We start from the raw sequence: 57,671 nt of genomic DNA, 5'->3' as shown, positions 1-57,671 counted from the left end.
GATCCAGACGACCGCGAAGGAATTGCCATCGGAGCTCTCGAGCAGGTTCGTCGCGGCGGCCACGCAGATCGGCCTGTTCCAGTCCGTCATCGTGAACGACTACGGCAGGCTTCAAGCCCTCGGCAACACCACGGTCTTCCAGGGAGATCCCTTTACCGATTCCACCCTGCAGCAACAGATTCTCATCGGGGTCAATCTATTTGCCTACGGACGACTCTTGGGGTCGGGTTACTATGCTTGGGGCCTGCTCCCCGACCCCTACAACCCGGGCTACCCATCGAGCCCTGCGGACTACTACTGCGGGAACGTCGGGACCGATGGTGCGTTTCCTTTCGGAAACAATGGCTCCGGTTCGGCGGACCTGAATTGGGCCGGCTTCACCTATCCGAATCTTCTTTCGGGGCCGCTTCCGGTCTAAGGCGGCAACCCCAACCTCTTGGCGCTCGGCTCAAAGCGCCCGAATATTTTCAGCATCTACTCCACAGTCCAGGCCACGGTCATGGAACCTGTCGTGGCAGGGTCGAAGCAGTCACCGAGCGGCCTCGCCGACTGGGACGTCTGGTTCTTCCGCCACAACTTCACCCAGACCGGATTCACGTGCAAGGTGCTAAACGGGTCGTCGGCGATGCGTGGCATGGCGTCGAAGGTCGGCGTCCAAGGAGACCGGGGGCTGGTCGTCATCCGCACAACCCTGGAGGACGTCGGTCAGATCGATCTGAGCACGGCCACGTTGGTTATCCAACAGGTCCTCATGGAGCCCGAGCGGGCGGGCGAGGTGGTCCGCAACGCCGGGGGCGGCCCCTTCCTTCCCTTGGAGTTGACGGCGGCCCAAGGCAGCACGCCGAACCGCGCGATCTTCAGAACGCCCCACGGGGTGCGTCCGATCGTCACCGTGGAGGTAGCCAAACGCCGCCGCAAGACAGACTCGCTGGCGGTGAACCTCGCCGTCAACCGAACCGCAATGCCGCAGATGCCCAGGGCCTGCGAGGCCGAGGGCACGGCCCTTCTCCGAACCAGGCTGGTGCTCGACGACGGGGCGCAAGCGCCCGTATTCATCAACGTCGAGCAGCCTTGGTCCTGCAACCGGTCAGGTTTGGCCACGCCTCTGAGAACCGCGCGATCCGAGCTCGGCTCAATCGGCGGCCCGGCCGGCGGGAAGGCTACGGCTGACTCATGAACGATCTGCTGGATACCACAATCTGCATCCTATGCAACGTCGGCCCGCTTCTGTAGCCGCCCGTTTCGGATCAATTGATGACTTAAACCATGTCCGCTCCGAGAGTGGCTGATTCGAGGGCAGCTGTCCTCACCGCTCAAAACGAAAAAGGGCCACCCGGTTCGGGCGGCCCCAAGACCGGCTCCCGCGAGCCGCTCTCTCAGTCCTCGCCGCGACTCAGGCTCAACCCCCGCTCCGGCCGCGAGAAGTTGTGACAGGCGGAACACTCCTTGCATTCTTTCTGGACATGCCGGCTGTGCACGCCCGCAAAATCACGATCTTCCGTTTCATTCTCATGGCACTGGGTACAGATGTTGTTGAGGTTGCCGTTGAGCGCGGCCGTACGCGTCCCGATCACGACACTCGGCAAGGTCCGCAAGCCGTAGCCAAGCCCCTTCATGTCCAGACGCGCTGGACCGCCACTAAGTCCTCCGTGGCAGGAACCGCAACCCGTCGCGTCGCCGCCCAAGGCGTTGGAGTCAGGTTCGACCCCATGGTTGATGGTCTGGTAGGTGAAGACAGGGACGGTGGTGGCGCCAGGGGGCATCTCGGTCGAGCCTGGGGTGCCGGTGCAAACAAGGGGGTCGTCTGGATTTTCGCCAAGACCCACCGCCACCGCGCGGCAGAAGCTGCCGGTGCGGAAGAACTCGAAGGTGGAGTGTCCAACCAGGCTGTTGGTCTCGTCATTGCGCGCCAGCTTGCCCCAGTGCTTTTTCATGGGATAAAGCTTGGCGGTCGCGCTCTCCACGTCGCCATTAGGCATTCCCAGGGCATAGGCATCATCTTCGGCGCTGAAGCCGCCGACGAACTTGGCCGCCACCGTGGCATCCAATTTGACCGTGGGCACGCCATCGAGCGATTCTTCCAGGTAAATCACCTCGGAAGTGCCGTCGAACCAGGTGTAGCTGGGAATGAGTGAGGCCGTCCCCAGGCCGCCCTTGTCCTCGCGGGGGAGCCAGCCGCCGCGACCGTTGCAGGCCGAGTCGGACGGATGCGGATCCTGCCAGTCGCGAGCGATCTCGGTGCCGACCGCCGCCTTGGCATAGCTCGGGATGTGGCAGGTCTGGCAGGCAACCTTCATGGCATGCTTGTCCTTGCTTGAGCCCCGGGTGTTGCTGAAGTCCCCATGCGGTTGGCTGTCATGGCAGCCGCCGGTCTCGCAGGTGAAGCGCTCGGCCACGTCGTTGGCCCGCAGATCGAGTCCGCGACCGCGCATGCGGTGGCTCTCGCCGTTGTTTCCAATCGCGCTGTGACAATCCGAGCAGGTCAGGTTGGCGCCGTCCGGACTCATGTGCATGTCGTGCGTGACGGTCGGGTTGATGTTTTCCTTCGACAGATCGCCGCGCTTGGCGCCATCGGCCCCGGCCGCCCCGGCGTGACAGTTGAGACAAGACTGGCGGGTGGTGGCATGGACGTTCTGCGCCGCCGCCAGGGTGGTGAGCGGCATCAGCGTGATCGGCAGATCCGCCGTCGTTTCCGCGCCCGCTGGACGGAACAGGAAGTCAGCGCTGTTCCAGCTCTCTTCACCCATCCGAACCGGATCGCCTTTCTCGTTTTCCAAGATCGGGATGCCTTCAAAGCCGGTGCGCGTCACGGTGCTGCCGTCTTTGTATTCGAGCGTGCCATTCACATCGGTAAGGTTCTCAAGCGTCATAGCCTCGAAACCCATCCCTGCGATCCAATCCGGGAAGCGTTTGTAGACCTCCTGGTGACACATCAGGCAGTCGATATTGGCGAGTTGCGTATGCGCCTCGGTTGATTCTGGATCGAGCTGTTCGAATAGCGACTGGGCCATCGGAAAGCGTCCATTCCCCACATGGCAGCCGGCGCAGGTGAAGCGCGGCGAGTTCTCATGGGTGCCGCAGTAGGTGTTGACGCCGGTCGCGACCAGATCGCCGGCCGCCTTGGCGGGTCGCTCGCCGGCCGCCGCGAAGTCCCCCGGGATGTTGGTGACGAAGTCGAAGGCCCCGCCCTGCTGATAATGCACCGAGCCGTGCATGTCGCGCGCCTGGTCCTCATGGCAGGCGACGCAGACCTCGGGACCGGTATAGGCCTTGATGTTGCAGTGATCCGGGATGGGCGAGGTACATCCGACCTGCGGTGCGTCTGAAATGGTCGCGGTAGTGGTCGAGGGCGAGGAGGTTGCGCCCAGGTTGTCGGTCACGGTCAGGACGACGCTGTAGCTGCCGACCGCCGCATAGGCATGGCTGGGATTGGCCTGGGTGCTGGTCGCGCCGTCGCCGAAGGTCCAAGCGTAACCGGCGATGCTGCCGTCAGGATCGGTCGAGCCGGCGCTGCTGAAGCTGATCGCCGTGCCCGGAAGGCCGCTGTAGGGACCGTTTGCGCGTGCCGAGGGGACTTGGTTCCCGCCTCCAGGTGCCTTGGGCGCACAGTCGGATGGCGCCTTGTCCACCGCGCGCTCGGCCGCCTGTCCGTCCTTTTGGATCGCGCGCACCCGGCAGGGCACCGGCCTGGGCCGCTCTTCGCGGATCGACCAGGCGCCATCGCGTCCATCGGCTTCGTCGTCATCGAGCGTTTGCGCGGGGGCATAGGCATTGACCAGGGTCACCTTTGCGCGGGGCGTGCCATGCCCGGAGACGCCAAGGCGTCGCTCGCGGCTGTCCCAGACAGCACTGTCGATGCGCAGCGGCGATGGGGAGGAACCGCGCTCGTCATCCGCGAGGGCCGCGCCGGCAGCGAAAAGGTACATCACGCCCAGGAGACACAAGGTCGTCCAACCGCTCCAAATCTGTCCAGGATCTCGTGTTGGGGGTGCGCCGGGGGCGCCCATCGGTTCGGACACTGTCATCGCTCTACCCTCTCGCTGAATGGCGTCGCGCGATCGTCCGCGCGGGTCTTGCCTTCATCGGGCCGGCTGACCCGACGGAGTGCCCAGGGAAGCCCAAGGGACCGGCCAGGTCGGAGTGGACGCGGCGGTTTGGGACCGCAAGGCTGATTCCACTCCGACACTATCCCGTCACGCCTTAAGCGAACCTTAAGGCGACATTTGGCAATCCAGGAGGGGACGAGACCGGAGTCTTGACCGACTTCGCCGCACCTACGCCACCTTGCGGAAACGTACCTCGACGCGCAGGCCCGCACCATCGTCCGCGTCCAGCAGCTCGATCCCTGCGTCATGAAGATCACAGATGCGCCGCACGATGGCCAGACCGAGCCCGGCACCGGGCTCGGTCTGGCCGGCGGGGCGATAGAAGCGATCGAAGACCCGCGTCCGGTCCTCGGCCGGGATGCCGCGCCCGGCGTCCTCCACGCACAGCAGGACGCAATCGCGCCGCACGCTGACCGTCACGGCGACACGCCCGCCCGCCGGGCTGTATTTGATCGCGTTATCCAGCAGGTTACCGACCAGAATGGCCAAGACCTCCGGCGCGATCTCGACCAGACAAGGCTCGCCGTCCGGGGTTTTGAAGACCAGCTCGATGGACTTGGCGTTCGCCGCTCCCTGTCTGTCCGCCACCGACTGTTCCGCCGTCCCGACCAGCGAGCAGGTTGGGCGCCCGCTGCCGTCCGCCCGCGGTTGCAGCCGGGACAGGACGAGGAGCTGGGAGATCAGATGCGTCGCCCGGTCGACCCCACGAATGAGGGTATCGAGCGCCTCCGCGCGTTCGCCGGGGTCGGCGCTGCGTTGGGCGATCTGGGCGTGTGTACGGATGATGGCGAAGGGCGTACGCAGCTCGTGCGAGGCATCGGCGGCAAAATGCCGCTCCGTGTCCAAGGCAGACTCCAGCCGATGCATCAGGCCATTGAGCGCCTCGATCAGCGGTCGGATCTCGGTCGGTGCGCGGCGCGCGTCGAGCGGCGCCAGTTGGTCCGCCGAACGCTGCCTGATGGCGTAAGCAAGCCGGCTCAGGGGGCGCAGTCCGTCCGTCACCGCGAGCCAGATCAGCAGCACTGTGAGCGGCAACGACCAGAGGATGGGTTGCAACGCATGGAGGGTCAGGTACTCGATGAGCTCCTGCCGGATCCCGTCATTCTGCGCCACATAGAGCACCTCGCCGGCGTGTCCCGTCGGGAGTCCGAAGACGCGCCACCGGGTCGCTCCGATGGTCTGATCCGAGAATCCCGGCTGCCGTGCGAGCGGTTCCAGCGGCGCCGCACCGAAGCTGCCGACGAGCACGTCCTCCCGCCAGAGCTGGAAACTGATCATGGATTCGTAGGGGTGCCCGATGGGCGACAGGGTTTGGGGCGCGCCGGCGATGGTAGGCAAATCGCCGGACAGCGTGATCTGATGCAGGACATGCGCGGTCTGCGCCAACTGCGCATCCATCAATTCACCGACCTCATGCCCCGAGCGGTTCCAGGCAATCAGGGCCACCGCGATCCAAATGACGGTCCAGACGACGCTGAGCGAGAGCAGCAGGCGACGGCGCAGCGAGCTCACTGCGGCGGGACCGAGACCAACCGATAGCCGACCCCGCGCACGGTGAGGATGCGGTGTTTCCCGAGCTTGTTGCGCAGATTGTGGATATGCACCTCCAGTGCGTTGCTCTCGATCTCGTCGCGCCAACCATAGGCCGTCGCCGCCAGGCGCGCACGCGGCACCACCCGGTCGGCATTGGCGATCAGCGTTTCCAGTAGGACGAATTCCCTGGGCGACAGGGACAGCGGTCGGTCGCCGAGACTCACCTCGTGTCGCACCGTGTCCAGCGCCAGCTCACCGGCCAGCAACCGGGGTGTCGCATGGCCGTCGCGGCGGCGCGTCAGCGCACGGATCCGCGCGCTCAGCTCATCGAGATCGACGGGCTTAACCAGATAGTCGTCCGCGCCCGCGTCCAGCCCCGCCACTTTGTCCGCCACCGCATCACGCGCGGTAAGGATCAGAATCGGCAGATCGATCCCCTTGCTGCGCAGAGCACGCAGCAGGGAGAGGCCATCGCGTCCCGGCAGCCCCAGGTCGAGCACCAGAACATCGAAGTGCTCGACCCGCAGTGCATGCTCGGCCGGGTCGGCACTTTGGACCCAGTCTGCCCGATAGCCGTCCTGACAGAGTCCGGTACGCAGGCCCGCGCCGAGGAGCGGGTCATCTTCGACGATCAGGACGCGCATAGATCCTTCAGGGTGGTGAGAAGCGACCGGAGACCGAACCGCAGACCTAAGCCGCTCGCGGCCGCTTCCAGGTATAGACGGCCGTCACCGCATAGTTCCAAACCGCACCGACCAGGATCCCGGCGAGCGCCGAGAGGAACCAGCCGGAGTGCCCGCCTTGGAACAGATAGTTGGCGATGCCGACGTTGGCCAGGGCACCGACGCTGCAGGCGGCGACGAAGGAAAACCAGCCCCAGAGCAGCTGCCGGCCGCGCAGACGCATGTCGCGATAGGTCAGGATGTTGTTCAGGAAGAAGTTGCTGGTCATGGCGACCAGCGTCGCAGCGGACTGACCGATCAGGAAGGCGCCAGACCCGAGCAGGGTCAGCATGGGCCAGAGCACGGCCATGTGCACGAAGACACCGAGCCCGCCGATGGCGGAGAAGGCGATGAAGCGCACCGGGATGACCGGGCCGATCAGCTTCTGGGTCAGCATCAGCAGATATTCCCAGAGGACCGCGTTGTCGAGCTTGCTGCTGCCGGCCTCGCGCGGACGGAAGGTGAAGGGCAGCTCGCGAAAGCGCAGGGGTTGCTCGGCTTCGGCGAAGATGTCGAGCAGGATCTTGAATCCGACCCCGCTGAGTCGCCGCACGCACCCCTGGACGACCGAGGCACGCACCAGAAAGAACCCGCTCATGGGGTCCTGCAGGTCCGCATGGATCAGGTACTGGCCGATCCGGGTCGCGAACCGGCTCATGGATTGTCGACGGGCATTCCAGTCCCCCATGCCCCCGCCGGAGACGTAGCGGCTGCCGACCACGATGTCCAGGTTCTCGGCCTTGATCACCTCGAGCATCTTGGGCAAGAGGGTCTCGTCGTGTTGAAGGTCGCCGTCCATCACCGCCAGAAAGGGCGCGGCGGTCGACATCATGCCCTCGATGCAGGCCGAGGAGAGCCCACGTCGGCCGATACGCTGCACCAGCCTGACACGCGGATCCTGTCGTGCAATGGCGCGGACCCGGTCCGAGGTTCCGTCGGGCGAATCGTCGTCGACGAAGATCAACTCCCAGTCGATCTCCTGCAACACCGCGTCGACCCGCCGGACGACCTCGTCCACCATGTCCGCTTCTTGATAGGTCGGGACGATGACGGCCAACTCGGGCGGACGGCAGTGGTGTCGAGGCATCGGCTGATCCGAGATCCAGTTGGTCATGAGCGGAGGGTCGATTCGTCGAGGGAAGGAACGTGCGGGACGCGCCTTTGAAGTAGACTGCCGCCCGCGGATGCGGCCGCCGGAACGGTGACGAGACGGCAGGCCCAGGCTCCGAAGAGTCTTTATTCTAACGCGATCGCGTTCCCGCCACCTCGACCGATCGCGGCCCGGATCAGATCCGCCGAACCCGCCGATTCAGACAACGCAGCGAGTCACGAGACCATGGAAACGACCCGAGGCATCGATACACCCCGTCAGGCTTGGGGCCTCTTGCTCGCCCTGATCGCAGCCATGACGGCTTGGCGGCTGGGTGTCGCCGCGCTCCTGCCGGTCACGCAGGACGAGGCCTATTATTTCGACTGGGCCCGCAGCCTCGCCTGGGGCTATTTCGATCACCCGCCGGGCGTGGCGCTGCTCGGCATCGGCACCTGGCTCGCCCCAGGGTCGGCGCTCGCCGCACGCGCGGGGACACTGATTGCCAGCGTGCTGACGCTGCTCATCCTTGCACGCCTCTTCCGCAACTGCGGCCTCACGGCACCGCGCGATCTGGCCTTGGCGCTGGTCCTGGTCTTCGCGACCATTCCCGGATTCGCCGGCGGCGTCATCACAACGCCCGACACCGTGCTGGGCCTGGCCTGGGCGCTCGCCCTGCATGAGAGCGAGCGCGCGCTTGCCGGCCAGCGTCGACGTTGGCTCACCGCCGGAGCAGCAGTCGGTCTCGGTCTGCTGGGGAAATACACCATGGTCTTGATCGGACCGGTGCTGCTCTTGGCCATCATTTTCACCGACCCGCGCGCACTGCGCACGCGCTGGCCTTACCTCGGCGGGCTCGTCGCGCTCCTGGTCTTCGCGCCGAACATCCTCTGGAATCAGCAGAACGAGTGGCTGACCATGCGCTTTCAGTTCGGGCATGGCTTCTCGACCGAGGTGGGCGCGCTTCCGGTCGGCGCCCCGGGAGCCATCGAGCATGTCGGCCCCGAGTCGGCCGGCGAGCGACTGGGCAGCCTCTTGGGGTATCTCGGCACCCAGCTCGCCTTTTGGGGGCTGATCGCCATCCCGCTGCTCCTCGCGCCCTGGATCGTTCGCAAGCGCGACGGCAAAACCGAACCCGGGCCGACGGGGGCAATTGCCCGACACGCCAAGCCCCTGCTGTGGGCTGCAACCCTCTTCCCCTTGGGCTTCTTCGCCTTGGTCGCAACCGGCAGCGAGGTGGAGCCGAATTGGCCCGCCGTCTATCTCATCTCCGCGGCGCCCTTGGCGGCGTTGCTCCTGCGCAATCTGCGCCCCTGGGCCATCGCCGCCGCTCTGGGCAATCTGCTGCTCCTGAGTCTCTATGCAGTCCATGCAGCGACCGCGGCGCTGCCGCTCGGAGACAGTCAGAACCGCGTCCTGCGCGAGACCCATGGATTTCGAGAGTTGGCCGAGATCGTCGGCACACTTGAGGAGCCCGTCTATGCCGATCGATACCAAACAACGGCGATGCTGCGCTTCTACAGGCCGGACTCGGGTACGACGACCCAATGGCCCGGCCTCACCCGACCCTCCGAGTATCTGCGGGGACAGATCGCGCCGCGACTGGATCCGGAGTCCGTCGATTCACCCTTCTGGCTGGTCTCCGGATTCGGCGCATCGCCGGTTATCGCGGGTTTTCGCAGCGACACCCATCGCAGGCTCTTTGATTGCGCCGGGGAGCCGCTGAGCGAAGCCGCGGAAGCGCACTGCCCGCGCCCACTGCACACTTGGAATCTGTATCGGTACATTCCGGAGGAGTGAGGCAAACGGCAGGGGAAGGGTGCACGCCGGACCCGTTAAACGACATCGAACGACTGCCGTGCCATGCGCGCCGGCGTTGTTCGTACTCCGGCCAACGTGGCGCGGAGCGCCAAGGGAGGCGTGACACCGCCGGAGCGGTGTCACGAGTATTCTAGGAGAGCGGGTGGCCGGTTCTACGAGCCGGCCTCAAGCATCTGACCCGGCGCACGCGACTGCAGCATTTCACGGACCTCGTCGATCGAACGGGTGCATCCTCCGAGATGGATGACGGCATGACAGTTCGGGCAGACAGGCCGAAGGTCGGTGATCGGGTTCACGGCATATCGGGCGCCGATCTCGGATAAGGGTGTGAGATTCATCTCGGGTGAAGGCTTTACGCGTTGCCATTGACGTCTTTCGTTTCCCGCCGAACGCGTTCACATCGGAGCGTCTAGCCCGCCGGAGCACGATACGGTTTGCGGGCTCACTTCATCCGACAACATGGGTGATCGAGGCGGACCATGTCGATCAATGATCGTCCCCGCGATTGCTCGCCTTATCCGCCGAGATCCGATCCATCATCGCAAACAACAGCCCGGATACGACGAAGGTCATGTGGATGCCGACCTTCCAGGCCAGCTCCTCGTTCGTCAGGCGATCCACGTACATGAACGCCTTGAGCAGCTCGATGCCGGAGATGGCGACGATGGAGCCGATGAGCTTCATCTTCAGCTCGGCGAAGCCCACATGGCCCATCCAGCCCGGGCGATCCTCGTGGTTTCCCGTATCGATCCGCGAGACGAAGTTCTCGTAGCCGGCCAGCACGATGATGAGCACCAGGTTGGCGATCATCACGACGTCGATCAGGGAGAGCAGCCCGATGATCACCTCGCCCGCCTCGGCATTGAAGACGAGCGGGACGAAGTGGATGAACTCCTTGACGAACTTGACCAGCAGCAGGGCGATGGCGAGGACGAGGCCCAGATAGAAGGGTGCAAGCAACCAACGGCTGCTGAAGATCACCAATTCCAGAAATTGTTCGATCCGTTTCATGTCGAGGTTCCGGTTTACCTTCAAGCCATTGAGTCGGAGTCCAACGATTGCGAGCCGCGGACAGGGGTGACGGGAGCGGGCGGGATGCTACGCGGGCGCGGCCGCCACTTCAACGGCGCTCGGTCATTCGGCCCTCGCGCCTCGTTTTGGGCGTCGGTTCAGGCGGCCCGCGGCTCCTCCTCGAAGCCGATCTGCACGTGCGTAGAAGCAGCCAGCGTGCGATAGACCGGGCTGCGAGCGGCGATCTCGAGCAGACGGGCGCGCTCCTCGGACGTGAGGGCGCCGAGGATGTTCAGGCGCACCTCGATGCGCTCGAGCTTGCCCTCATGCTCGCCCTCGCAGTCGCGGCAGTCCGTGCCGTGAACCCGCTCCTGGCTCAGACGCACCTCGACGTCGTCCAGCGCAAGCCCCTGGTGCCTGGCGTAGGTCCGCACGGTCATGGAGATGCAGGCGCCGAGCGACATCAAGAGCAGATCGTAGGGTGTGGGCCCCAGATCCGAGCCGCCGACCGACTTGGGCTCGTCGGCCAACCATTGATGGCGATGGGTGTAGAGCCCGCGCAGGAAGCGGGTATCGAGCTCCGTGACCAGCACCTCTTTCTCCGCCACCCGAGGTGCGGTCCCGATGCTCTGCTCGAAGCCGTGCTTGCCGAGCCCGAGATAACGGCTGGCCCAAGCGACCAGGGTTTCGGCGACGTACTCGGCATCTTCTCGATTGCCGAGCATATGGTCCGCCTTGTCGAGCGAGATGAAGCTCTTGGGATGCCGCGCCGCCTGGAAGATCTTGCCGGCCTCCCCGATCGACACGATGGTATCGAGCGGCGAATGGAAGACCAGAAGGGCGCGGTTGAGGTGACGGATGTGGTCCGCCGAGGCGTATCGATCTAAGTCGTCGAGCAGCTGCTTGCGAATGCGGAAGCGCCGCTGCCCGATCTGCACCTCGGCCTCGCCCGTCTCCTCCAACTGGCCGCGCGCCCCGCTGAGAAGGTGCTGGACATGGGAGGCGGTCGCCGGGGAGGCGATGGTCACCACCGCCTCGACGGAGGGGAGCGCGTGCACCGCGGCCAAGACCGCCGCGCCCCCAAGGCTATGCCCGATCAGCAACGCCGGGGCCTCGTAGTCCTCCTCGAGCTTGCGCGCCGCGGCGAGCAAGTCGGCGACGTTGGATGAGAAATTGGTGTTGGCGAAGTCGCCGTCGCTGTTGCCGAGCCCGGTGAAGTCGAAGCGCAGCACGGCGATCCCGCGCGCGGCCAAGGCTCGACTGATGCGGGTCGCCGCGGCGATATCTTTACTGCAGGTAAAGCAATGCGCGAAAAGGGCATAGCGGGCCGTCGGCACACGATCCGGAGGCGTTTCGAGCAGGCCGACCAGCGTGTGCCCCTCGGGATTCGGAAATTCGAGCTTGATACGTGCCATGCTAATTCCTCGCGTTGGAGATCCAGTCGGTCCGGGAAGAGCCTCCGGCTTCCAGCCGCCGGCCGCCAGCTTTTTTTATCCATCGAATGGATAGCATCGGGGCGGACCATCCCACTACCCTAGGGCCCGTCCGCCAGCACCCTGCGCCACGGTTTTCGGGCGCGTCCTCGGCCTTTGTGGTTAAATCCCGCGCCATGTTCCATCCCATCGCAATCTACATCGGTCTTCGCTACACGCGAGCGAAGCGCCGTAATCATTTCATCTCCTTCATCTCGGGCACTTCGATGGTGGGCATTACGCTCGGCATCGTGGCGCTGATCGTGGTGCTCTCGGTGATGAACGGTTTCCACAAGGAGATCCAGGCTCGCATTCTGAGCATGGCCTCGCACGCCACACTCGCCGATCCCTACGGGGGGGGCATCAAGGACTGGCGCGATGTGCTGGAGCAGGTTCGAGCCCATCCGGATGTCGTCGGCGCAGCGCCCTTCGTCGAGGTTCAGGGGATGCTGGTCAACGGCTCGCAGGTGAGCGGCGCCCTGATCCGCGGCATCGTTCCGACAGAGGAAGACCAGGTCGCGGAGCTGCGACGGGATATGGTCGCGGGCTCGGTAGACGACTTGGTCGACGGCGAGTTTCGGATCATCCTCGGGCAGGATCTGGCGAATTTCCTCGGCGTGGTGCCCGGAGATAAAGTCACCGTCGTCACGCCCCAGGTGAGCGCGACCCCGGTCGGGATCATGCCGCGGCTCAAACGCTTCACCGTGAGCGGCGTCTTCTCGGTCGGCATGGCGGACTACGACCGCAATGCCGCCTTCATGCAGATGGACGACGCGGCCAAGCTGCTGAGCCTGGGCGATGCGGTCTCGGGTGTACGGCTGAAGTTGACCGATATGTGGCTGGCGCCGCAGCTCTCACGCGATATCGCCTACGAGCTGGACGGGGTCTACCGCGTCCTGGACTGGACCCAGGTCCACAGCAACTTCTTCAGCGCACTGGCGATGGAGAAGCGGATGATGAGCATCATCCTCTTCCTGATCGTGGCCGTGGCCGCCTTCAATATCGTCTCGACCCTGGTGATGGTCGTGACCGACAAGCAGGCCGACATCGCCGTGCTGCGCACCCTCGGTGCCTCGCCCGCTCGCATCATGGGGATCTTCATGGTGCAGGGCACTGCGATCGGTCTGGTCGGGACCCTCATCGGGATGGTGGCCGGGGTGATCCTGGCGCTCAACGTCGAGACCGTCGTCGCCGGGATCGAGGGGCTCTTCGGCGTGCACTTCCTTGATCCGACCATCTATTACATCAGCGCGCTGCCCTCGGACGTGCATCTGAAGGATGTGCTGTTCGTCGGCGGTGCGGCCTTCCTGATGTCCGTGCTTGCGACCATCTATCCGGCCTGGCGTGCGGCCGCGACCCAGCCGGCCGAGGCCCTGCGTTATGAGTGAGCTCGTGCCCGTGTTGGAGGTCAAAGGCCTGTCGAAGACCTTCCGTCAGGGTCCGCTGGAGGTCGAGGTGCTACGCGATGTGGATTTTCGCGTCGGTGCCGGCGAGCGGATCGCGATCGTCGGGGCGTCGGGCTCGGGCAAGAGCACACTGCTGCATTGCGTCGGCGGACTGGAGCGCCCGAGCAGCGGGAGCCTGCGCTGGCTCGGTCAGGAGGTCAACCGACTCTCCGAGACCAAACGCGGCCTGCTGCGCAACCGCCATCTCGGCTTCGTCTATCAGTTCCATCACCTGCTCGCCGAGTTCACCGCGCTCGAGAACGTCGCCATGCCGCTGCTGATCGGCGGCAGCCGGCCGAGCGATGCGCGCGATCGCGCGGCGGCCTTGCTCGATCGCGTGGGACTCGGGAGCCGTGCCCGGCACAAACCCGGCGAGATGTCGGGCGGCGAGCGTCAGCGCGCCGCGGTGGCGCGCGCCTTGGTCACCCATCCGGCCTGTCTCCTGGCGGACGAGCCCACGGGAAACCTCGATCGGGTCACCGCCGCCCGCGTCTTCGATCTGATGCTGGAGCTCAATGCCGCGATCGGCACCAGTCTGGTCATCGTCACCCACGACCAGGAGCTGGCCGCCCGCATGGATCAGGTCTGGCGATTGGACGACGGGCGGTTGTCGCGCGACGCCGACGCCCGATAGCGTTCCCGTCGCTCGCGGATCCGGCGCATCAGCCGACGGCGCCAGATCTGCTGAATCGTGAGATAGCCTAGTCCCGAGCAGAGGATGCCGCACACCAGGTTGCCGAGCGCCAAAGGCCAGATCACGGCGAGCCAGTGATGCCAATCCAGCCAGTACTCGAGCGCGAATTCGCCGGGCTCGATCCCGAGCATCCAGCAGCCGAGTCGATACGTGAAATAGAAGACCGGCGGGATGGTCACCGGATTGGTGACCCAGACCAGCGCGACCGAGATCGGGAGATTCACGCGCAGCACGATGGCCGCCGCGGCGGCGATCAGCGACTGGCCGAAGGGCGGCAGAAACATCACGAAGCAACCGACCGCGGTGGCACCCGAGACCGAATGCCGGTTCAGGTGCCAGAGATTCGGGTCATGCAGGAGCTTGCCGAAAACCCCGAAACGGCCGCTCGCACGGATGACTCCGGCGGCGGGTAGATTTCGCTTGAGCCATCGTTTCACGCCGCAAGTCCGGTGGATCTTACGCCAGAGGAATAGGCCGCGGAGTATATAGCAGTCATGGACAGATGCAGTGATCCGCGTTGTCGGGATCGGCACCGGCCGTGCAACGGCGGTCACGAACCCCTCGCGGTGCCCCGACGATGACCCGGAATACGACTGGCGCCGGTCTCGCATTCGCCTCCGGCGTCGCCGTCGTTTACCTGCTGCCGTGGCTGCCGCCGCTTGCCCCCACCGGCTTCGTCACCGTTGGTTTGGCGATCGCCGCGTGGCGCTGGCGCCTGCTGCGACTGCCCTTCTGGCTGCTGCTCGGCGCATTCTGGGCGCAGTGGCACGCCTGCCTCCTGCTTTGTGCGCCCTTTCCGGATGATCTGGCCCGTGCGCCTCTCGTCGTGGAAGGGCGCATTGCCTCGATCCCGACCGATTCGGGTCTCGCTCGGCGATTCCTGTTCGAGGTGGAGCAGGCCCGGCACGAGGGCGAGCCCATCCCCTTCACCGGCCTGGTCCGGCTCTCCTGGTACGAGGGTGCGCCGCCTTTGCGCGCCGGGGAGCAATGGCGCCTGCCCGTGCGGCTCAAGCCCCGGCACGGTCTCGCCAACCCGGGCACCTTCGACTTCGAGCGCTGGCTGTTCGAGCAGGGTGTCAAGGCGACGGGCAACCTGCGCCGAGGCGAGCCGCCGCAGCGGCTCGATGCGGGTGCCGGCCGCTACTGGCTCGATCGTCGGCGCCAGGGCCTGTCCGAGCATCTTGCCCAAGTCTTGGACGGCGCACCGGCCTTGCCTCTGGTACAGGCACTGGTGATCGGTGATCGCTCCGGATTCGATCAGGACGACTGGGAGGTCATGATGCGCACCGGAACCAATCATCTGGTCGCCATCTCCGGGCTGCATGTCGGCCTGATCGCCGGTGCGGTCTTCTTTCTGGTACGTTGGCTGTGGTCGCGCAGTGCTCGCCTCACGGTCGCGTTGGCAGCGCCGCGCGCGGCGGCGATCGGCGGGATGATCGCCGCACTCGGCTATGCGGGACTGGCGGGCTTCGCGGTCTCGACCCAGCGTGCGCTTGTAATGATCGCGGTGGTCTTCGCGGCGCTTCTCTGGCAGCGGACGCTGCGGCCCTACCACGCGCTCGTGCTGGCCTTGGTCGGTGTGCTGCTGGTCGATCCGGGGGCGGTGCTGTCGCCCGGATTCTGGCTGTCATTCGGCGCCGTGGCAGTGCTCGTGTTCAGCCTCGGGCAACGGCTGCCGAGCCGCGATCTCTGGACGCGCTGGGGTCGGGCCCAATGGGCGGTCGGGATCGGTCTGCTGCCGCTCTTGTTCCTGCTCTTCGGGCGGGCTTCGCTCATCGCGCCGCCGGTGAATCTGGTCGCCGTGCCGCTCTTCAGTTTGATCCTGCTGCCGCTGGTCCTGACGACGAGTCTGCTGAGCCTGATCCCCGGACTCGGCTCGGTCCCCTGGTGGCCCTTGCAGTGGACGGCGCATCTGCTCGGGTGGTGTCTGGACGGGCTCGCCTGGATTGCCGCCTTGCCTTGGGCCGCGATGGCGCTGCCCGAGCGTCCGCTCTGGGTCTGGCTGGCCGCGGGTGCGGGGGCGGTGCTGATGCTCGCGCCGCGCGGGTTGCCGGGGCGCTGGCTGGGTCTGCTGCTCGTCGTCCCGATGTTCGTTCTGGGAACGCCCCGGCCGGGCTACGGCGAGGCTTGGTTTACCCTGCTGGACGTCGGGCTTGGCCTGTCCGCCGTGGTCCGTACCCGCGAGGGCACGCTCGTCTACGACACCGGCCCCGGCTTTCCGAGCGGGTTCGATACGGGCAGCGCGGTGGTCGCGCCCTTTCTGGCGGCCCACGGGGTGCGTCGGATCGAACGTCTGGTCGTCAGTCATGCCGACCGCGATCACGCCGGTGGTCTGGCCGGTTTGGCCGAACGTATTCCGATCGATCGCATCGACAGCGGAGAGCCGGGAGATCTGGATCCGCCGGGCGCCGAGCCTTGCCGAGCAGGCGATGGTTGGGACTGGTCCGGCGTGTCCTTTCGGTTCCTCCATCCGTCCGATGCGGGGTTCCGGGGCAACGACGCCTCCTGCGTGCTGCGTGTCGAAACCGGGGATCGCTCCATCCTCCTGACCGGCGATATCCAGGCGAGGGTCGAACGCCGTCTGGCCCGTGAACGGGGAGATGCGCTCGTGAGCGATGTGCTGGTCGCCGGTCACCACGGCAGCGCAACCTCGACCCATCCCGATTTTCTGGACGCGGTCTCGCCCGGACTGGTCCTCTTCGCCTCCGGCTATGCCAACCATTTCGGCTTTCCCGTCGCCGAGGTGCGCGAGCGGGTCTCGGCGCGCGGTATCCCCGCACTGGACACGGGTCTGGTCGGCGCGGTCGAGCTGCGGCTCGGGCCGGACGGCACAGTTGCGGGCCCTTGGGCATGGCGCGAGCGCGGCGGCCGGTTCTGGACCCATCGCGCACTCGGTATACACTGACGCCTTTTCGATGAGGAGACGAGGGATTCATGGCGAAATATCAGGTCTACGGCATCGGCAACGCGCTGGTGGATATGGAATACGAGGTGGATGCGGCGGATCTCGGCATCCTGGGGATCGACAAGGGTGTCATGACCCTGGTCGACGAGGTGCAACAAGCAGCGATCATGTCGCATCTCAAACATCACCAACCCCAGCGCGGGTCGGGCGGATCGGCCGCGAATTCGGTCATCGCGCTCAGTCAGCTCGGCGGCAAGGCGTTCTACTCCTGCAAGGTGGCGGACGACGAGCTCGGCCATTTCTACATGGATGATCTGGTCCGCGGCGGTGTGGACACCAACAACCACACCCGTAAGGCCGAAGGCCACACCGGGCGCTGCGTCGTCCTGGTCACCCCCGACAGCGACCGGACCATGTGCACCTTCCTGGGGGTGAGCGGCGCCCTCTCCACCAACGAGCTGGTCGAGGAGGCGCTGCGCGAGTCGGAATGGTTCTACACCGAGGGCTATCTGGTGACATCGGATGCGGCCCGCGAGGCGTCCATCGCCGCGAAGGGAATCGCCGACGCGGCCGGGGTGAAGACCGCGATCTCGCTGTCCGATCCCAACATGGTGAAATTTTTCAAGTCCGGACTGCTCCAGATGATCGGCTCGGGGGTGGATCTGCTGTTCGCCAACGAGTTCGAGGCGATGGGCATGGCCGGCAGCGAGGATCTCGGTGTCGCGGTGGAGTATCTGAAGACCATCAGCCGCACATTCGCCATCACGCGCGGGCCTGAAGGTGCCTTGGTCTGGGACGGCGAAGGCTTGATCGAGATTGCACCGATCAAGGTCAAGGCCGTGGATACGGTCGGTGCCGGGGACATGTTCGCCGGCGCCTTCATCTACGGGCTCAGCCAGGGCTGGGACTTCGCGCGGGCGGGCAATCTGGCCTCCGCGGCCTCGGCAAAACTGGTGACCTGCATCGGCCCGCGGATCGCGGCGGACGAGACCCGGGCGATCCTCAAAGGGTTCGACAGCTGATCGGTCGTCGTTTTGAATCTGCGGAGCGGTCGGCAGTTCGAGGCACCCCGCCGGGGCTAGCATTCAGTCAAAGGATCCTGCTCAGCGTACGGACTTGCTCCAGGGGATGGGGTATCCGCGGACCTGTCGATGGATAGGCCCGCGGCGGTTCGTCATCGACCCGCGGATTTGGCATGATGACCCTTCAGACCTCTGCTCGACCCGCACCCGGCTTGCCGACGGGCCTGACCTTATCCATCCCGATCGGGGAGCCTGCTTCGTCCGGCAGTCTCGGGTCGGCGAGCGGCCTGCTTGCCGCCGTCCCGTCGGTCGGGGACCGGATTACCCCCGCCAAGCTGATCGAGATGCTGCAAGCGTTGCTGACGAGCGACCTGGACGCCGCCGCACGATTGCGGTTCCTGCGCGCCTGGAAGGCACCCTTGCTGGCGTCATGCGAGCATACTGGTGCTCACGTCGGGGAGGAGACGGGCGAGCGCCCGATGGGATCCGGGTCGGTGTTCGAGGGGCGTCTCTATCGATTGATGTTCCGCAATCTCGCGGCGGCCATCGAGCTGACCGCAAACCGCCAACGTGCTCCCGATGCCGATCTGAGCGGGTGGGCTGTCCGCAACCTTTTTCATTTCTTTCAATACCAGATACGACATGCCGCGCGCTTGCAGATCCCGCTTCCCGCGGGATCCTGGCGTGATCTCCATGCCCTGTCGGTGCGGCTGGTCGTGAGCACTAGGTATCCTCGATCGGTTGACGCTTCGCGGGACGCCTATCCTGTTGTCGGGTATCAAGGCATCAGGTCGATCGAGCTGAGATACAAGGAGATCCTTCTGCTCGGACTGATCGCGCAGGTCTTCGTGAACGCGATTCAGGATCGCATGAGCGGATTGAGCAGCTGGGCGGTCGAAACCCGCTTGGAGACTCCGTTCGGCCTGTCCGGTCAGCGTGGATTGTGGCTGGTGGATCTCGCCGACGATGCCCCGCCGTGCGAATGCGCCGGGCCCTTGAGCCCGGATTTTCGCGGTTGGGTCTTGTTCCCGCCGTTGGATTTTGTCCGCATGCTCGACTCGGCGCGCCTGTCGGAGACCTCCGATCGAGGCCGGGCTGTTCGCCCGTCCCCTTTTTAGGAACGGTTCAAAAATCGGATATCCGCAGCTCGGCGCCGACTCCGTATAGAATCGCAACCAAGGATCCCTTGGCTGCATCTATTGCCCTTCTCCCTCATGACGACTCTCCTCGCGATCGATACCTCGGGCGACGCCTGCTCGGCGGCACTGCTCTCGGGCGAGCGGATCGAGCAAGTGCTCGAGACCGCCCCGCGTCGGCACGGCGAGCTGATTCTGGGCATGATGCAGCAGGTGCTGGACGACGCCGGAACGCGTCTGGATGCGCTGGACGCGATCGCCTTCGCGCGCGGTCCCGGATCCTTCACGGGTGTGCGGATCGCGGTCGCTGTCGCGCAGGGAGCCGCCTTCGGCGCCGGGTTGCCGCTCGTGCCGGTCTCGACCTTGGCCGCGATCGCGCAAGGAGAGTTTCGGCGCAGCGGCGAACGCCGTCTCCTGGTGGCTCTGGATGCGCGGATGGGCGAGGTCTACTGGGGATGTTTCGAGATCGATGAACGCGGCTTAGCCGTGGCCCGCTGCGAAGAGCGCGTCTGTCCACCGGAGGCGGTCGAGTCACCCGACGGCGAGGGATGGTTCGGTGTCGGGCCGGGCTGGTCTGTCTACGGCGCCGAGCTTGCCGCGCGCACCCGCGTGTCCCCGAACGCCTATGCCGGCGAGACGATCTGCGAGGCTCGCGATCTGGCCGTCCTCGGAGCCGCGGAGCTTGCTGCGGGGCATGCGGTGCCGCCCGAGCTGGCGGCCCCCGTCTATCTGCGGGATCGCGTTACGCGGGTCGGCTGAAGGTCTGGCCGTGGATCCGTTCACGTTCCCGGTCGTGCCGGCAGTGGCGCTTGAGACAACTGATGACGTAGTGCAGCAGGGTTCCGCCGACGGCGAGGAACACGGCCGCCCCGGCCGCCACTCTGATGGTGGGCTCGACCTGGGAGAGGCCCAGCACCAGCCAGGTGATGAAGGCCAGTACACTGGAGATCAGCAAGACCATGACGAAGGGCAACGGGGAACGATTGCATTTCGGGCACAGCTTCATGGATTGGACTCGTTCGAATAGGATTCAGTGGAGGGTCCTTTTTTGTTCTCGGGCTTCGGCCGTCTATGTCCCTTTCCTGGCTGCCGGTTTCGTTTCTCGCCGACAGTTAGACATGTCTTTTCTGTGGATGGCATTGACGAATGTCAATTTGAAGACTTGGCTTGCCGTTTTCCAACCCGTCGCTCGGGTCGGTCTCGATGGCTGACACCGCCTTCGCGCGTCATCTGTTGCTTGAGGTCTTTGCCGCGGCACTGCGCGCGGTGGAGGGGCGTTCGGTCGTCGCGCAGGCGCTCGCCGCGCGACCCTTGGGCGGCGGCTCCGTGTGGATCTGTGCAATCGGCAAGGCCGCGCAGTCCATGGCGCTGGGCGCCTGCGATGTCTTGGGCCCGCGCGTTGTCGGCGGCCTACTGATCACCAAACCCGGTCATCTGGATCACACCGCCCTGGCCGGGCTTGGGATGGAGAGCCTGCTCGGCGGTCATCCCATCCCGGACGCGGGAAGTCTGGAGGCCGGTCGGCGCTTGATCTTCGCGCTCGGCGCGTTGCCGTCGCAGACCCAGGTGCTCTTCCTCGTCTCCGGCGGGGCCTCGAGTCTGGTGGAGGTGCCGATCGCCGGACTGGATCTCGCCGATCTGCGGCGCATGAGCCAATGGCTGCTCGGCAGCGGACTGCCCATCGACGCGGTGAATCGGGTGCGCAAGTCGGTGTCTCGGATCAAAGGCGGAGGGCTGCTGAGCCCACTCGGCGACCGGCCGACCCGTGTGTTGGCGATCTCGGACGTGCCGGGGGATGATCCGGGCGTGATCGGCTCCGGACTGTTGGTTCCCGAGGTCGGTCTGGCCGAGGGGGTTGCGGGGCTCGATCTGCCGACCTGGCTTTCCGGGTGGGTCGAGCGCGGCCTGGTTGAGCGGGGACCTTTGCCGACGCGCGGTCCGCAGATCGAGCTTGTCGCGACCCTGGAAACCGCTAAGGCCGCCGCGGCCGAGGCGGGGCGCCGTGCGGGTCTCGCGATTCGGGTCGATTCGCAGCCGGTCGAGGGCGATGCCGCGCTCGCGGGTCGACGTTTGGCGCGTGCTTTGCTTGCCGGTTCGCCGGGTCTTGCGATCGCGGGCGGGGAAACGACGCTGCGTCTGCCGGATGCGCCGGGGCGAGGCGGTCGCAATCAACACCTGGCCCTGGCGGCGGCGATCGAGCTTTCCGGTCACGCCGATGCCGTCTTGTTGAGCGCGGGGACCGACGGGACCGATGGCCCGACGGACGACGCAGGGGCCTTGATCGACGGTGCCACGCTGGAACGCATCCAAGACGCCGGACTCGACGCCGCACAGGGGCTGAATCGCGCCGATTCGGGCACACTGCTCGAGGCGAGCGGCGACCTGATCCGCACCGGACCGACGGGAACCAACGTGATGGATCTGATCCTGGGGTGGCGCGGATGACGCAAATGCAGGGCAACCTCTTCGATACGGCAGCCGCCTGTCTCGGCGAGCCGGATCCGGCCCGCAAGCAGGCCGCGACGCAAGCGGCCGCCGAGCAATGGCAAGCCGGGTGCCTGCATGCGGATGCTGCCGGCGCGGCCCCGGTTAGGGAACTGCCCGGTCGTCCGGAGCGGCCCGAGCTGGTTCCGCCGCGTGCGCTCAAGGCGCGCAAGCTCAAGAGCCGCGAGGGCCGGGCCGCCATGATCCACGCCGTCGCCCATATCGAGTTCAACGCCATCAACCTCGCCTGGGACGCGGTACAGCGCTTCCGCGAGATGCCGATGGCCTTTTATGCCGATTGGATCCAAGTCGCGGCCGAGGAGGCGGAGCATTTCGGCCTCATGCGCAACCGTCTTCGGGATCTGGGCTACGACTACGGCGATTTCCCCGCCCACGACGGTCTCTGGGAGATGGCGCGCACGACCGCCCACGACCCGCTCGTGCGCATGGCCTTGGTCCCGCGCGTGCTGGAGGCGCGTGGGCTGGACGTGACGCCGGGGATGATCGCGCGCTTCGAGGCGGCCGGCGACCCGGAAACGGCGGCTTGCCTGGGTGTCATCCTGCGCGAGGAGGTCGGCCACGTCGCCGTCGGCTCGCGTTGGTTCAAGCGGCTGAGCGAAGAGCGCAGCCTCGACCCCGGCCCGCTCTATTTCGATCTGCTGCGCGAGTACATGCGCGCCGAGATCCGCTGTCCGCTCAACCTCCCGGCCCGTCGCGAAGCCGGCTTCGACGAGGTCGAGCTCGATCGCCTGCAGGCGCTGTGTCGGGCGGGGGAAGCTGGACGAGCTGGCTGATCCGCGCACCGAGGCGTGCGTGGTTGACCCTGGAAAGCGGCCTGTAGCTCGGTAATGTGGACGAGCGAGAGCGAAGTCCACCAAGCCCCGCAACGGCGCTGGTGGACTGCGCTGCGCTTGTCTCTACCCGGTTAGGTGTCGGTCGTGCTTGCAGGGCGCTCGGTCGTCGCAAACGCGTAGGGGTTTCCGCGTGTGTCCAGCAGTGCAATGGGATGGATCTGCACGGGCACACGACGGCCGTCGGCATGCATCCGCGTGCTCTCGAACGGATCGACGCACTCGCCTCGTTGCAGTCGCTCGATCGTCTCCCGATAGAGCGCCATCGCCTCGGGCGGAATCAGGCGCTCGATCGGCATCGCCAGGGCATCGCTCTCGCGATAGCCGTAGATGCGCTCGGCCGCCTGGTTCCAGGCACGAATGGAACCGTCGAAGCCCTGCATCGTAATGGCATCGTCGGCGTCCTTCACCAGGGCCACGAGCCGTTGCTCCTGCTCCAAGGCACGGCGCAGACGAGCCTCGGAGGTCTTGACCTCGTCGACGTCGACGAAGGCGATCACCGCGCCCTCGATGCGGTTCTCCGTGGACTTGTAGGGGCGAATCCGCACCGAATACCAGTGGCCGTCCTTATCCTGAACCTCCAGCGCCTGGGGCGTCACCTGGTCGATGACCGTCTGAACCCGGGTATCCAAATCGGGAATCTCGATATTCGGCTTGATGTTGCCGATGGGCCGGCCGCGATCCGAGGCGATCAGGTTCAACAGACCCCCGGCCTGGGGCGTGAACTGACGGATACGCAGGTTCGCATCCAGAATCAGCACCGGGAGATGGACGCTGACGAGGAGATTACCGAGATCGCTGTTGGCCTCGGCGAGATCGTGGTTGCGGTTCTCCAGCTCGCAATTGACGGTGGCCAGCTCCTCGTTGGTCGATTGAAGCTCCTCTTTGGCCGTCTCGAGCTCCTCGATCGTGCTCTGAAGCTCCTCGTTGGCGGACTGGATCTCTTCGTTGGCCGATTTGAGCTGCTCGTTGTTGCGCTCCTGCTCCGTGATGATCGATTGGAGATAATCGCGTGTGGAGGTCAGCTCGCGCTCCAGCCCGACGATACGCTCGTCCACAGGCATCGGGGGCTCGCTCGTCGTGCCCGGTGCGGGAACCGAACCCGGCTCAGCGGCCGCGGTCTCCTCAAACAAGACCAACAGCCGATCGGGCGGCCCGCCGTCGTCGATCGGCAGCACCCGCAGACCGACCCAAGCATCGATGCCGTTGCGCCGATACCAGACGCGACTCTTGCTGACGGCCGTGCCGCTCGTACGCGCCTCTTGCATGGCCGCGCGCAGCTCCACCGCGAGCTCGCGGCGCGCGAGCTTGAGTAGATTCAGGGTCGCCGTGCCCGGGATCGGATCCAGATAGCGACCGGTCTCGCCACGGAACAGCAGGATATCCAGATCGCCCGACACCACCACGCCCGGCGGCCCGTAGAGCTTGAGGATCATCCGATCCGTTGCTTCGGTCAGATCGATCGGCTCGCTCGCGCCCGCCGCTGCGGGGAGGACCGGGGCACCGACCGGCGATTGAAACGCGCGCGGCATGAGTGCGGGGTCGAGCCGGGGCGCGTTGGATTTCTTCGTATAGATCTTGGTCTTTTGGTCGAGCAGCGCGAAGAGATCGGCCCGTGCCCCGATGGACTCCGAGGCACCCAACATCAAAAACCGATTCGGCTCCAAGGCATAGTGGAAGATCTGCAGGGCCTGCTTTTGTAGAGGCGGCCCGAAATAGATCATGAGATTACGGCAGGAGACCAGATCCAACCGGGAGAAGGGCGGATCCTTCACCAGATTCTGCACCGCGAAAATACACAGATCCCGCACCGGCTTGGCAACCTCGTAGCCGCCGGCAACCTTGACGAAGAAACGCTTCAGCTGCTCGGGTTCCAGATGCGCGACCAGCGGCTCGGCAAAAAGACCGGCGCGGGCCTTCTCGATCGCCTTCGCGTCGATATCCGTGCCGAAGATTTGGATGCGTGTCCCGGTCGCTTGGTCTCCCAGATAGTCGATCATGGCGATGGCGATCGAATAGGCCTCCTCGCCGGTCGCGCAACCCGGCACCCAGACACGGACCGGGCGCTCGACGTCCGACCCCGCGAAGAGGACCGGAAAGACCTTCTCGCGCAGGGCGTCGAACGCCTCGGGCTCGCGAAAGAACCCGGTGACGCTGATCAGCAAGTCGTCAAAGAGTTTCGCGATCTCCTCGGGCTCTGATTGGAGATACCGCACGTACTCGGCAAGCCGGTCGATCCGATGCACGGCCATCCGCCGCTTGATCCGCCGCAGGATGGTGTCGCGCTTGTAGAAGCTGAAGTCGTTTCCGGTGTGGGTGCGCAGCACCATGAAGATCTTGCCGAGATCCTCCTCATTGCCGCCCGGCAGCTCCGCGATCCCGCGCGCGGGTTGGCGGAGATAAGGATGACGCGCGATGCGCGCAAGCTCGCACGCCATCTCCGGCGGCGCCAACACCAGATCCACACAGCCGGCGGCGATCGCGCTGCCCGGCATCCCGAAATGCTCCGCACTGTGCTCGTCCTGGGCGAAGGTCATTCCGCCGACCGCCTTGATCGCCTTCAGCCCATGGGTTCCATCCGAGCCGGTCCCGGAGAGAACCACACCGATGGCCTTGGGCCCCAAGTCGTCCGCGAGGGTTTGCAGAAAGCTGTCGACCGGCAGGTGCAGCCCGCGCTCCTCCCTGCGCGCCAACACAAGCAGCCGCCGATGATGCAGCCCGAGCGAGCAATTCGGCGGGATGATATAGATATGGTCGGGCTCGACCAACTCCCCGTCCACGGCCTCTCGCACCGGCATCCGGGTCGCCCCGACCAGCAGTTCGACCAGGAGGCTCGGATGCGCCGGATCCAGATGCTGGATGAGCACGAAGGCCATGCCGGTACGCGTCGGTAGATGGTGCAGCAGACGCCGGAAGGCATCGAGCCCGCCGGCCGAGGCGCCGATCCCGACGATCGGGAAGACGCCGTTCTCCGGCTCGGCATCTCGGTCGGCGGGGCTCCTGCCCTTGCCGCCCGTGGACGCGGCAGGCGCCGCGTGCTCGACGGCGCCGCTCGCGGAGGCGCGGGAGGGCGCTTGCGAACGCTCGGGGGAAGACTCCGGCGTGGGGGGGGGCCTCGATGCTTGCGGATCAGAGCTCATCGGTGACTCCTTGTAGTCGACCGCAAGATCAATACATGGGCAAAACGGACTGTCAACTCATTGCGCGCAGCCACGCTCGATCGATGCCCAGTTCGCCCGGGGGCAGGTCAGTAAGACTACTGAGCCCGCCCGCATGAAGCCACAATACAAAAATCGCCAGTTCAGTCATATACTTGTGCCTGGTGAATGCTCGGGATAGAAAACCGCGAAGCGCCAACACCGGAATCCTCGGCATGCGGTTGAACCGCCGGGTAGATTCCAAGCGTCGTGGACCGACGCCATGCAACGATTGGATTCAGCGGGACACTCGTGAGCAGACGTATGGCGAGACATCCGAGATGGGGCGGGGAGGACTTCGACCCAGCGGGCAAATCGTCATGGGGACAGGCGGGCAGCGAAGACGAGCTGCACCGCCTCATGCACGATTTGAAGACTCATCAGATCGAGCTGACCCAGCAAAACCGCGAGCTTCGAGACGCGCAGCATGCGCTCGAGATCTCGCGGGACCGCTATGCCCGACTCTACGACCGGGCACCCGTCGGCTATTGCACCCTGGATCGCAACGGCATCATCCGGGAGATCAACCTGACCGGCGCAGCGATGCTCGGCACGGAGCGCGGGCGGCTCACGGGCACGCCATTGTGGAGTCATCTCGATTCCGGTCAAGCCTATGCGCTGCACGCGCACATCCAGGCTGTGCAACGCAGCGCCGAGCGCCGCACGCTCGGTGTCCGGCTGACACAGCGCCACACCGGGCACGCCCTCGATCTAAGGCTCGAGAGCGAGCCCGCTCGCGGCGACGACGGCGAGGCGATCTGCCTCACCGTGATGCTCGATGTCACCGAGCAGCGACACCTGCTCGAGCAGCTCAAGGAGCGCGAGCAGTCGCTCTCGCAGCTGGCCCTGCACGATCCGCTCACCGGCTTGGCGAATCGCGCCCTCTTCTCCGATCACCTCGAGCAGGCGATCGCACGCACACAGCGCACCGGGGAGCGGCTCGCGGTCCTGTTCATCGACCTGGACCGCTTCAAGCTGATCAACGACAGCTTCGGACACCCCTTCGGCGACGAGGTCCTCAAGGACGTCGCCGCTCGACTCAGAGAGCAGATCCGCAAGGACGACACGGTTGCGCGTATAGGCGGTGACGAGTTCCTGATGCTGCTTGCCCCGATGGACTCGCCTGACCCCGCAGCTGCGGTCGCGCGCAAGCTGATCGAGCTGCTGCGCCGCCCCTACGCCGGCCCGCAAGGCGAGATCGCGCTGACCGTCAGCATCGGCATCAGCGTCTGTCCGGACGACGGCACCGCGGCGGAAGACCTGGTTCGTCAAGCCGATACGGCGATGTACATCGCCAAGCAGGGCGGTCGAAACACCTTTCGCTTCTACGCCGCGGACATGACCGCGCAGGCCTTCGACCGAATCCATCTCAGATCGGCTCTGGCCCTCGCCGTCGAGCGTGGCGAGCTGGAGCTGGCCTACCAACCGCAGCTCGCCCTGGATACCCGGCGCATCGCCGGCATCGAGGCGCTCATTCGATGGAACCATCCGGTGCTCGGCTGCTTGGCGCCCGATGGGTTTCTCGCACTGGCGGAGGAGACCGGGCTGATCCGCGGAATCGATGCCTGGGTGCTGCGTACCGCCTGTACCCAGCGCAAGCGTTGGCAGGCCGAGGGGCTCGACGAGGGAACCGTCATCAAGATCAACTTGTCCAGAAGGGAACTCGAGCGGCCGGAGCTTGCCGACGATTTGGACGCCCTGCTTCGCGAGCTGGATCTCGATGCACGGCTGGTCAGCCTGGAGCTGACGGAGACGGGACCAGTCTCGGACTCCGCCTCGGCGCTGGAGACGGTTCGCCGGTTGAAGGGACTCGGAATCGAGCTCTCGATCGACCATTTCGGCGCGGTCTCCTCCTCGCTTATGGATCTGAAGCGACTGCCGATCCGGGAGTTGAAGATCGACAAATCCTTGATCGACGGACTTCCGCAAGACAGCGACGACGCGGCGATCGCCGGCGCGATCCTCGCCTTGGGCAAGACCCTGGGCATGCGCGTCATCGCTCAGGGTGTGGAGACGCAGAATCAGGCCGATTTCCTGCGAGAAGCCGGCTGCACGATCGCGCAGGGGTTTCTCTATACCCAACCGCTCGGTCCCGACGAGCTGATGCGGTTCGTCAAGACCTGGGCCTGAGAAAACGACTCGAAAGCAACCGGAGCAGTTCCGCCGGGGTGCGCACATGCACCCCGGCGCGGAAGGAAGCCGCCGCACAAGCGCGGCGCGGAAAAGAACGACAATGACCGGGAGGAGAGCACCACCATGAAACGACTCGACTCGATGCGCGCGCCGACGGCATCCTCGGCCTTGCAGAGCAGAGGCGATGAGGCCATCAGGATCCGTGGACTCCACGATCTCGGGCGCCGGGGCGCCGACCGAACGGGCAACCGCGTCCCGGGGATCGCAACGCCTGCCGCAGATCTCGACTACGAGGTCGACGATGGCCTCCTGCGAATCCGGATCGACGGCCCGCTGGATCTGCGCTGCGCCTTTTCCTTGCTGCTGATCGGTCAAACGGTGGACGACAGCATCGACGCCTGTACGCTCGACCTGACGGGCGTCGACCGGATCTTCGACTCCGGGATCGCCGCACTGGTTCTGGTCGCCCGGGCCCTGAAGGAAAAAGGCGTGGAGCAGATCCGAATCTACGGCCTCGACCTCGACAGCGCGACCCTGAAACCCTTTTTGATGTGAGCATCCCGGGTCCTCGCCCAATCGACCGCTGCTCGGCACCGACTCGACCGCTGCCGCTCATCGCCGCCCCACCCGTTCGTCGGCTGGACACGGATCGGCTCGAATCTTCTAGAATAACGTTGTGTGGAGAGCTTTCTCGCCGGACTCCCGGGCTGTGCCGGGAGTCGGCGGTCGATCGCGGATGGCGTCGCACAGGGGCGGACCGCCTGAGTCGTGACGCAACGACACTCCCCGGAACGACGCCCGAGACACGTGTCCAGCAGAGTACCCCCGAACGCCGGCATCGGAACCCAAACCGCCGGCCGCACAATGGAGGTGCCGGTCCAATGACAAGATTCGACCAAGCGAGCGATGCGCAACTGACGCGGCTCTTGGCGGAGTTGGAGCGCGCAGGCAGCGGGTCGGACGAGCTGACCCGCCTCGTGCACGAGCTGCAGGTCCATCAGATCGAGCTCGAGCAGCAAAACCGAGAGCTGCTCGCAGTGCGTGCGGTCTTGGAGGAGTCTCGGGAGCGCTATGCGGACCTCTATGATTTCGCTCCCGTCGGCTACCTCTCGATCAATGCCGCGGGCAGGATCCAAGACATCAATCTGACCGGCGCCAAGCTGCTCGGGCAATCGCGAGATCGATTGATCGGTCGGGCGCTCAGCACTTACATCGCCCCGGACGACCGCAGATTCCTGAAGGCCCATGTCGCCGACGCGATACACTCGCAGGCGTGCAGGAGCTGCGAGCTGCGGTTGAGGCCGGACACGGCGGCGATCCGCGAGGAGCTGCAAACCCTGAGGCTCGAAAGCGCGCTCGAGGCCGGGAGCACCCCGGCGCGGATTCGAGTCATTCTCTCGGACATCACCGAGCGCAAGCAGGCCGAGCATGAGCGCCGGCAACGCGACATCGCAGCAGCCGCGGCGGAGTCGCGACATCGACTGGTCAGCGGACTCGAGCGACTGTCGGCCGCGGCGACGGCCGCGTTCGACCCGCAGGCCGTCTTGAACGCACTCTTGCGGGTCGTGCAGGACCTCCTGCGGGCGGATCGCGCCTGGCTGCTGTCTCCATGCGCCCCCGACGCGACCGAGGTCCATATTCTGGCGGAGGCCGCCGTTCCGGGCTGCCCGGGCGAACCTTTGTTTGATCGCACGATCCCGATGGATGACCCGCTGCGCCGCCTGATCCGCTCGGCCCTGAGCGCATCCGATCCGTTGCAGGATCCGGATCCGAGTGCGGTTCCGATGCTGGGCGGCGGCTTCGCACCGCGCTCGCGCCTGATCGTCGCGGTGTGCCCCGAGGGTGATCGGCCCTCCCTGCTGGGACTGCATCAGTGTCGGGTCGAACGCACCTGGAGCGAGGACGACATCACCCTGGTGCGGGCCCTCGCCGGACGACTCGCGGACATCCTCGACAACCTCGCGGTGCGGCGCGCGCTGACCGAGAGCGAGGAGCGTTTTCGCGCCACCTTCGAGCAAGCGGCGGTCGGCATCTGTCACCGCAACCCGCAGGGCTTCTTTCTCCGGGTCAACCGCAAGCTTTGCGACATCCTCGGTTACACGCAAGAGGAGCTGCTCGCTCGGACCTGTCGCGGTCTCGTCCACCCGGAGGATTACGATGGTTTGATGCAGTACATCGCGAGGATTGTCGAGGGCACGTCCTATGACCGGGACAGAGACCGAGGCGAAACGCAAAGCCTCGAGTTGCGACATATCGGCAAATCAGGCCAGACCATCTGGTGCAACCTCACGATGGCCCCCGTGCGCGATTCGAGCGGATGCCTGAGCTATTCCATTGGCGTCATCGAAGACATCAGCGCCCGCAAGCTGCTCGAAGAGCGCGAGTCCAAACACCGCCACGCACTCTTCAGGGTCGGACGCATCAGCACCATGGGCGAGATGTCGAGCGCCATTGCACACGAGGTCGCCCAGCCGCTCATGGGTATCAGCACCTATGCCGGCGGGGCACTCGAGCGTCTCGACAGCGCGCCGACCGAGGTCGAGCCACTGCGTCTTGCCCTGCGCGAGATCTCCAGGCTCGCCTCGCGTGCGGGCCGGATCATCGAGCGCATTCGGGATTTTTCCAGGCAGCATGCATCGACGCCCAGACCAATCGACCTGGAGGCCATCAGCCGAGCGGCCGTCGGCATGATCGAGCCGGAAATCAGGACGAACGCCGTGAAGGTCGAGATTCGGGTCGGTGCCGACTTGCCTTTTGCCAGCGGTGATCCGGTCGAGATCGAGCAGGTCCTGATCAACCTCCTGATCAACGGCATGGAGGCGATGCGCGACGTACCGCCCACCTTCCGCCGCCTGTGCATCACGATCGAGCGCGCCGGCGCGGAGCAGGTGCGGGTCGCCGTCAGCGACCGGGGGGTCGGTCTGGACCAGACCGACCCGAGTCGCTTGTTCGATCCCTTTTACACGACAAAGGAAGGCGGTACCGGGCTCGGGCTTTCGATGTGCCGAACCATCGTCGACTCCTATGGCGGGCGCATTTGGGCCAAGCCAAATCCCGGGGGCGGTGCGGTGTTTGCCTTCACGCTGCCCAACCATCTCCCGGTCAATACGACCGACCAGTCGCCCGCGAAGTCGCCTGCGATTTTGGCCGATCGCAAGCTCGATGGCCGGCCCGACACAGCCATCGGAGACCCGCAATGAGCCCTAAGTCGACCGTGTTCGTGATCGACGACGACGAGGACGTGCGCCAGTCGCTGCGCTGGCTCTTCGAATCGGTCTCCATGCCGGTCGAGGTCTTCGGATCGGCGGCCGAATTTCTCGCCGATCCGGGTTGCGAGGGTCCGGGCTGCCTGGTCCTGGATGTGCGCATGCCGGAGATGGACGGGCTCGAGCTGCTCGAGGTTCTGCGCACGCATCGCATCGGCCTGCCCGTGATCATGATCAGCGGACATGCCGACGTGCCGATGGCGGTAAAGGCGATGCAGTCCGGAGCCGTCGATTTCATTCAGAAACCGGTCAATCACCAGGATCTCCTGCAGCGCGTGCGCAAGGCGCTCGCCGCGGACGAACGCTTCCGGGCCGAGATCGGCGACCCTCGGATCATTGCCGAGCGGCTCGAGCAGCTCACCGCCAAGGAGCGCGAGGTGCTCGAGGCGATCGTCAACGGCAGCACCAACAAGGCGATTGCCGGCTCGCTCAACCTCAGTGTCCGAACGGTCGAGACGCATCGCGCCAACCTGATGCGCAAGCTCGAGGTCCACTCGACCGCCGATCTGGTCCGCTTGACGCTCGCGTGCCGACTGCGCCCGTAAATCTCTAATCACGCGTCGGAAATCACAAGAGGAGGACTCGAGAGGATGGAGCGCCGATGGCATCATCGAACCGAGATCGACATCCCCGCAACACTCGCCGTGAACGGCAAGCGCCGCCCGACTCCCTGCCGAATCATAAATTTCAGTGCATGTGGGCTCTTCGTCGAGACCGCCGAGTCCCTCGCGCGCCATCAGTTCGTTCAGGTGCACATCCATCCGCACGGCGTCTCGCCGCGGATCATCGACGGGATGGTTGTTCGTGTCGCGGACGGTGGGGTCGGGATCGAGGCCGACACCCGATTCTGGTCGCAAGCACTCGACTGGGGGTGAAGGCCAGCGCGCGGCATACAATAGACGCATCGCCAACCCAACTAAACCGCGCCCAGAGCGAGATGCTAAATTTTCGAGTGAGCTCGACGTTTGCTGCATCCACGGCCCTTAGCGGGGACGCGGTTTAAAATAATATATTTTTTAGATTCTTAAGCCGCACCAGCTCCAGCGGTCGTCACGTCTGCCGGGGCCGATCTCATCCAAAAACATCGCATACCGCGCCGGGCGCGGTTTAAGAGGACTGCCATGCGCCGATTCCCCGCCGAGTGGGAGCCCCAAAGCGGGGTCATGCTCACCTGGCCACACGAGGACACCGACTGGGCCGATCAGCTGGATCGGGTCGAACACCTCTATGCCGACCTCGCCGCCCTGATCTCGCGCTACGAGCCGGTGCTGAACGTCTGTCGGGATGCCGAGCACGCCGCGACGGTCCGCGCACGCATCGCAGCCGCCGGTGCCGATCCCGAGAGCCAGCGTTTCGGTATCGCCCCGAGCAACGACACCTGGGCGCGCGATCACGGACCGATCGGCGTTCGGACGGACGCGGGAGAACCGCTCCTGCTCGATTTCCGTTTCAACGGCTGGGGCGGGAAATTCGCCGCGGATCGCGACGACCGCATCACCGGGACGCTACGCGGGAGCGGCATCTTCGGCGAGACTGCGCTCGAGCCCGTCGACCTGGTGCTCGAAGGCGGTGCGATCGAGACCGATGGCCGAGGCACCCTGCTCGCGGTCACCCGAACATTGGTCGACCCGCGCCGCAACCCGGACCTGACGCGGGATACCATCGAGCGGATGCTCGCCGAGCGTCTCGGCGTCCATCGTTTTCTGTGGCTTGAGCACGGTGGCATCAGCGGCGACGACACCGACGGGCACATCGACACCCTGGTCCGCTTCTGCGCCCCGGATACGCTCTGCTACGCCCGCTGCACCGACCCGAGCGACGCGGACTTCGCCGAGCTTCAGGCGATGGAGCAGGAGCTTCGGGCCTTGCGCGATCCACACGGCAATCCCTACCGTCTCGTACCCTTGCCGTCCCCCGTACCCGTTCTCGACAGCGACGGCGAGCGCCTCCCGGCAGGCTATGCGAACTTTCTCCTCGTCAACGGTGCCGTGCTCGTCCCGACCTACGACAATCCCGCCGACGCCGAGGCACTCGACACCTTAGGCCGTCTCTTCCCGGACCGCGCCGTCTTGGCCGTCGACTGCCGGCCGCTGATCCGCCAAGGCGGCAGCCTGCACTGCATCAGCATGCAGCTGATGGAGGGCGTGCTGGCTTAAACCGCGTCCGGAGCGAGATGCTCATTGTCGAGTGAGCTCGACGTTTGATGCATCCACAACCCTTAGCGGAGACACGGTTTAAGATGATTTATTTTTTATCTTAGGCCGCGGAGACCCCAACGGCCGTCAAGTCTGGCGGGGCCGAGCCCATCCAAAAACAGCGCGTACCGCACTGGCCGCGGTTTTAGCAACGAGTCAAAAACAACCGAAACACGTACAGGTTGGTCGATGCCTTCCCGGAAATTATCTGATTCGTCGTCTTTCTCATCCAAACCGCGTCACAGCAGGGGTCTTGGAATCCGCCAGCGTTCGAACACCGGCCGACGCCCGGATGGACCACAGGGACGCGGTTTGGATCATTCGATCTCGCTAACGTGCTAATGAGCTGCGCTGCATCAAATCGGGCCGGCGGCAAAGCGCCTAGAATTCCAAGCGGATAAGTCGAGGTGCGTCGTATGTCGTTGCTGGATCAGATCCCCGTCATCGTCGAAAGCGGCTCGGCTGCGCCCGAGAGCGATTCGCATCCGCAAGGGTACGGCAACTCCGAGCCCATCCTGCATGAAGTCCGCCACGCCTTGGCGCGTCTTATCAGTACCGGGGAGACCACCAAGATCGATCTGAAGGCGATGCCCTTCGGACCGGGTGATCTGGAGCATTTGCTGTCCGTGCTGGGCACGGGCGAGGTCCAGGCCACTATCGAGGCACTGGGTCCGACACGCATCCAGGAGACCGCCGTCGCCGGGGTCTGGCTGGTGGACTATCTGAATTCCGAGGCACATCGCCTCGCCCTGCATCTCGAGATCGCGACCGTTCCCGAGATCCTGTGTCCGCAGCCGCAGGATCTGAACGACGCGATCGCCGCGCTCGACGCCCGCTTGAATCCGGGCCGGAGCGACCCGCCTCTCGCGTCCTGACATCTGAAGGAGGGACTATGGCTGCCCGCAAACCCACTGAGAAAACACTCGGCGAGAGCCTTCGCGAACGTGGCGTCTCGCGCCGCGGCTTCCTGAAGTTCTGTGCCGCGACCGCCTCGATGATGGCGCTGCCGCCGAGCATGGCGCCGGCGATCGCCGCGGCGCTGGAAAAGGCCAAGCGCCCGTCGGTCATCTGGCTGTCGTTCCAGGAATGCACCGGCTGTACCGAGTCGCTGACCCGCAGCCATGCCCCGACGCTCGAGGATCTGATCCTCGACGTCATCTCGCTGGATTATCACCACACCCTGCAGGCTGCGGCCGGCGATGCCGCCGAGCACGCGCGCGAGCAGGCGATGGCGGCCAATGCCGGCGAGTATCTGGTCATCGTCGACGGCTCCATCCCGGGTCCGGACTCCAACCCGGGCTTCTCGACCGTCGCCGGTCACAGCAACTACGCCATGTTGATGGAGACGGTCGAGAACGCCGCCGCCGTCATCGCGGTCGGCACCTGCGCGACCTTCGGCGGTCTGCCCGCGGCCAACCCCAATCCCACCGGCGCCATGTCGGTGATGGATCTGGTCAAGAACAAGCCGGTCATCAACGTCTCGGGCTGTCCGCCGATCCCGATGGTGATCACGGGCGTCATCGCGCACTACCTGACCTTCGGGCGTCTGCCCGAGCTCGACGCCTACAACCGTCCGATGGCCTTCTTCGGTCAGTCGATCCACGACCGCTGCTATCGCCGGCCCTTCTACGACAAGGGGCTCTTCGCCAAGACCTTCGACGACGAAGGGGCGCGGCTGGGCTGGTGTCTGTACGAGCTCGGCTGCAAGGGCCCGACCACCTACAACGCCTGCGCGACCATGCGCTGGAACGACGGCACCAGTTGGCCGGTCGAGGCCGGACATCCCTGCCTGGGCTGCTCCGAGCCGAAGTTCTGGGATGCCGGCGGCTTCTACAACGCCGTTTCGGTGCCGACTTCGGCGTCCGGGATGAACGTGCTGGCGGCCGGTGCGGCCGGCGCCGTTGTCGGCGGCGCGGTCGCCGCGCTGGCCAAGAAACAGACCAAGACCGCGGTCACCCATCGTCAGCCCGTCACGGTCGAAGAATTGGAGGCGAAGCTATGAGTGGCTCGATGGAGTTTCTGCTGTGGACCAAGGGTCCGATGTTCAACATCGCGATCGCCATCTTCGCGATCGGTCTGCTGGTGCGCATCGCCGAGATCTTTATGCTCGGGCGCGCCAAGAACTTCGCCGAGGCGCGCGCCGGTGAGTGGGGGCCGGGTCTACGGACCATGGTCACCCGCACCGTCGCGGATCCGGGCACCTTCCAGCGTGCACCCTTCAACGTAGTGGTCGGCTGGGTCTGGCACATCGGCTTCCTGATGGCGCTGCTGCTCTTCCTGCCGCACATCGCGCTGATCGAGAGCCTGACTGGTCTGTCCTGGCCGGCGCTGCCCAACCCGGTGATCAGTCTGGTGACCTCCGTCACGCTGGTCGCGCTGATCGCCACCCTGGTGCATCGCATGACGCATCCGGTGAAGAAGCGCATCAGCACGGTCGAGGATTATGTGGTCTGGGCCGTGGTTTTCGCGGTCGTGCTCACCGGCTGGCTGGCCTATTACCGCCTGGTCAACCCCTATCCGCTGGTTCTGGGCATGCACATCCTCTCGGCCGAGATCATGCTGATCCTGCTGCCCTTCACCAAGCTGACACACATCTTCACGACCTTCATCGCACGCTGGTACAACGGGGCCGCATTCGGCCGCAAGGGGGTTCAGTCATGAGCGAGCTGACACTCGAACGGGGCCTCGCGGCCTTCCGCGCCGAGGTCGACGGTCCGGTCGCCGCCTTCTTCTCGAGCTGCGTGCATTGCGGCATCTGTGCCCAAGCCTGTCCCTTCTATCTGGAAACGGGCGATCCCAAATACACGCCGATCCTCAAGTTGGAGCCGCTGCGTCGCGTCTGGGAAGCCGACTTCACGCTCTGGGGCAAGATCAAGGGGCTGTTCGGCCTCAACCACAAGGTCACCGACGAAATGCTGGCCGAATGGGAGGAGCTGCTCTACGACTCCTGCTCCATGTGCGGTCGCTGCTCCATGGTCTGCCCGGTCGGCAACGATCTGGCGCTGATGATTCGGAAATCACGCGAGGGCATGGTCCAGGCCGGGCATGCGCCCGAAGGACTCATCGCCGCCTCGGTACGCGCCATCCAGACCGGCAGCCCCATGGGCCTGCAATGGAAGACGCTGGCGGTGCAGATCAATCATGTGCAGACCAGCAGCGGACTCGAGGTCCCGGTCGACAAGGAAGGCGCCGAGTATCTGGTGCTGCTCTCCTCGATGGAGATCATCAACTTCCCGGAATATCTCGAAGCCATCACCAAGATCTTCGACCATGCCGGGGTGACCTGGACGCTCTCGACCCAGTGCTTCGAGGCGACCAACGCCGGCATCCAAATCGGCAACAAGGACATCGCTGCCCAGTTGGTCGAGCGTGTCGTGGCCGCGGCCGAGAAGCTCAAGGTGCCGAAGGTCATCAGCCCGGAGTGCGGGCACGCCTTCACGGCGATCCGCTGGGAAGGCCCGAACCTGATCGGCCGGCCCTATCCCTTCAAGGTCTTCCACATCATCGAGGTCTTGGATGAGCTGCGCGCCGCCGGGCGGATCAAGACCGAAGGGATGGAGACCGATCGGCTCTCGATGCACGATCCATGCAACCTGGCCCGCAAGAGCGGCGTCATCCAGCAGCAGCGCAACCTCATGAACCTGGTCGCCGAGAACTTCGTCGAGCTCAAGGAGCACGGCAAGTTCCAATGGTGCTGCGGTGCGGGCGGCGGGGTGAGCTCCAACGAGCGTGCCGAGCCGCTGAAGATGGCCGCCTTCAAGCGCAAAAAGGCGCAGATCGAGGAGGTCAACCCGGAACGCATGGTCACCATGTGCGCCACCTGCCGGACCCAGCTCGAAGAGGGTCTGGAGGAATTCAACATGGAGATCCCGGTGGTCGGTCTCACCGAGATGATCGCCGAGCACCTGGTGGAGAAGAACTGACATGAGCGAACGCATCGTCGTCGATCCCGTCACCCGCATCGAGGGCCATCTGCGCATCGAGGCCCAGATGGACGGGGAGAACATCGCCCAAGCCTACAGCTCCGGGACCTCGGTCCGCGGACTGGAAACCATCTTGAAGGGCCGCGACCCGCGCGATGCCTGGGCCTTCGCCCAGCGCATCTGCGGCGTCTGCACCCTGGTGCACGGCATTGCATCCGTGCGCAGCGTGGAGGACGCGCTCAAGATCGAGCTGCCGCCCAACGCCCAGCTGATCCGCAACCTCATGATCAGCTCGCAGTTCGTGCATGACCATGTGATGCACTTCTATCACCTGCACGCGCTCGACTGGGTCGACGTGGTCAGCTGCCTGAGCGCGGATCCCAAGGCAACCTCGGATCTGGCCCAATCCATCAGCAGTTGGCCCAAGTCCTCGCCCGGCTATTTCGCCGACACCCAGAAGCGCATCAAGACCTTCGTGGAATCCGGCCAGCTCGGCATCTTCGCCAACGGCTACTGGGGCCATCCGGCCTACAAGCTGCCGCCCGAGGCCAACCTCATGGCGGTTGCGCATTATCTGGAGGCGCTGGCCTGGCAGCGCGATGTCGCACGTCTGCACGCCATCTTCGGCGGCAAGAATCCGCATCCGAACTTCGTCGTCGGCGGCGTACCCTCCCCGATCGACATCGACTCGGACTCGGCCATCAACGCCAAGCGTCTCGCCGAGGTCCAGCAGATCCTGCAATCCATGCAGACCTTCGTCGACCAGGTCTATGTCCCGGACACCCTGGCGATCGCGAGCTTCTACAAGGATTGGGGCGAGCGCGGCGAGGGCCTGGGCAACTTCATGAGCTACGGCGACCTGCCGGCCACCGGGACCATGGATCCGGCGCAGTTCCTGTTCCCGCGCGGCGTCATCCTCAATCGCGATCTAAGCACCATCCACGAGATCGACCTGCACGACGCCGGTCAGATCCAGGAATACGTAGCCCATTCCTGGTACGAGTATTCAGGCGGCAACGACAAGGGGCTCCACCCCTACGACGGCGAGACCAACCTGGAATACGACGCGCGCGGCGGCGTGAAACCGCCCTACATGCAGCTCGACGTGAACGACGGTTATTCCTGGATGAAGGCCCCGCGCTGGAAGGGTCACGCCATGGAGGTCGGCCCGCTCGCCCGCGTGCTCCTGCTCTATGCCAGCGGCCACGAGCAGACCAAAGAGCTGGTCGAGATGACCCTCACGACGCTGGACCTGCCCGTGCGTGCGCTTTACTCCACGCTCGGACGCACCGCGGCCCGGACCCTGGAGACCAAGATCCTGACCGACACCGCGCAAGGCTGGTACAACCAGCTGATCGCCAACATCAAGGCCGGCGACAGCCGCACCTTCAACGAGACCCTTTGGGAGCCTTCGAGCTGGCCCGCCGAGGCCCGCGGCGCCGGCTACATGGAGGCCCCGCGCGGCGCGCTCGGTCACTGGATCGTGATCAAGGACGGCAAGATCGCCAACTACCAGGCGGTCGTCCCCTCGACCTGGAACGCCGGCCCCCGCGACCCAAGCAGCCAGCCCGGCGCCTACGAGGCCGCGCTGCAGGACAACCACCAGTTGTTCGACGTGAAGCAGCCGATCGAGATCCTGCGCACCATCCACTCCTTCGATCCCTGCATCGCCTGCGCGGTGCATCTGACCGATCCGGACACGGGTGAGCAGATGGAGATCAAGATCGCCTGAGGCGATTGTCGGAAGCAAAGAAAAAGGCCGCGAATAGCGGCCTTTTTTTGTTGAGTGCCAAAGCTGCGGTCTTGAGCCTCCTTGCGGGCCTGTTTGATCGAGCGTAGCATCTTCGCAGTCAAACCGCGGGCCGCTGATGCGGTCGGCAGACATCGATCACCTTGTTTCGAGTCATCCACGTGCGCCAACCAAACCTCATCGCCAAGACCCAACCGAGCGCCTCCTGCGTCTCGTGGTCGGCGTGTGGGTCTGTCGGCGGCTGCCTGTTCCGCATACACCGCAAACCCGATCCAATGCGCGCGTCCTATCGGCCCTCCGACAGCGGTCAACGCCGTTTCGGAGCGCCAAGGACGCGCGAAATCTGATCGCCTGACCGGTCTTACCCCGTCAGTCGATCCGGCGGGGAGCAGCAAGACCGGACATCAAAAGTCCCTTTCCAGCGCGTCCTCCCCGCCAGTGTCCGGCATGGTCGCTTTCGGCCGTGCCATCGTGCGCCGCCCAATGCGCGGCAGGAGGAGCCATGACGATCAAGCAAGTCATCACCGAGGGCGACAAGCCGGTCAAAGTGTGGACCGAAGAGCTGGACGAGCGCTCGCGCACGCAGCTTGTCAACCTCTCCAAGCTGCCCTTCATCCATCGTCATGTCGCCGCCATGCCGGACGTGCACACCGGCATCGGCGCGACCATCGGCAGCGTCATCGCCACCGACCGGGCGATCATCCCGGCTGCCTTGGGTGTCGATATCGGCTGCGGCATGGCCGCCGCGCGCACCTCGCTCGGGGCCGAGCAGATCGACGAGCGGGCGCTGAAGAAGGTCTTCGACCAGATCAGCCGCGATGTGCCGGTCGGGCGTTCCCAGCACGCCGACGCGCGCGCGCTGACCGAAGCGGCCACGCCCTTCGCCGCACCGCTCGCCGCGCTGACCGAGAAGCACCCGCAGCTGCTCAAGGCCTTCGGGCGCTTCTCCAACTGGATCAACCAGATCGGCACCCTGGGCGGCGGCAATCATTTCATCGAGGTCTGCCTCGATGAATCCGGGCGCGTCTGGGTCATGCTGCACTCGGGCAGCCGCGGCATCGGCAATGCCATCGGCCATTACTTCATCGAGTTGGCCCGGCGCGACATGGAGCGCTGGATGATCCAGCTCCCCGATCGCGATCTCGCCTATCTGCCGGAGGGCTCCGAGCACTTCGACGACTACGTGTCCGCGGTCTCCTGGGCGCAGGCCTATGCGCGGGAGAATCGCGAGCAGATGATGGCTCTGGTGCTGGCGGCGCTCGCCCGCCACCTGCCCGCTTTCTCGGTGACCGAAGAGGTCGTCAACTGTCATCACAACTACGTCGAGCGCGAGCATCACTTCGGGTCGAACGTCTGGGTCACCCGCAAGGGTGCGATCCGGGCGCGTGAAGGAGATCTCGGCATCATCCCCGGCAGCATGGGCGCGCGCAGCTACATCGTGCGCGGCAAGGGCAATCCCGAGAGTTTCTGCTCCTGTGCCCATGGCGCCGGGCGCCGGATGAGCCGCACCGCGGCCGAGAAACAGTTCACGCCGGCGGATCTGGCGGCTCAGACCCAAGGGGTGATCTGTCGCAAGGACAAGGGAGTGCTCGACGAGATTCCGGGTGCCTACAAGGACATCGACCAGGTCATGGCCAACCAGGCGGACTTGGTCGAGGTGGTGCATACCCTGAAACAAGTTGTCTGCGTGAAGGGTTGAGGGCGGCATGACGGGGGATCCGCGCAGTAGTTCACCACTTCCTGTGTTTCGGGCATGCCGCCGATCAATGAAGCGTTGAAGTCCACCCGGCTCACCGAGAACCCAAGGTTGCTCAAGGTCAGTCCTGATCACCAATGAGCCTCAATCCGCCGGGTGAACTTTGAAATAGGAGGAGTTTCCGGCGACCTGAATGCCGGAGAAGATGATTGCCTGCGATCCTGTCGTTCGAAACAGGGCAGTCGAGCTTGAGGCGAGACCGGCCGTCAACGATCGTGACGGCCTGAAAGGGTCACTTCGAATCAGGCCTTTGGGCCTTCCGGACCGGTGAAGGCCACGAACTCGCCGTCACGATTGAGGACCGCCCAAACTGTTCGGGTGTCCGGATCCACCCCGTAGGTGCCCAAGCCGTGGCTGCCGTTCCAGCGACCATAGACGAATCGCTTGTTTCCACCCACGTTGCGATCGACGGCCGGCACCCAGCGGCCTTTGTCGTCCTTGGCACGCAGACAAAAGTGCCCGGTGCGCAACTTCGGTGCCGGAACCTTGGTGCCATCGTAGGAGAGCGAGAGCACATAGGTGTCGGAGACCGTCGGCCCGGGGCTGTCGGGCAGAAGCCCGGTGAGCGCTTCGTCGTAGAGGCTCAGATTGTCCGTCATTCCCCACAGCTTGAAGATGGCGCTGGCCGAGTCTGGCGGTGTCTCGCGCCACCCGGTCTTGACCGTCTTGGCCAAGGGGCGGCCGGCAGACTCGACGTCCTCTGCGAGCGTCTCGTTGGTGCCCGAGAGGATCCGCGCCTCGGTGCTCCCGAAGCTGTCTTCCACGATGCTGTAGGACTCGCCGTTGGCCACATCGAAGGACTTGCCGTTGAGACTGTAGCCGAAGCGCTCGCGGAGGTGGAAGACGTGCTCGCCGGGGCCATAGGCCAGATCGACATCGCCGTAATCGGCACCATGGCTGGAGGAATAGAACTCCACGGTCATACAAGGACCGTCCACCGTGAAGATGTAGTAGCCGATGGTGTACAGCTCATGGGCGACAACGGTCTCGCAGCCTTGGATATCGTTGGGCGTCGACCTGGGTGTGTAGAACTTGTAGCTGTTCGAGGCACAGATGATCTGCTCCGCCACGGCGGAGACATCCGGGCTGGCGATGAGCGAACGATGATGCATGTGATCATGGCCGCCCAGAAAGGCGCCGACCCGGTTGCGATCCAGGCTGCCGATGAATCGATTGCGGGCATCGAGGTTCGTTGTCGCATTCGACCCGAACAAGCAGTCGGCGTGATTCTGGCCAATCAGGTTCTTGTGGGCCATGACGAAGGCATGGCTGTCGGCGGGACGATCGGCCAGTACCGCGTCCACCCAATCGACCTGATCCACGGCATTGTCGTTGGTACTGCCGTTGACGGACCCATCCCGGCGCGTGAACTGGTCGATCATCACGATGCGGACGTTCTCGAAGTCGAAGGCGTAGCTCAGCCCTTGCAGGTTGAGCTTGTCGCTGGCGACGACGCTGCTCACGCCGAACAGATTGTGTCCCTCCCCCAGGGTCTGAGGAAACAGCGCCGGCAGCTCGGCGGCGGCCGTGATCGATGCCTCGTGGTTGCCGCGCAAGGGGAAAAAGCCGATTCCGTTGTCGTAGAGCGTCTGCGCCGCTGCGGCGCGGTACGGCAGCGTGCGTTCGAGCACACTGGTTTGAGGATTGACCCAGTATTCCTTGTCCACCAGATCACCCACCTGAACGACGAAACTGACCCCTGCGTCGATGAACTGTCGGTTCAGGGTCTCGATGATCTCGACGGCGCAGGTGGCTGGGTTCAGCGGATCGGCCGTGGCCTTCCACTGGGTGTCCGCCATAACCCCGAACTTCCAGGGCTTGCCGGATTTGAGATTCGCAGCCGATGCTTCGCGCATCAGCCAAGACAAATTGCTCCCGCTCAGGGCGAGGCCGGTAAGGCCCATCGAGCCGAAGGTCAGAAACTCACGTCTATTCATTTGGTATCTCCACGTTGACGACGACTGGTCCTTGTCCCTGGTTCGATGTTCAGCGAGAACGCTTCCGGTGGCGTAGGTTGCCGACCGGCACGACGGATCGCCGAGCCGGCGACAGTGCTCATAGGTCAATGGCAAGCGGTATCGCCGATCCCTCCGGCTTGGATGGGCCGAGAACCTAAAGGACAGGCGCGAAGGCTAAGCGTCGAGGGTGAAGGGTTCCTGACGCGGAGGTGACCGATCGATGAATTCGGAGCCTGCGAATTGCTCCGGGTCAGGAGAAGCGAAGATGGACAACGAGAGCTGACAATTCGATTTCGATCGCCGTTTCACCGGGCTCTTGTCAGTACATGGAGGCGTCGGAAGGGTCTAGAATCGCCGGCAACCGCACCCTGCACACCTCGGAGCCCGATGAACGACCTGGACCCCACCGAAGACGATCTCATCCGACTGCTGGTCGACAGTTGGGCGGCTCTGCGCGCGGGGACGCTCGCCGAGGATCAGCAGGCGCTCTTGGACCGGGAACGCCCGCAGTGGCAATGCGAGGCGGCCAATCTGATCGCCGAGGGTCTGCTCGCCTATGTGACGGTGGAAATGGTCGAACCGGATCTGGCTTACGACCGCGAGGTCGATCCGCACAACACGCCGACGCCGCAGGACTACGCGGCGCGCCTCGGCGCCCACATGATGGACTTCGTCGATTATCGCGGGGATCTGGTGAAGACCCGGCGGCTCGGAACGCATTGAGGCGAAGCCGCCCCGTGCATTCTTCGACCGACGCGCCGACTGCCCTGCCCCATTCGTCGCTTCCAGGGTCGCCGCACAGGTGATCCGCACGTCCGACCACAGTCGGGACGGCGGCGAGACACGGATCTGCGAACCTTGGGCTAGACTGGAAGCGGGACCCGTCGCGGCCAGGTCAAGGCCGCGGTGGTTGTCGTCAACTGAAGAGGAGAATGCCATGTTCCAGGTTCATTCGATTCGGATCGCGACCGTCGCCGTCATCGCTGGCCTCTCGGTCCTTTGGGGGAACGCCCAAGCGGAGCAGGACCTCAAGGCGGGAGCTGCGGCACAGCTTGAAGTCCGGGTGCTGGAGGCGCAGGTGCCCCCGGTTCAGGAGGAGCGCTACGATGTGCTCTACCGCATGGAGGTCATCTCGGTGCTGCGCTCCACCTCCCCGCTAAAACCGGGGGACACCATCGACGTGCGCTCCTACGCAATGAGCCCGGAGGCCATGGAAAGGAGCGGCATGGAGCCAAAGGCCCCCGCCCTCTTGGCCCCGGGCTGGCTCGGGGTCGCCTATCTCAACCCCGCCCCCCGGTCCGGCGGCCCCGAGGCACCCCCGCAGTTCGCCATCGCCGCGGAGGGTGACAGCTTCGAGGATATCCCGCCCGGCCCCCCCTCACTCAGATGGACCGAGGAGGTCGAAGTGCGTACCGAGTGAGTCGCCATCGCCTCGGGCTCGTGCGACCCCGGATTGTCCTTGACCTGCGCTTTCTGCCGGGAGTTACTCCGCGAAGCGCACGCACAGAATCGGCGGCAGATGCCGGCTGATGTTTTGCCAGGAATCACCCCGATCTTCGCTCACCCAGAGCGAGCCGGTCGTACTGCCGAACGCCAAGCGCAGACCGTCGCGCGAGCATTCCAAGGCGTGCCGATAGACGAGGTCGTAGGCAGGCTCTGTCGGCAGCCCCCGATCGAGCACCTCGAAATGCACCCCGCCGTCGCGGGTGCGCGTCACCACCAGATGCGCGTCGACCGGAAAGCGCTTCTCGTCCTTGGTGGCCGGGACGAACCAGGCGGTATCCGGGTCGCTCGGGTGCACCGCAACCGCGAAGCCGAAGCTCGAAGGCGGCACATCGGTCAGCTCGCGCCAGATCGCTCCGCCGTCGTCGCTGACGAAGATCCCGTTGTGATGCTGCATCCAGAGACGATCCGGGTGTGCCGGACACTGGACGATGCGATGCGCGTCCTGAGCCAAGGGGTCGCCGGCCATGGCCTCCGGTAGATATTCGGCGCGCAGACCCGATCCGATCAGCTCCCAGCTGCCCCCCGCATCGCGGGTCGTCCAAACCCCGCCGGTCGAGACCCCGACAGTGACGTGCAGTGGGTCGCGCGGATCCACGAGGATCGAGTGGATCCCCGAGAAATCGTAGCCTCCGCCCATCCATTGTTTGCGACGCGGCTCGTCCCATAGGGCGCGGGAGAGTTGCCAGCTTTCGCCGCCGTCGGTCGAGCGAAAGAGCGCGCCGGGGATGACCCCGCACCAGATCTCGCCGGGCGCGCCGCACTCCAGGGTCCAGATGAGCTGCGTGCTCCAGGGGACATCGACGCCGCGCATGGGGTCCTTGTCTTCGAGACCCTCCGGCTTGAGCGGGAAGGTCGGCGATGCGGCCTGGCTCCAGGTCTCGCCGCCGTCCTCCGAGCGCTGCATCTTGACCCCGAAGTGCCCCAGTTCCAAGGCGGCATGAAGCCGGGCACCGCCCGGCTCGGCGAGCACAGCCGAAACCGGGTCCCCGAGAAACCAGGTCTTGGCGATCACCCAGCGTTCGCCCTCGCCCCTTTCGATCCGAAACAAACCCTTGCGGGTCCCGACCAGCAGTCGGTCGCTCATCTCAACCTCCCGAAAGCGCCTGGGCAACGAAGATCTCGTCGCCCTCACCGACCGGGTCGGACAGGCCGGTGCGATCCCGGATCAGTGTCTCGTTGACGAAGATGGCCACATGCATGCGCACGGCACCTTGATCATCCAGAAGGAAGCCGCGCGCGCGGGGATTGGCCTGAAGATAGGCATCCAGAGTCTCCCGGACAGTCGCGCCCGCGACGGAGGTATCCGGGCAATCGAGGTATCGGTACAGATTGGGTGTGAAGCGCAAGGTCGTCGCCATGGCAGCTCCGCGGACTGCATTTCGCGATCGATATACATCGAGACGTGAAGCTTGAGCATAGTCCATACCCGAGCATGCGGCTATGGTGATGCGGCCGGGCGGCGCCCGAGAACGAGACCGAACCCCGCAGGCAAGGTCGGCCGCTCGTCAAGACACATCGGAGGCGCGATCCCGTGCCGCACCCTCGATGCGGAGTCGCTGGCGCAGGCGGCGCAGCTGCTCCGGATCGAGCGCGTCGGGGAAGACCGGGAGTGTGCGGCGGCGCAGGAGGCCGAACCGGAAGTTGAGCACGACGAGCGGGAGGGCAATGAAGGTGGCCGGACACAGGCTCGCCTCGCGCTCGACGCCGGAGACGAATCGGATCCGCCAAGTCCCGGCCGATTCCCAGAGGACCGAATGTATAGACCAAGGTGCGCGCCGTAGGACATCGACGTAGCCGATGTAGAACGCGCTGAAGGCTACCGGGAGCAGCGAAAGCAACGACAGCGGATCGCCGGGGAGCGCCGGTATCACCGCTGCCGCCGCGAGGTGGGTCAGCCCGACGAACCAGGCGAACCGCCGGGAAACCCCCGGGCGGATCAGGAGCGGCGGACGTTCGCGGTGAGCGCCCATTACGAACCCAGTCAGATCATGGAACCTCGGGCATGTCCCAAGTCTCGCGGCTCGTGAGCGCCCGAAGGAAGGCACCGAGCTGGAAGATCTCGGTATCGGTCAGACCGCGGTCGACCAGCAGCTCGGATTTGTTCGGGTCCGGATTGCCGCCGGAGGCCATATAGCGGATCGCCAGCTCGAGCGTGGGCGCACTGCCGTCGTGGAAATAGGGTGCGCTCAAGACCACGGAACGCAGCGAAGGCGTCTTGAATGCGCCACGATCCGCCTCGTCCTTGGTCACGTTGAAGCGTCCCGGGTCGGGAGTTTCCTTTCCGTGCTCAAGGCCGACGTTGTAGAAGGTACTGTTGCCGTAATAGGGCGGCGAGTGGCAGGCGACGCATCCGGCCTTGCCGACGAAAAGCGCCTGTCCGGCGATGACGTCCGGCGTGACCACCCCGGCCTCGCCCATCTCGTGGCGGTCCCAGGGCGATTCGTCGCTGTTCTTGGTACGCAGGTAGGCTGCCAGCGCCTTGACGATCGTCTCCGGTGTGGCCGGGCCGCCGAAGACGGTCTCGAACTGGGCGGCATATCCGGGGACCGCCTGAATGATCGGCGCGACCTGTTCCGGGTCGGCGTTGATCTGGGCCTTCCAGGCCGCCAACACCTGCCCCTCGAGGCTGGTCGCACGGCCGTCCCAGTACCAGGCGGTCTGGTAACCCGTGTTGTACAGCGACGGGGTATGCCGCGTGTTCAGCTCCCCGTTGTCCTTCGGCGAAAGTGTCCGCCCGTCGGTCCAGCCGAGATGGCGATAATGACAGCCCTGGCACGCCATTTCGCCGCTGCCCGAGAGGCGCGGATCGACGAACAGTTGCTTCCCGAGCGCGATCTTCTCCGGCGTCGCTGGGTTGTCGTCGGGATGAACCATCGGAGGCAAAGCGGATGGTCGAGCCGGTGCCGGATCAATCGCTGCAGCGGGAGGGGATCCGGCGGCAGTCACGGGCGAGTCGCCCCCCGACGCCGCGATCGGCGGCTGTACAGGCTCGGGACTCGACTCGCCGGCCTGGTTGCTGCGGTCGTGGACGATCCACAGAGACGTGGCCACAAGCAGCCCGGCAATGGGATAGCGGATATCGATCATGCGTTGTCTCCTCCAATGATGGTCGGCCTTGGGTACGGCTCTTTGCCCTTCGAGCGAGATGATCCCGGGTCCGGCCTGCGAGCTCGAGTTGCCGCGCCGTTCGAGAGCGAGGAGATGATGCGATCGATACGCTACCCCTGCAAGTCGGGCGACCCGCCGGGCCGTTCACGCACGACCGCGACGATGTGCTGCACCAGATCACGCAGCGCGACATCCGGCGGTTCGGCGCGGGACATGAACCAGTCGCTGAGACGTTGGTCCTGCTCGGCAAGCAGGCGGACGAAGTCGAGGCGTTGGATCGAGCTTAGATCGCGGAAGCCGAGATCCAGGAAGCGATCCAAGAGATGATCAAGCTCCAACATGCCGCGCCGGCATTGCCAGCGCAGCCGTCGGATCTCGAGCTCCGTGTCCGACGCCTGCCGGGAGGCGTCGGTCATGGCCGTGGTCTCGGATGTCGATTCAGTCGTCACCGGAGCCTTACACACCCTTGTCCAGCATCAGATCCTTGATCTTGCCGATGGCGCGAGTGGGATTCAGACCCTTCGGGCAGACCTCGACACAGTTCATGATGCTGTGACAGCGGAAGAGCTTGTAGGGACCGTCGAGCGCGTCGAGCCGCTCCTCGGTCGCCTGGTCGCGGCTGTCGGCGAGGAAACGCCAGGATTGCAGCAGGGCCGCGGGGCCGTGGAACTTCTCGGGATTCCACCAGAAGGACGGGCAAGCGGTCGAGCAGCAGCCGCAGAGGATGCACTCGTAGAGACCGTCGAGCTTGTCGCGCTCCTCCGGCGACTGGAGGATCTCCTGCTCGGGGAGCGGATCCTTACGCACCAAATAGGGCTTGACGGCGCGGTATTGCTCGTAGAACTGCGTCATGTCGACGACCAGATCGCGGATCACCGGGCGGCCCGGGAAGGGGCGGACCTGAATCGGCTCCTTCAGCTCGGTGATGGGCGTGATGCAGGCGAGCACGTTGCGTCCGTTGACGTTGACCCCGTCGGAGCCGCAGACCCCCTCGCCGCAGGAGTGACGGAAGCTGAAACTCTCGTCCTGCTTCTTCACTTCGAGCAAGGCATCGCGCAGCATCATGCCTTGGAAGGTCTTGACCTCGTAGTGCTGCATCCGAGGCTTGGTGTCGGTGTCCGGATTGTAGCGGTAGACGCTGATCTTCATAACGCACCTGAATTCGTTGTTTTTGAGCCCTTAGCCCTGAACCCTAATAAACCCGTTCCTTCGGCGGAAACGACTCGACCGTCAAGGGTTTGGTGCGCACCGGTTTGTAGTCCATGCGATCGCCCTCCCGGTAGTAGAGGCTGTGCTTGAGCCAGGTCTGGTCGTCGCGCGCGGGGTAGTCGGGCCGCGAGTGGGCGCCGCGACTCTCTTGGCGATGCAGCGCGGAGACGGCGATCGACATGCCGACATCCATCATGTTTTCCAGCTCCAACGCCTCGATCCGGGCGGTGTTGAAGACCTTGGAGTGGTCGGTCAGACGCACCTCGGGGAGCCGGTCGCGCAGCTCGCAGAGCTTGTTGTAGCCCTCGGTCATGATCTCCTCGGTTCGGAAGACGCCGGCGTGGTCTTCCATGCACTTGCGGAAATCGGCACGCAGCTGCTGGACCGTGGGGCCGTCGCCTTTTTGCTCCCAGCGCCCCAGACGGCCCATGGCCTGATCCAGGCTCGCGGAGTCCACTGCGCGCTGATAGGGGTTTTCGCGGACATACTCGATGATGTCTTTGCCCGCCAGACGCCCGAACACCAGGATGTCGAGCAGCGAGTTCCCGCCCAGCCGATTGGCCCCGTGCACCGAGGCACAGGCGCACTCCCCGGCCGCGTAGAGTCCCACCACGACCTCCTCGGAGCCGTGACCCGCCGGCATGGCGACCCGACCGAAGCGATCGGTCGGGATGCCGCCCATCGCATAGTGTGCGGTCGGAAAGACCGGGATCGGCTCGATGACCGGGTCGCAGCCGGCGAAGATTTGGCTCGACTCGCGGATACCCGGTAGACGCTTGGAGATGACCGCCTCGCCGAGATGGTCGAGCTTGAGCATCACGTAGTCGCCGTTCTCGCCGCAGCCGCGCCCTTCCTTGACCTCGGTGACGATCGCGCGCGAGACCACGTCGCGGCTGGCCAGGTCTTTGGCACGCGGGGCATAGCGCTCCATGAAGCGCTCGCCGTCCTTGTTGACGAGATAACCGCCCTCGCCGCGCGTGCCCTCGGTGATCAGCATCCCCTTGCCGGCGATGCCGGTCGGGTGGAACTGGAAGAACTCCATGTCCATCAGCGGGATGCCGGCGCGCAAGGCCATCGCGGCACCGTCGCCGGTGTTGATGTGGGCGTTGGAGGTCGTGCGGAAGACCTGGCCCCAGCCGCCGGTGGCGAGCAGGGTGGCCTTGGATTCGATCAGGAGAGGCTCGCCGGTCTCGATCTCAAGTACCAGGGCGCCGCAGATGATGCCTTCGGCGTCGCGGACCAGGTCGATGGCGAAAAACTCGTCGAAGAAGTGGGTGCGCGCGCGGATGTTCTGCTGATAGAGGGTGTGCAGGATGGCATGACCGGTGCGGTCCGCCGCGGCACAGGTCCGTGCGGCCTGATCGCCGCCGAAGTTCTGGCTCTGTCCGCCGAAGGGGCGCTGGTAGATCTTGCCGTTGTCCAGGCGCGAGAAGGGCACGCCGGCGTGCTCAAGCTCATAGACCGTCGGGATGGCCTCGCGACACATGAACTCGATGGCGTCCTGGTCGCCCAGATAATCCGACCCCTTGACCGTGTCGAACATGTGCCAGTGCCAGGAGTCCGGCATCATGTTGGCGAGCGCGGCGTTCACCCCGCCTTGGGCGGCGACCGTGTGCGAGCGCGTCGGAAACACCTTGGAAACGACGGCGACGCGCAGGTCCGCGCTGGCCAGCTGAAGCGCGGCGTTCAGACCTGCGCCCCCGGCACCGATGATGAGTGCGTCGAAATGGCGTGTTGGAATTCCCATGCCTGGATTACCCCTGCAGACCCGCGGTGATGATGGCCTTGAAGGCCCAAAGGCCCGAGGCGATGAAGACGAAGGCGACAAGGGTCAGCAGACCGATCCGCAGGCCGAGCACATGCACATAGTCGATCAGAGCGTCGCGGATGCCGACCCAGGCGTGGGCGAGCAAGAGCGGCACGAGGAGCACGAGACCCAGCGCGACGACTGGATGAGCGACCCAAGCGACCAAGGCGGCATGGTCGGCCGGGGCGTCGAAGGCGAACTGGATCAGGAGATAGGTCAGAAAGAGCGCCAGATAGACGGCCGTGGCGCGCTGAATGACCCAGGCCATGAGACCGGATGCTTGTCGGCTCATAACGCCAGCCCTCCACCGATGAGCAGCACGACGATCGCCGCGATCAGCGCCGTCCAAGCGCTTTGCCGGGCTGCCGGGCGGTCCAGCCCGAGGCCCAGATCGAGCAGCAGATAGCGGATCCCGGCAAAGAGGTGATGCAGTAGGCTCCAAGCCAACACCAGCAGGATCAGCTTCACCGGCCAGACGTCGAGGATTCCTGCGACCTGCTCGAACCCCGCGGGTCCCGAGAGCGCCTGGTGGAAGAGGATGGCTGCGAGCGGGATCGCGAGGACCATCAGTATGCCGCTGATGCGATGAAGGATGGAAACGACACCCGGAATCGGCAGCTTGATCCGCCACAGATCCAGGAATACAGGTCTTGTTGTTTGCATTCTTTAACCTTTGGTGATGCGCCTACGATGATGCGCCGGCCGCGCGCCGGGCCACCCAAGCCCGGCCGATTCGACACCTGTATCGCCCCGGGGTTTTGCGGTCTCGGGGATGCGACAGCCTTGCACGGATCATGGACTTCTGTCGTGTGCCGAGGCGCAGGGCTGTCATCAGACCTTCAAGTCGGGTCATTATTGTGCACTGCAACAGGGGGCGATTCAATCTTGAGAACAGCCAAGGGTCTTGCGTTTTTCTCGCTCGACCCCGTCGGCTCGACCCGGGTCTCACGATCGCCCAAGTCGGCTCCCGCGCGGCGGGTCGGCACCGGCACGCACCGAGGTCTTGGGCAGCAGCAAGGCCAAGCCTCCGAGCACCAGGGTCGAGCCGAGCAGGAAGAGATGGAGATTGACCGCGCCGGCCAACGCCAGGCTCGGATCCACGCCCAAGGGTGCAAGGGCCGCCACAACCGCCAACTCGTAGCTCCCGCTGCCGGCGATGCCGTGGAAGGGCAGCACGCTCGAGAGCTCCGACCCCATCACGCCCGTGAGCAGACGCCAGAATTCGACCGGCAGGAAGTGCTCGAGCAGCACCGCGAAGGCCGTGAACTTGAGGGTCCAGGTCAGTGCCGTCCAGAGATAGACGCGGGCGATGATCCCGGGCTGTGCGGGAGCGGCGCCCAGAACACGTCTGACGAGCCGGATCAGCTTCGCCGCAAGAGCGCTGCCGGACTGTCCCCTCGAGTCCGAGACCAGGCCCCGCAGCGGTAAAAAGAGCAGGAGCCCACCGAGCCACACCAACGCCGCCCACCACCAGATCGGTGAGGGATCACGCAAGTAGAGGATCAGGATGCCGATCAAGGCCAGAAAATGCAGGTCCAGGATCCGGATCCAGAGCAAGGCCGCGGCGGCGTCGAGAAAGCCGTGACCGAAGTAACGCCGCATCAACCAGGGGAAGACCATCTCCCCGGCGCGCATCGGCAAAAGATTGTTCGCGGTGTTGTGCAGCATGCTCAGGCGCAGGACGGTCGGGAAACAGCCGCGAAACCGAGACCCGAAATAGTCGTAAACCCGCACCGCCCGCAGCACGTAGCTGAGTGCGGTCAGGCCGAAGAGCGCGAGCAACAGGAGCGGCGACAGCGTGCGCCAGGGCACGAGGAGCGGCCCCCATCCGACCGTCCATTCGACCGCCATCACAAGGGCCGCCAGAAGCGCCGCGCCGATCACCCAGTCGCGCGCGCGACCGATACGCAGCGCGCCGCCCTCGCCTGTCTCCCGAACGCCTTTGCTGCCGGATTCCTTGTCCGGGTCGAGCTTCATCGCCGACGTCGCTTGGCCGGATAGATGGGCGCCTCGCCGGGCGGACGGGTCTTGAAGCGACGATGTACCCAGAAATATTGCTCCGGCATGGTGTGGATGCGCGCCTCGATGACCTGGTTCATCCGCAGGGTATCCGCCGTACGATCCCCGCTCGGAAAATTCTCCAGCGGCGGATCGAAGATCAGCTCCAAGCCGCGTCCCCGGGGCAGAAACCGGGCGAAGGTCGGAATGACGACAGCGCCTGTCATGGCCGCGAAACGCCCCAGCATCGGCACGGTCGAGGCCGCGACCCCGCAAAAGGGCACGAAGAGACCGCGCCGTCCGCCGTCCTGATCCGGCAGGTAAAAGAATGGCGTCCCCTTCTTCATCTCGCGCACCAGACCGCGCAGGTCGTCATGGCGCTCGATGGAGACGCTGCCGTATTGCTGACGCGCACGCCGCACCTGCCGGTCGACCACCGGATTGCGGATCCGCTGGTACATGTAGACGCCGGAGTGGACCAGCGCGGTAAAGGCGGCACCGCCGAGCTCGAGGCCGACGAAATGCGGTACCAGGACGATGACCGGACGTCCCTCGGCGATGTAAGCATCGATGCGCTCGCGGTTGCGGATCTTCACCACGCGGGCCAGGCGCGCACGCGACGCACCCCAGCCCACACCTTGGCAGAAGGCCGCCACGCCCAGCCAGCCGAACTGCGCACGCAGAATGCGCTCGCGCTCGCGCGGGGTCGCCTCCGGCAGGCAGATCTCGAGGTTGCGCCGCCCGACGAGGCGCCGCGACCCGGCAAACAGATAGCTCAGGCGCCCCAGGGCGGTGCCGAGCGCCCAAATCAGCGGGAAGGGCAATCGGCCGAGCCCGTAGACCAAGGCGACGACGAACCAGCTCGGCCAATATTTCGGATGTGAAAGGCTCATCGCTCGATCGTGTAAAAGATATCGGCGCCCTGATTGCCGCCGGTTTCGGTCTGAAGCTCGATTCGGTCTGTCAGATCGTATCGCATCCGCACACCACCCGATTCGTTGCCGATGCCGCTCTCGTACTCCACGAAGATCTTCGGCGCGATATAGGTCCCGACCGCAAGACCGGCATTCGCCGCATCGCCGCTCGCGCTCGGAGCGACGCCGGTCAAGAGAAACTTCATCACCTCGGCCTGGGTCATCCCCGGATCGGTCTCGGAGAAGAAGGCGAGCTTGGGATCGCGCAAGGTCCCGAGCACCTGGACACCGGCAACGGTCGCTCCGCCGTCACGCTCGGCTTGGATCACGAGCCCGGGGTTGTCGATCGGACTGCGCGCATAAATCATGCGGCCCTGGACGATGTTCAGCGGCGCGCCGATCTCCGCGGCAATGCCGAACCCGGTCGTCAACCGATATTGGCCGTCGATGATCTGCAACTGACCGTTACCCAGCATGTCGCGTCCGGGCGTCTGCAGCAAGGCCAGCTCCCCGGCTAGGCGTCCGCGCACGCCGAACCCGTCGATACTGACCCGATCGCCGAGGATCAAACGCAGATCGATGGCGAGCGGAAACGCCTCCTTATGCTCGCGATCCAACATGACGACGTCGCTCGACGGCGTCTGCGCCCCGGCGGGGATGGAGCGCGGTCGAATCCGCGCCTCGGGAATCTTGATCTCACCGCTCAGACGCGCCCCCTTCGAATTGGCCTCGAAATCGATGTCGGGGGAGACCAGGGCGAAATACTCGCGCGTATCCGCGACCTTGAGATTCGTGCCCGACACCCGTGCCTGTGCCGCGAATCCGCCGCCCCCGAAACGCGCGTCGCCTGTCAGCTCGAGGCGGCCGCCGCCGACGTCCGCCGAGCCCTGCAGCTCCATCCGGTCGACCGCCGGGGCGGTGGCCGTGATGTTGAGGCCGGCCACCTTCAGCCCGACCAAGGGCACCGTGAAGCCGACATCCCGGACCCGCGCATCGCCCCGCAGCGCCGGTGCACCGAGGGTGCCGCGCAACCCGAGGTCAAGCTCGACGCCGCCGGTCATCCCGGTGATGTCGGGCACCAGATTGGCGACCCGATCGAGTCCCCGGATCTCGCCGCGCAGGGTGCCGGCGAGCGGCTGACCGGTTCGCGCCGGGGCGTCGAGCCGCCAGCCCGCGAGATCGAGCGTCCCGTCGATTCGCCCGAGCCCTTCGAGCGGGAGACCGAGTCGGGCGGAAAGCGCACGTGCGCCGGCATCCAGACCGAGACGCGCCCCCGAGAAATCGATGGTCTCCTTCCGGCCGCCGCCCATCAGTACCTGGATCGAGCCTCGCGGGATCTCGGCGGTTGCGTTGCCGCTCAGGATGTTGCCGGCAATCTCGAAGCGTCCCTTGATGCCGGCATTGCCGCTGAGGGAGAGATTGCTCGGTACCAGTGGCCCGAGCAGTGCAAAATCGGCCAAGGCGAAATCCAGGCTCCCGACCGCGCGCTCGACCGAGCTGCGATTGAGCTCGGCACAGCCGCCGGAGCCGTTCGGCCCGCGGATGCAGAAGGGGCCGAAGGCGATCCTCGGACCGGCAATGGAGACCGGACTCGGTTGCCGCAAAGCCCAGTCGCCGAAGGTCGGCGTGTCGAGATCCAGACGCGCGATCCGCCCGCTGTAGGCCCCGTCGCTCGCAAGCCCGCCGGAACCCTCGAAGGTCACCGAGATCGGCTCACCCTTCAGCGTCAGCTCGAGACGATGATCCGGAATCCGGCCCGCGCCGCGCACCGAGAGCGTCTCCCAGGTCATATCGCCGGCGATCAGCCGCGTGCCGTCGAGCCGGATCTCGAAGGGATCCTCGGGAGACAGGCCCAGATCCAGTGTCCCCTTCAGGCCGGCGATCCCCTGCCCTGCCCACTCGGCATCGCGCGCCGAGAGATCGAGCAAGACCCGCGGCGCCTCGCGCGGTCCCGAGACCTTGCCGCGGGCGGTGAGACTGCCGCTGGCCTCGGGCGCCAAGCTGGCGAGGTCGGAGGATTCCAGATCGAAGCTCACGTCCAGCGCCTTGTCGATCTGTCCGCCGACCTGCAAGGAGCTGGGACCGGATGCCGCATTGAGCCCCTCGATCCGGATGGTCTCCCCGACCATGGTGACCGAGCCGGAGGCGACGACGGGATAACCGCGCACGATGCCCTCGAACCGTTCGATGGCGGCGACCAGGTTCGGCCCCGCAGGCTCGAGCATCCCTCGGCTCGTCAGTCGGCCACCGAGATTGCCGGGCCACGCGGAGGCAAAGGTGCCCGGATCCAGACCCGCGGCGTCCAAGCTCGCATCCCAGGAGACCACGGGGTCCCAACCGACCGTGCCAAGACCGGTGATACGCCCGTTGAGCGTGTCGAGCGTCAGGGTCTCGATCCGGGTCTCGCGACGGTCCCCCCGACCGCCGAGGCGTAGCTGGGAAGGCGGCAGACCGGGGCCGACCGAGCGGGCGGCCAGATCGTATTCGAACCCGTCCAATCCGCCCGCGCTCGAGAGTTGAAACGAGAGTCGATCCTCGAACCCCTCCACCAAGACAACCGGATTTAGATCCTTGCCGTTCAGGCTCAGCGTCCAGCTCAGGCCGGGCGACCAGGCCACCTCGCCCTCGCCGAGCAGCTCGCCGTCGAGCAGGGCGAGCTTCATGGCGTCGATGCGCGTTCCCGAATCCGTGCCCGTACCATTCAGATCCAGCGTCAGCGCAGGAATGTCCGGACCCTGTGCAGCGAGCGAGAGGACATATTCAAAGGCATCGAAGGCACCCGAGACATCGAGCGTCCCGCGGGGCGACTCGGCCAGCAGATCGCCGCTCAGAGGCCAACGCAGGCGCTCCCATTGACCGGCCAGCGCGAAGCGACCGGGCGTCGCGCCCGTATCGACCTGGCCGGTGAGATTCAGCAGGGCATCGGAGACCTGCTCGGTCAGCGCGAGGTTGCGGATCTCCAGGACCCGCTCGGCCCAACCGACATCCAGCACGACGGCGAGATGTCCGAAATCCGGCAGCTGCGGGGCGCGAGCATCGAGCTGACCCGAGACCGATGCCTTGTCGAGATCACCCTGCGTCTCGAGACTGCCGGTCACCGTGACCTCGGGCAGATCGGACCCGAAATCGGGCAGATCCACGCCGAGGATCTCCAGCCGACCGTCCCAAGCCGGCTCGCCGAGCGGGTCGTCGACACGAACATCCAGATCCGCCTGCGCCGAGCCGCTCAAACGGTGTCGGACCTGCAAGGATGCCAGATCACCCGTGAGCTGCGCCGAGCCCTGCAGGGCGATCGCGGGGGGCTGCGTCATCTCCCAGTCGAGGTCCAGATCCAACGGGTAGTCGCCGCTCAGCTCGACCCGACCGAAGGCGCGCGCGGCAAGCCGCGGGGTCGGCAGCACCACCTCCAAGCGCGTGATATCGAGCGCGCTGCCCCGCAGGCTCGCGGATAGGATCGCATCCTCGATCACGAAGAAGGGCTCGGCCTCGCCGTGCTTGAAGAGACGCAGCCGCTCGACCTGTGCCTCGTGCAGCTCGATGCGAAGCGGCAAGGCAATGTCGGGCAGGACGAGCGGTTTGGGCTCTTCGGGACTCGGCGGCAACACCAGATCCAGGTCATGGATCCGGAGCACCTGGATCGGCAGATCTCCGCGAAGGGCGGCAACGGGCGACCAGCTCAGACCGATGCTGCCGGCACGCATCTCGAAGTCCGCAACCGTGATCGCGAGCCGATCGAGTGTCAACCGACCCGTGATGCGCCCTTCGACGCGCTCGACGCTCAGAACACCAGGTACCAAGTCCTCCACCAACCCGATCGCAAAGCGCAGTCCGGTCTGGGTCCCGAGCACCAGCCCCAGCATCAGGACCAACAGGAACGTCAAGGAGACGAGCAGCCCGAGGATCAGGCGCAGCGGCCGGACGCGCCGACGCTGCCGGGTCTGCGCGGGGGCGGCCTGCGTCGGCTCGGCCGGCGCGGGTCCCTCGGTGGGGAGCGCAGCGGTATCTGTCTCGCTCACAGATCGGGCCCGATGACGAAGACGAGGCGTGCCGGGGGCCAGCCGTCACCGATCTCGTAGTCGTTTTGGGTGTACGGCAAGGCGAGATCCACGCGTACCTGGCCGATGGGCGATGCCCAACGCACGCCGAAGCCGACGCTCTGCTGAAACTTGTTCTCGTAGTCGGGATCGAAGGCGTTCCCGAAATCGGTGAAGACGGCGGCACTCCAGGGGCCGCGGATGGTGCGCTCGAGCTCGAGGCTGCCGACCCCGAGATAGCGCCCGCCGACGGTATCGTCGTTGAAGGGCTCGGTCGGCCCCAGAGAGTTGTAGCCCCAACCGCGGATGGTGTTGTCGCCGCCGGTGAAGAAGCGGCGGCTCGCCGGGAGCTCGGTCAGATCTTCCGCCAGGGTCGCGCCCAGATCGACTCGGGTGATGAAGCGGTACTTGTCAGCGAAGCCGTGAATCCACTTGAGCTGCAAGGCGGCGCTCAGATAGGAGGCATTCGAGATCAGGCCCTCGACCGCGCCCAGGACACCGTACCGAATTCGGTATCCGCGCTTGGTATTGATCGGGTCGTCCGCGACGGTCTTCGACCAGGAAATGTTCGGCGCCAGCTCCGAGGAGATCCCGGTCTGGATGTCGCTGATCTCGTAATCCTCGTAGG

General features: G+C 65.3%; 48 protein-coding genes (2 of these 48 running past the window's edge). 25 read left to right on the top strand and 23 right to left on the bottom strand.

Annotated features, from left to right (window positions below):
- Both BLV04_RS24280 and BLV04_RS02600 read left to right on the top strand, forming a co-directional pair.
- On the top strand, window positions 1–418 hold the 3' portion of the coding sequence (locus BLV04_RS24280; protein WP_139191847.1) for a hypothetical protein. 38 nt of this gene lie to the left of the window's left edge; the window shows 418 of its 456 coding nt (coding positions 39–456); its start codon lies off the left edge, out of view; it ends in the stop codon at window positions 416–418.
- An 81-nt stretch (window positions 419–499) separates the two neighbouring features.
- A complete protein-coding gene (locus BLV04_RS02600; protein ID WP_139191846.1) occupies window positions 500–1,177 on the top strand; it encodes a hypothetical protein in 678 nt (225 codons plus the stop codon).
- A 199-nt stretch (window positions 1,178–1,376) separates the two neighbouring features.
- Here the strand turns inward: BLV04_RS02600 and BLV04_RS02595 are convergent, their stop codons facing one another.
- The 4 genes from BLV04_RS02595 to BLV04_RS02580 form a co-directional block, all read right to left on the bottom strand.
- Window positions 1,377–3,944, bottom strand: coding sequence for a PKD domain-containing protein (locus tag BLV04_RS02595; RefSeq protein ID WP_217633640.1), 2,568 nt, complete (start codon window positions 3,942–3,944; stop codon window positions 1,377–1,379).
- 330 nt (window positions 3,945–4,274) lie between these two features.
- A complete protein-coding gene (locus tag BLV04_RS02590; protein ID WP_093027802.1) occupies window positions 4,275–5,618 on the bottom strand; it encodes an ATP-binding protein in 1,344 nt (447 codons plus the stop codon).
- Window positions 5,615–6,283 carry a response regulator gene (locus BLV04_RS02585; RefSeq protein ID WP_093027800.1) on the bottom strand — a complete coding sequence of 223 codons (669 nt, stop codon included), beginning with the start codon at window positions 6,281–6,283 and terminating at the stop codon, window positions 5,615–5,617. Before BLV04_RS02585 ends, BLV04_RS02590 begins: the two co-directional genes overlap by 4 nt.
- Window positions 6,284–6,329: 46 nt before the next feature.
- Window positions 6,330–7,475 (bottom strand): glycosyltransferase family 2 protein, encoded by a 1,146-nt coding sequence (locus BLV04_RS02580; RefSeq protein ID WP_093027798.1) that lies wholly within the window; start codon window positions 7,473–7,475, stop codon window positions 6,330–6,332.
- Between the two features lie 222 nt (window positions 7,476–7,697).
- On the opposite strand from BLV04_RS02580, the gene BLV04_RS02575 reads away from it, so the two are divergent.
- Window positions 7,698–9,248 carry a glycosyltransferase family 39 protein gene (locus tag BLV04_RS02575; protein WP_093027796.1) on the top strand — a complete coding sequence of 517 codons (1,551 nt, stop codon included), beginning with the start codon at window positions 7,698–7,700 and terminating at the stop codon, window positions 9,246–9,248.
- A 507-nt stretch (window positions 9,249–9,755) separates the two neighbouring features.
- Here BLV04_RS02575 and BLV04_RS02565 read toward each other — a convergent pair.
- On the bottom strand, window positions 9,756–10,280 hold the full coding sequence (locus tag BLV04_RS02565) for a TIGR00645 family protein (RefSeq protein ID WP_093027761.1): 525 nt from the start codon (window positions 10,278–10,280) through the stop codon (window positions 9,756–9,758).
- 158 nt (window positions 10,281–10,438) lie between these two features.
- Complete coding sequence (locus BLV04_RS02560; protein ID WP_093027759.1) at window positions 10,439–11,695, bottom strand: bifunctional alpha/beta hydrolase/OsmC family protein; 1,257 nt, start codon at window positions 11,693–11,695, stop codon at window positions 10,439–10,441.
- A gap of 194 nt (window positions 11,696–11,889) precedes the next feature.
- Between BLV04_RS02560 and BLV04_RS02555 the strand changes: the two genes are divergently transcribed.
- Together BLV04_RS02555 and lolD are read left to right on the top strand one after the other, a co-directional pair.
- On the top strand, window positions 11,890–13,140 hold the full coding sequence (locus BLV04_RS02555) for a lipoprotein-releasing ABC transporter permease subunit (RefSeq protein WP_093027757.1): 1,251 nt from the start codon (window positions 11,890–11,892) through the stop codon (window positions 13,138–13,140).
- Window positions 13,133–13,831 carry a lipoprotein-releasing ABC transporter ATP-binding protein LolD gene (gene lolD / locus BLV04_RS02550; protein ID WP_093027755.1) on the top strand — a complete coding sequence of 233 codons (699 nt, stop codon included), beginning with the start codon at window positions 13,133–13,135 and terminating at the stop codon, window positions 13,829–13,831. The genes BLV04_RS02555 and lolD overlap by 8 nt, the downstream gene beginning before the upstream one ends.
- Here the strand turns inward: lolD and BLV04_RS02545 are convergent.
- A complete protein-coding gene (locus BLV04_RS02545; RefSeq protein ID WP_093027753.1) occupies window positions 13,777–14,328 on the bottom strand; it encodes a DUF2062 domain-containing protein in 552 nt (183 codons plus the stop codon). The two genes, lolD and BLV04_RS02545, sit on opposite strands and share 55 nt — an antisense overlap.
- A gap of 140 nt (window positions 14,329–14,468) precedes the next feature.
- Between BLV04_RS02545 and BLV04_RS02540 the strand changes: the two genes are divergently transcribed.
- The 4 genes from BLV04_RS02540 (at window position 14,469) to tsaB (ending at window position 19,713) form a co-directional block, all read left to right on the top strand.
- Window positions 14,469–16,796, top strand: coding sequence for a DNA internalization-related competence protein ComEC/Rec2 (locus BLV04_RS02540; RefSeq protein ID WP_093027751.1), 2,328 nt, complete (start codon window positions 14,469–14,471; stop codon window positions 16,794–16,796).
- A 29-nt stretch (window positions 16,797–16,825) separates the two neighbouring features.
- The gene (locus tag BLV04_RS02535) at window positions 16,826–17,818 is read left to right on the top strand and encodes an adenosine kinase (protein ID WP_093027749.1); all 993 of its coding nucleotides are present in this window, start codon (window positions 16,826–16,828) and stop codon (window positions 17,816–17,818) included.
- Between the two features lie 173 nt (window positions 17,819–17,991).
- Window positions 17,992–18,936 carry a cyclic-di-GMP receptor FimW-related protein gene (locus tag BLV04_RS02530; RefSeq protein ID WP_093027747.1) on the top strand — a complete coding sequence of 315 codons (945 nt, stop codon included), beginning with the start codon at window positions 17,992–17,994 and terminating at the stop codon, window positions 18,934–18,936.
- Between the two features lie 96 nt (window positions 18,937–19,032).
- Window positions 19,033–19,713, top strand: coding sequence for a tRNA (adenosine(37)-N6)-threonylcarbamoyltransferase complex dimerization subunit type 1 TsaB (tsaB, locus tag BLV04_RS02525; RefSeq protein ID WP_093027745.1), 681 nt, complete (start codon window positions 19,033–19,035; stop codon window positions 19,711–19,713).
- On the opposite strand, the gene BLV04_RS02520 is transcribed toward tsaB, so the two are convergent.
- A complete protein-coding gene (locus tag BLV04_RS02520; RefSeq protein ID WP_093027743.1) occupies window positions 19,697–19,960 on the bottom strand; it encodes a hypothetical protein in 264 nt (87 codons plus the stop codon). The genes tsaB and BLV04_RS02520 overlap by 17 nt on opposite strands.
- Before the next feature lie 197 nt (window positions 19,961–20,157).
- Between BLV04_RS02520 and BLV04_RS02515 the strand changes: the two genes are divergently transcribed.
- On the top strand, window positions 20,158–21,399 hold the full coding sequence (locus BLV04_RS02515; protein ID WP_093027891.1) for a glycerate kinase type-2 family protein: 1,242 nt from the start codon (window positions 20,158–20,160) through the stop codon (window positions 21,397–21,399).
- Window positions 21,396–22,232, top strand: a complete 837-nt coding sequence (locus BLV04_RS02510; protein ID WP_093027889.1) for a ferritin-like domain-containing protein — start codon at window positions 21,396–21,398, stop codon at window positions 22,230–22,232. The genes BLV04_RS02515 and BLV04_RS02510 overlap by 4 nt, the downstream gene beginning before the upstream one ends.
- 131 nt (window positions 22,233–22,363) lie before the next feature.
- Here BLV04_RS02510 and BLV04_RS02505 read toward each other — a convergent pair whose 3' ends face one another.
- Window positions 22,364–25,429 (bottom strand): chemotaxis protein CheB, encoded by a 3,066-nt coding sequence (locus tag BLV04_RS02505; protein WP_093027741.1) that lies wholly within the window; start codon window positions 25,427–25,429, stop codon window positions 22,364–22,366.
- A 417-nt stretch (window positions 25,430–25,846) separates the two neighbouring features.
- Between BLV04_RS02505 and BLV04_RS02500 the strand changes: the two genes are divergently transcribed.
- From BLV04_RS02500 to BLV04_RS02445, 12 genes are all read left to right on the top strand, one after another.
- Window positions 25,847–27,616, top strand: a complete 1,770-nt coding sequence (locus BLV04_RS02500; protein ID WP_175534455.1) for a putative bifunctional diguanylate cyclase/phosphodiesterase — start codon at window positions 25,847–25,849, stop codon at window positions 27,614–27,616.
- A 126-nt stretch (window positions 27,617–27,742) separates the two neighbouring features.
- The gene (locus BLV04_RS02495; RefSeq protein WP_093027737.1) at window positions 27,743–28,174 is read left to right on the top strand and encodes an STAS domain-containing protein; all 432 of its coding nucleotides are present in this window, start codon (window positions 27,743–27,745) and stop codon (window positions 28,172–28,174) included.
- 326 nt (window positions 28,175–28,500) lie between these two features.
- On the top strand, window positions 28,501–30,819 hold the full coding sequence (locus tag BLV04_RS02490; protein ID WP_093027735.1) for a PAS domain S-box protein: 2,319 nt from the start codon (window positions 28,501–28,503) through the stop codon (window positions 30,817–30,819).
- Entirely contained in the window at window positions 30,816–31,430 is a 615-nt protein-coding gene (locus BLV04_RS02485) for a response regulator transcription factor (RefSeq protein ID WP_093027733.1), read from the top strand. Before BLV04_RS02490 ends, BLV04_RS02485 begins: the two co-directional genes overlap by 4 nt.
- 45 nt (window positions 31,431–31,475) lie before the next feature.
- On the top strand, window positions 31,476–31,760 hold the full coding sequence (locus BLV04_RS02480; RefSeq protein WP_093027731.1) for a PilZ domain-containing protein: 285 nt from the start codon (window positions 31,476–31,478) through the stop codon (window positions 31,758–31,760).
- A gap of 246 nt (window positions 31,761–32,006) precedes the next feature.
- Window positions 32,007–33,041 (top strand): agmatine deiminase family protein, encoded by a 1,035-nt coding sequence (locus BLV04_RS02475; protein WP_093027729.1) that lies wholly within the window; start codon window positions 32,007–32,009, stop codon window positions 33,039–33,041.
- A gap of 455 nt (window positions 33,042–33,496) precedes the next feature.
- Window positions 33,497–33,955 (top strand): hydrogenase expression/formation protein, encoded by a 459-nt coding sequence (locus BLV04_RS02470; protein ID WP_093027727.1) that lies wholly within the window; start codon window positions 33,497–33,499, stop codon window positions 33,953–33,955.
- Between the two features lie 17 nt (window positions 33,956–33,972).
- On the top strand, window positions 33,973–35,082 hold the full coding sequence (locus BLV04_RS02465) for a hydrogenase small subunit (RefSeq protein WP_093027725.1): 1,110 nt from the start codon (window positions 33,973–33,975) through the stop codon (window positions 35,080–35,082).
- Window positions 35,079–35,741 (top strand): hypothetical protein, encoded by a 663-nt coding sequence (locus BLV04_RS02460; RefSeq protein WP_093027723.1) that lies wholly within the window; start codon window positions 35,079–35,081, stop codon window positions 35,739–35,741. Before BLV04_RS02465 ends, BLV04_RS02460 begins: the two co-directional genes overlap by 4 nt.
- Entirely contained in the window at window positions 35,738–37,003 is a 1,266-nt protein-coding gene (locus BLV04_RS02455) for a (Fe-S)-binding protein (protein WP_093027721.1), read from the top strand. The genes BLV04_RS02460 and BLV04_RS02455 overlap by 4 nt, the downstream gene beginning before the upstream one ends.
- Window position 37,004: 1 nt before the next feature.
- On the top strand, window positions 37,005–38,735 hold the full coding sequence (locus BLV04_RS02450) for a nickel-dependent hydrogenase large subunit (protein WP_093027719.1): 1,731 nt from the start codon (window positions 37,005–37,007) through the stop codon (window positions 38,733–38,735).
- 520 nt (window positions 38,736–39,255) lie between these two features.
- Window positions 39,256–40,452, top strand: a complete 1,197-nt coding sequence (locus BLV04_RS02445) for an RtcB family protein (RefSeq protein WP_093027717.1) — start codon at window positions 39,256–39,258, stop codon at window positions 40,450–40,452.
- A 299-nt stretch (window positions 40,453–40,751) separates the two neighbouring features.
- On the opposite strand, the gene BLV04_RS02435 is transcribed toward BLV04_RS02445, so the two are convergent.
- Entirely contained in the window at window positions 40,752–42,446 is a 1,695-nt protein-coding gene (locus BLV04_RS02435; RefSeq protein WP_093027713.1) for a metallophosphoesterase family protein, read from the bottom strand.
- A 408-nt stretch (window positions 42,447–42,854) separates the two neighbouring features.
- On the opposite strand from BLV04_RS02435, the gene BLV04_RS02430 reads away from it, so the two are divergent.
- Complete coding sequence (locus BLV04_RS02430) at window positions 42,855–43,190, top strand: hypothetical protein (RefSeq protein ID WP_093027711.1); 336 nt, start codon at window positions 42,855–42,857, stop codon at window positions 43,188–43,190.
- 214 nt (window positions 43,191–43,404) lie between these two features.
- Window positions 43,405–43,887 (top strand): hypothetical protein, encoded by a 483-nt coding sequence (locus BLV04_RS02425; protein ID WP_093027709.1) that lies wholly within the window; start codon window positions 43,405–43,407, stop codon window positions 43,885–43,887.
- A 63-nt stretch (window positions 43,888–43,950) separates the two neighbouring features.
- Here BLV04_RS02425 and BLV04_RS02420 read toward each other — a convergent pair whose 3' ends face one another.
- From BLV04_RS02420 to BLV04_RS02360, 13 genes are all read right to left on the bottom strand, one after another.
- A complete protein-coding gene (locus tag BLV04_RS02420) occupies window positions 43,951–45,057 on the bottom strand; it encodes a sialidase family protein (protein WP_093027707.1) in 1,107 nt (368 codons plus the stop codon).
- Between the two features lies 1 nt (window position 45,058).
- Window positions 45,059–45,331 carry a MoaD/ThiS family protein gene (locus BLV04_RS02415; protein ID WP_093027705.1) on the bottom strand — a complete coding sequence of 91 codons (273 nt, stop codon included), beginning with the start codon at window positions 45,329–45,331 and terminating at the stop codon, window positions 45,059–45,061.
- A 147-nt stretch (window positions 45,332–45,478) separates the two neighbouring features.
- Window positions 45,479–45,943: a protein YgfX gene (locus tag BLV04_RS02410; RefSeq protein WP_093027703.1), complete on the bottom strand. Its 465-nt coding sequence runs from the start codon at window positions 45,941–45,943 to the stop codon at window positions 45,479–45,481.
- 16 nt (window positions 45,944–45,959) lie between these two features.
- Window positions 45,960–47,060, bottom strand: a complete 1,101-nt coding sequence (locus BLV04_RS02405) for a cytochrome-c peroxidase (protein ID WP_093027701.1) — start codon at window positions 47,058–47,060, stop codon at window positions 45,960–45,962.
- A gap of 131 nt (window positions 47,061–47,191) precedes the next feature.
- Window positions 47,192–47,497, bottom strand: coding sequence for an FAD assembly factor SdhE (locus BLV04_RS02400; RefSeq protein WP_093027699.1), 306 nt, complete (start codon window positions 47,495–47,497; stop codon window positions 47,192–47,194).
- A 40-nt stretch (window positions 47,498–47,537) separates the two neighbouring features.
- Window positions 47,538–48,230 (bottom strand): succinate dehydrogenase iron-sulfur subunit, encoded by a 693-nt coding sequence (locus tag BLV04_RS02395; RefSeq protein ID WP_093027697.1) that lies wholly within the window; start codon window positions 48,228–48,230, stop codon window positions 47,538–47,540.
- Between the two features lie 43 nt (window positions 48,231–48,273).
- Entirely contained in the window at window positions 48,274–50,037 is a 1,764-nt protein-coding gene (gene sdhA / locus BLV04_RS02390) for a succinate dehydrogenase flavoprotein subunit (RefSeq protein WP_093027695.1), read from the bottom strand.
- A gap of 7 nt (window positions 50,038–50,044) precedes the next feature.
- The gene (sdhD, locus tag BLV04_RS02385; RefSeq protein ID WP_093027693.1) at window positions 50,045–50,389 is read right to left on the bottom strand and encodes a succinate dehydrogenase, hydrophobic membrane anchor protein; all 345 of its coding nucleotides are present in this window, start codon (window positions 50,387–50,389) and stop codon (window positions 50,045–50,047) included.
- Complete coding sequence (gene sdhC / locus BLV04_RS02380) at window positions 50,386–50,760, bottom strand: succinate dehydrogenase, cytochrome b556 subunit (RefSeq protein WP_093027690.1); 375 nt, start codon at window positions 50,758–50,760, stop codon at window positions 50,386–50,388. Before sdhC ends, sdhD begins: the two co-directional genes overlap by 4 nt.
- A gap of 282 nt (window positions 50,761–51,042) precedes the next feature.
- Window positions 51,043–52,074, bottom strand: a complete 1,032-nt coding sequence (locus BLV04_RS02375) for a lysylphosphatidylglycerol synthase transmembrane domain-containing protein (protein WP_093027688.1) — start codon at window positions 52,072–52,074, stop codon at window positions 51,043–51,045.
- Window positions 52,071–52,988 (bottom strand): lysophospholipid acyltransferase family protein, encoded by a 918-nt coding sequence (locus tag BLV04_RS02370; protein WP_093027686.1) that lies wholly within the window; start codon window positions 52,986–52,988, stop codon window positions 52,071–52,073. The genes BLV04_RS02375 and BLV04_RS02370 overlap by 4 nt, the downstream gene beginning before the upstream one ends.
- Entirely contained in the window at window positions 52,985–57,025 is a 4,041-nt protein-coding gene (locus tag BLV04_RS02365) for a translocation/assembly module TamB domain-containing protein (RefSeq protein WP_093027684.1), read from the bottom strand. Before BLV04_RS02365 ends, BLV04_RS02370 begins: the two co-directional genes overlap by 4 nt.
- A protein-coding gene (locus BLV04_RS02360; protein WP_245731678.1) for an autotransporter assembly complex protein TamA crosses the window boundary here: on the bottom strand, window positions 57,022–57,671 show its final stretch. The gene runs 1,096 nt beyond the window's last position; the window shows 650 of its 1,746 coding nt (coding positions 1,097–1,746); its start codon lies off the right edge, out of view; the stop codon is at window positions 57,022–57,024. The genes BLV04_RS02365 and BLV04_RS02360 overlap by 4 nt, the downstream gene beginning before the upstream one ends.

The organism is Thiocapsa roseopersicina, from assembly GCF_900106925.1.
GTDB lineage: Bacteria > Pseudomonadota > Gammaproteobacteria > Chromatiales > Chromatiaceae > Thiocapsa > Thiocapsa roseopersicina.
Note: the sequence above shows the minus strand (reverse complement) of the source record. Positions and strands in the feature narration are given on the sequence as shown.

Bases quoted from the DNA above. Each gene is read 5' to 3' on its own strand.
- BLV04_RS02600 (WP_139191846.1), top strand. From the start codon at position 500: ATGGAACCTGTCGTGGCAGGGTCGAAGCAGTCACCGAGCGGCCTCGCC.
- BLV04_RS02585 (WP_093027800.1), bottom strand. From the start codon at position 6,283: ATGCGCGTCCTGATCGTCGAAGATGACCCGCTCCTCGGCGCGGGCCTG.
- BLV04_RS02580 (WP_093027798.1), bottom strand. From the start codon at position 7,475: ATGACCAACTGGATCTCGGATCAGCCGATGCCTCGACACCACTGCCGT.
- BLV04_RS02575 (WP_093027796.1), top strand. From the start codon at position 7,698: ATGGAAACGACCCGAGGCATCGATACACCCCGTCAGGCTTGGGGCCTC.
- BLV04_RS02565 (WP_093027761.1), bottom strand. From the start codon at position 10,280: ATGAAACGGATCGAACAATTTCTGGAATTGGTGATCTTCAGCAGCCGT.
- BLV04_RS02560 (WP_093027759.1), bottom strand. From the start codon at position 11,695: ATGGCACGTATCAAGCTCGAATTTCCGAATCCCGAGGGGCACACGCTG.
- BLV04_RS02555 (WP_093027757.1), top strand. From the start codon at position 11,890: ATGTTCCATCCCATCGCAATCTACATCGGTCTTCGCTACACGCGAGCG.
- lolD (WP_093027755.1), top strand. From the start codon at position 13,133: ATGAGTGAGCTCGTGCCCGTGTTGGAGGTCAAAGGCCTGTCGAAGACC.
- BLV04_RS02540 (WP_093027751.1), top strand. From the start codon at position 14,469: ATGACCCGGAATACGACTGGCGCCGGTCTCGCATTCGCCTCCGGCGTC.
- BLV04_RS02535 (WP_093027749.1), top strand. From the start codon at position 16,826: ATGGCGAAATATCAGGTCTACGGCATCGGCAACGCGCTGGTGGATATG.
- BLV04_RS02530 (WP_093027747.1), top strand. From the start codon at position 17,992: ATGATGACCCTTCAGACCTCTGCTCGACCCGCACCCGGCTTGCCGACG.
- tsaB (WP_093027745.1), top strand. From the start codon at position 19,033: ATGACGACTCTCCTCGCGATCGATACCTCGGGCGACGCCTGCTCGGCG.
- BLV04_RS02520 (WP_093027743.1), bottom strand. From the start codon at position 19,960: ATGAAGCTGTGCCCGAAATGCAATCGTTCCCCGTTGCCCTTCGTCATG.
- BLV04_RS02515 (WP_093027891.1), top strand. From the start codon at position 20,158: ATGGCTGACACCGCCTTCGCGCGTCATCTGTTGCTTGAGGTCTTTGCC.
- BLV04_RS02510 (WP_093027889.1), top strand. From the start codon at position 21,396: ATGACGCAAATGCAGGGCAACCTCTTCGATACGGCAGCCGCCTGTCTC.
- BLV04_RS02505 (WP_093027741.1), bottom strand. From the start codon at position 25,429: ATGAGCTCTGATCCGCAAGCATCGAGGCCCCCCCCCACGCCGGAGTCT.
- BLV04_RS02500 (WP_175534455.1), top strand. From the start codon at position 25,847: ATGCACGATTTGAAGACTCATCAGATCGAGCTGACCCAGCAAAACCGC.
- BLV04_RS02495 (WP_093027737.1), top strand. From the start codon at position 27,743: ATGAAACGACTCGACTCGATGCGCGCGCCGACGGCATCCTCGGCCTTG.
- BLV04_RS02490 (WP_093027735.1), top strand. From the start codon at position 28,501: ATGACAAGATTCGACCAAGCGAGCGATGCGCAACTGACGCGGCTCTTG.
- BLV04_RS02485 (WP_093027733.1), top strand. From the start codon at position 30,816: ATGAGCCCTAAGTCGACCGTGTTCGTGATCGACGACGACGAGGACGTG.
- BLV04_RS02480 (WP_093027731.1), top strand. From the start codon at position 31,476: ATGGAGCGCCGATGGCATCATCGAACCGAGATCGACATCCCCGCAACA.
- BLV04_RS02475 (WP_093027729.1), top strand. From the start codon at position 32,007: ATGCGCCGATTCCCCGCCGAGTGGGAGCCCCAAAGCGGGGTCATGCTC.
- BLV04_RS02470 (WP_093027727.1), top strand. From the start codon at position 33,497: ATGTCGTTGCTGGATCAGATCCCCGTCATCGTCGAAAGCGGCTCGGCT.
- BLV04_RS02465 (WP_093027725.1), top strand. From the start codon at position 33,973: ATGGCTGCCCGCAAACCCACTGAGAAAACACTCGGCGAGAGCCTTCGC.
- BLV04_RS02460 (WP_093027723.1), top strand. From the start codon at position 35,079: ATGAGTGGCTCGATGGAGTTTCTGCTGTGGACCAAGGGTCCGATGTTC.
- BLV04_RS02455 (WP_093027721.1), top strand. From the start codon at position 35,738: ATGAGCGAGCTGACACTCGAACGGGGCCTCGCGGCCTTCCGCGCCGAG.
- BLV04_RS02450 (WP_093027719.1), top strand. From the start codon at position 37,005: ATGAGCGAACGCATCGTCGTCGATCCCGTCACCCGCATCGAGGGCCAT.
- BLV04_RS02445 (WP_093027717.1), top strand. From the start codon at position 39,256: ATGACGATCAAGCAAGTCATCACCGAGGGCGACAAGCCGGTCAAAGTG.
- BLV04_RS02435 (WP_093027713.1), bottom strand. From the start codon at position 42,446: ATGAATAGACGTGAGTTTCTGACCTTCGGCTCGATGGGCCTTACCGGC.
- BLV04_RS02430 (WP_093027711.1), top strand. From the start codon at position 42,855: ATGAACGACCTGGACCCCACCGAAGACGATCTCATCCGACTGCTGGTC.
- BLV04_RS02425 (WP_093027709.1), top strand. From the start codon at position 43,405: ATGTTCCAGGTTCATTCGATTCGGATCGCGACCGTCGCCGTCATCGCT.
- BLV04_RS02420 (WP_093027707.1), bottom strand. From the start codon at position 45,057: ATGAGCGACCGACTGCTGGTCGGGACCCGCAAGGGTTTGTTTCGGATC.
- BLV04_RS02415 (WP_093027705.1), bottom strand. From the start codon at position 45,331: ATGGCGACGACCTTGCGCTTCACACCCAATCTGTACCGATACCTCGAT.
- BLV04_RS02410 (WP_093027703.1), bottom strand. From the start codon at position 45,943: ATGGGCGCTCACCGCGAACGTCCGCCGCTCCTGATCCGCCCGGGGGTT.
- BLV04_RS02405 (WP_093027701.1), bottom strand. From the start codon at position 47,060: ATGATCGATATCCGCTATCCCATTGCCGGGCTGCTTGTGGCCACGTCT.
- BLV04_RS02400 (WP_093027699.1), bottom strand. From the start codon at position 47,497: ATGACCGACGCCTCCCGGCAGGCGTCGGACACGGAGCTCGAGATCCGA.
- BLV04_RS02395 (WP_093027697.1), bottom strand. From the start codon at position 48,230: ATGAAGATCAGCGTCTACCGCTACAATCCGGACACCGACACCAAGCCT.
- sdhA (WP_093027695.1), bottom strand. From the start codon at position 50,037: ATGGGAATTCCAACACGCCATTTCGACGCACTCATCATCGGTGCCGGG.
- sdhD (WP_093027693.1), bottom strand. From the start codon at position 50,389: ATGAGCCGACAAGCATCCGGTCTCATGGCCTGGGTCATTCAGCGCGCC.
- sdhC (WP_093027690.1), bottom strand. From the start codon at position 50,760: ATGCAAACAACAAGACCTGTATTCCTGGATCTGTGGCGGATCAAGCTG.
- BLV04_RS02375 (WP_093027688.1), bottom strand. From the start codon at position 52,074: ATGAAGCTCGACCCGGACAAGGAATCCGGCAGCAAAGGCGTTCGGGAG.
- BLV04_RS02370 (WP_093027686.1), bottom strand. From the start codon at position 52,988: ATGAGCCTTTCACATCCGAAATATTGGCCGAGCTGGTTCGTCGTCGCC.